Source organism: Martelella endophytica, assembly GCF_000960975.1.
Classification (GTDB): Bacteria; Pseudomonadota; Alphaproteobacteria; order Rhizobiales; family Rhizobiaceae; genus Martelella; species Martelella endophytica.
Window position 1 is genome coordinate 2687116 of record NZ_CP010803.1, and the last position, 56406, is coordinate 2743521.

The window sequence follows — 56406 nt, forward strand, 5'->3', positions numbered from 1 at the left end:
CGCTCAGCCAGATCGGGCTGGTCGGCCTCGCCGGTCTTGCCGGGGCGCTCGCCGCCAAGAATGCCGGTCGCCTGCATGACAAGGGCCTCGCCGTCGGTGCACAAGGTATTGCGTTTCTTGTCACCCTGGCCTGTCTTCTCGTTGCCGCTTTGTGGTCAACCTCGATCCTGGTGATCATTGCGATCGTCATTGTTTTGGATGCGGCCATCCAGTCGGTCAACGTGTTGAACCAGATACGTCTGATTTCCGTCGGTCCGGAAGCACGGAGCCGCATGAACTCGGCCTTCGTGACCTCGAACTTCATCGGCGGTGCAATCGGCTCGGCTCTGGCTGGTGCCGTATGGCCGGCCGCCGGCTGGACCGGCCTGATGATTGCCGCCGGCGTGCTCATCCTGATTGCCAGTTTTTTCTGGTTGACCGGACGTCCCGCATTTTCCAAGCTCGCTGCAGCATAGCAACTGCGGCCGGTCTGGCACTCTCCCAAAATAACACTCAAGATCGGAAAAAAATGCAGATCGCAATTGTATATGACAGTGGCTATGGCCACACCGCCAAGCAGGCAGAAGCCGTGGCCGACGGCATTCGCAAGATCGAGGGTGCCGAGGTCTTTCTCCATGCAGTCGCGGAGGGTGACACGCCCTGGGAAAAGCTTACCCAGAGCGACGCCATCATCTTCGGCTCGCCGACCTATAATGGCACGGTCAGTGCAGGTTTGAAGCAGTTCATGGAAGAAAGCACGCGCACAGCCTGGACGCCTCAGGCCTGGCGCAACAAGATTGCCGCCGGCTTCACCAATTCAGGCGCCATGCACGGCGACAAGCTGAATTCACTGGTGACGATCGCCCTCTTTGCAGCTCAGCACGGCATGATCTGGACCGGTCTGGACATGTTCCCCGGTGAGGGCAATGAGGCGATGAACCGCGTCGGTGGCTGGCTCGGCGCCATGGCCCAGTCGGACAATGCCTCGCCAGAGATCACACCGATCCGGAGCGATCTCGACACTGCCGCCTATCTCGGCCAACGCGTGGCCGAAGTGACGACCCAGTTCATTGCTGGCCGCAAGGCCTGAATCAACCCCATGAGCCCTTATTCATGATATGGGCTCATGGGCTTTCCATCGGCCCATTATCCCTGTCTGCTCATCCCCTAGACTGAACTCTGAACCGACGGAAACGTCGATCAGGCATGCGATAGAGGAGACATGGTTCCTGCGACTACGACAGGTGCTCACCGATCGCCCGGCGCGAAAGCTGCTTTTGTTCGCGCTTGCACTTTCAATGATCACGGGGGAACAGATAAGGCTTTGTCGAGTGACGTTGCGTAGAAGATGGAGGCTCTGGAGCACGGGAACAGGAGCTTCGTCAGACGAAAAAGAGTTTGAGCAATGCTTCTACCTATTTTTGCTTGAGCCAAGTTCGACCGCCCACTGCATCGATGGTTTCCTTCATCGATGCACACCCGTCCGTTGCTAGGGGGCGAGCCGATCTGCAGACTTCTGCCGATTGACTCATCTACCTACTAAGGTGCCGTTGCCAAGCGCGCAGACGTGGATAGCCTATTGGTCGCGCGTTCGAATCGCGTCGGGATCACCAATTTTACTAATCGTTTCCGCGTCGCCGACCAAGGGTAGGGCGGGTCTGCCCGAGCCCGGCCTCAACGTGTTTCGCTGCCTGCCGCCATCATCGGGCTGGTTTGCGGCCGGTAGACGGCCTTGAGCGACTTGCCGTCGGAAAGGCGGAAAAGATGGGCGCGGCCGAGGGCAGGGCGCAGTGACAGCCGGTCGTTTTCGTTGACGGCGACGTGGTCGGCAAAATGCAGGATCGTGGTCGCCGGGTTTCCGGCAATCTTGCCATAGACATAGGTCTCGGTGCCGACGCTTTCGGCGTAATCGACATCGAAGGCGATGGCTTCAGGGGTGCCCTCTTCGGCAAAGGAGAAATAGGTCGGGCGCACGCCGAGTTCGACCTCGATCCCCTCTTCTGCAAGCGCCGGATCGACATCGAAAGCGAGCTCCCCAAATCCCGGAACGAGGATATGTGCGACGCCATCGCGGATGCCCTTGATGGTGCCCGGGTAGAAATTCATCCGCGGCGAGCCGATGAAACCGGCGACGAATCGGTTGACCGGATGCTCGAAAAGTTCAAGCGGGGCGCCGAACTGCTCGATGCGACCGGCATTCACCACCGCGATGCGATCGGCCATGGTCATCGCCTCGACCTGGTCATGGGTGACATAGATCATCGTGGTCTGCAGCCGGCGGTGCAGCTTGCCGATTTCGGCGCGCATCTGAACGCGCAGCGCCGCATCGAGGTTGGAGAGAGGCTCGTCGAAAAGAAAGACGCTCGGCTCACGAACGATGGCGCGACCGATGGCGACGCGCTGGCGCTGGCCACCGGAAAGCTCGCGCGGCTTGCGCTGCAGGTAGGGTTCAAGTTCGAGCATGCGGGCCGCTTCGCTGACCCGCGCCTTGATTTCCGCCTTGGGCTTGCGCGTGTTTTCAAGACCGAAGGACAGGTTCTGGGCGACGGTCATATGCGGGTAAAGGGCATAAGACTGGAACACCATGGCAATGCCGCGGTCCGCGGGTGAGGCCTTGCTGACTTCCGCGCCGCCGATCTCGATGGCGCCGCTCGTCGTTTCCTCAAGGCCCGAGATAATCCTGAGCAGCGTCGACTTTCCGCAGCCCGACGGGCCGACAAAGACGACGAACTCACCATGGCGAACCTCGAGGTCCACACCCTTGATGACATCCACCTCGCCAAAGCGTTTGACCACGTTTCGCAGCGCCAGATCGGCCATTTGCTACCCCTTTTCAAAGTCACCTGCCGTCTCCCAAAGCCGGCTTTCGGTTCCTTAACCTTGGAATGGTGCGGATATTTAGTCAAGTCACAGAACTAAAAAACCGGTTTCCACCGTCTGTCGGTGGGGTTTGGCTCCCGTTGGAGCGGTCAGAGGTTGCCGGTCTTCTGGTAGTCGCCCCGTTCCCGACCCGTGCCTTTCCCGACGGGCAGCCCGAGGCTTGCCGGAAGGGACTGCAGGTTGAAGAGCCGGTCATGCATGTGGTTGAGGCCGAGCGCGACGGCGCCCATCATTGTGGCACGGGGGCCGAGGGCGCTGACGGTGAGCTTGATCTTGCGGTGGGTAAATTGCGGCAGATACTGGATAATCCGTTCGGACATCTCCGGGCGCCGGCCGATATTGCCGCCGATGATGATCTCCGCCGGATCGAACATCGCGACCACAGAAAGCACAGAAAGCGAAGCGATTCTTGCGCTTTCCTCGACGGTTGCGACGGCGGCGCGCTCGCCGGCAGCGCATCGGTCGAAGATGTCCTTGACGCTGGCCTCGCCCGTTCCCCCGGCCAGGCGATAACGATGGGCAATGGCAGGGGCGCCGATCGCAAGTTCCAGGGCGCCGCGTTCGGGGCAGAGTGGGGAGGCGGGATCGGAGCCGATCGGCAGATAGGCGATTTCGCCGGCCGCGCCGGTCGCGCCGCGCCAGAGTTGCCCATTGATCAGCATACCGATGCCGATGCCGGTGCCAATGGAGAGGAAGGCGAGGGATTCCGCGCCCTTGGCGTCACCGTTCCAGTATTCTCCGACGGCCGCCGCGTTGATGTCATTTTCCATCAGCAGCTCGCAATCGAACTCCTCCTGCAGGGCGGCGAACACGTCAAAGCGGTCGATTTCCGGCACGGCATAGGCGTGGCTGATGGCGCCGGTGTTCGGGTCAACGGAGCCGGGCATGGCGAGCGAAACGACCCTCAGGGCGGCGGGAGAGATCCCGGTTTCGTCGATAAGCCTGCGTTTGACGGAGCCCAGTTGCGCGACCAGCTCGCGCCCGCCGCGCGGGTCGCTCTGAACCGTGATTTCGCCGGCAATCCGGGAGCTTAGCGTTACAAGCGAAGCGCGGATCGTGCTCGCGCCGGCGTCGATGCCCAGCGCATAGCCGGCCTCATCGGCGACCTCATAAATAATGGCCGGACTGCCGACCTTGCCCGAATCGATGCCCTTCTTGCGCACATAGCCGTTCTCCTCCAGGGCCCGAACGACTTCAGATGTCGTCTGTTTCGAAAAGCCGGTGATCTTGGCGAGTTCGGCGCGCGATGTCGGCCCTTGCTCCAGCAGAACCTTCATCATGGCGCGCGTCGAGATCTGACGCAGGATGGGAGGTGGCGCTTGCTCGGGCATTGCTGTTGAAGTCCTGTCGTGCGGGGTTCGGATATCGCCTTCTGGCCTCTCAACAATGCTGTGGCCAGCGCAAATCATACCAAGGCTCCGGTTCGGAGCAATCCGCGGCAGGGCGAAAGACTGCGAAGCGACAGGCTTCTTCACCGCTGTTTTCGGATTGAACGTCAGGTTCGCTTGACACGGTTTCAAATTGCATCCAATCTTTAGTTCGTCAACCTTACGAATTGAGAATAGCACTGTGCACGACCTCCGAACCGATCTCGCCGACATTGATGCGCTGCTGACGCAGGCCAGGGACGGTGGCGTGTCTAGCGCCCACCCACTTCTACCGCTGCTGGAGCGTGATGGGCTGGTGACAGAGGCATCCGGCCACGGCCATCAGGCATGGCAGGTCGCGCATGGCGCCGGCTGTGTCGCGGGGCTCGATCTTGGCGGCACCAAGCTCTATGGCGCCCTTGCCGACATGTCGGGCAGGATCGTTGCCGAGGCTTCGGAGCCGACCCGCCACGATGGCGAGGAGGCAACGCTCGAACAGCTCGCAACCATGGTGCGCTCGCTTCAGGAAAAGGCTGACGCGCACATTGGCGGCCTGCGCGCGATCGGCCTTGGGGTGCCGGGCTTCGTCTCCGCAGAGACCGGAAGCATAGCGCTTTCTCCCAATCTCTCTTTGTCGTCCGATTTCGATTTTGATGGCCGCCTCTCCGCTCTTTTCGGTGGCTGCCCCGTGCGGATGGACAACGACGTCAACTTTGCTGTCCTCGGCGAATACTGGCGTGGTCAGGGGCGTGACCTGTTCTTCGCGGGCCGGCAGCGGGGCGCGGACTGCGGTTCGCTTGCCTTTCTGTCGCTGGGCACCGGCATCGGCCTCGGCCTGATGATCGACGGTCGGGTGGTTCGCGGGGCCTCGGGTGGAGCCGGCGAGATCGCCTACATGCCCGCCGGCATCGACCCTTTCGCCTCGGCGCGCACGACCTTCGGCGGCTCGTATGAGGACATTGTCGGTTCGCCGGGCATCCGCCGGCGTTACGGCGAAGAAGGCGTGACGGTCCGGGAGATATTCGACCGTGCCGCCGCGGGTGAGCGCAAGGCCGCGTCGGTCATTGACGATACGGCCCGTCAGATCGCCGTTGGCGCGGCGACGATTGCCACGCTGATCGATCCCGAGATGATCGTCCTTGGTGGCGGTATCGGCACACGCGCCGATTTTGCGGAGCTCATCATCGAATACACCGCCGAACTGACGCCGGTGGCACCGAGGATCGGCATCAGCCGGCTCGGCCAGCGTGCCGGTGTGGTTGGCGCGATCATGGAAACCTTGCTTGAAATTCGGCAGGCGATGTTGCGGACCGGCGAGCCCCGGAAGGGCGGGTCCGGCAGCGCGCCCGGCGGATTGGCCGACCCCGGAGAGGCGCCATCGGCGCATTCGGGAGGCGGCGCGCATGCGGCCGCCGGATAGTCGCTGGCGACATCCGCGGTGTAAAAAGATCAAACAGGAGAAGGGAATCAGACATGAAACTGCAATATGCCGTAACAACGGGAATTCTTGCGCTGATGGCCGGTCAGGCCTCGGCGTCGGAGCTCAATGTCATGTGGTATCTGAGTTCGGACGCGGAGGAGCAGGTTATCAAGGATGTGCTCGCCACCTATACGGAAGCGCACCCGGAAACCACGTTCAATCTTCAGATCGTGCCGTATGACGGCATCGACAATCGCTTCGCGCAGCTCGCCAGCGCCGGCTCGCTGCCGGATATCTCGAAGACGAGCTCGATGCGGCCTTTCATCCGGCCGTATCTGACCGATCTCGCCCCCACGCTCGGTGCGGATTTCCTCGACCAGTTCAATCAGGGGCTCGCCGCCGGCGCCAAGCTCGGCGACCAGATCATCGCCGCTCCGCTTGATCTGACGGCGATCGGCATGCTTTTGAACGTCGACGCCTTCAACGAAGCCGGCATCGAAATTCCGCCGATCGACCAGCCCTGGACCTGGGACGAGTTCCTTGCCAACGCCAAGGAGGCTTCCGAGGCTGCCGGCATCCGCTATCCGCTGGTCTGGGACGTTTCGGCCAGCCGCTGGCTGACCTTCGAATTCCAGTACGGCAACCACATCTTCTCCGAGGAAGAGCCCTACGAAGTCGTGTTCGATCAGGACAAGGCGACGGCGACGCTCGACAAGTTCATGGAGATCGCCGAGGGTTACATGCCGGCCGGCCTGTTCTCCGGTTCGAGCTCGGATAACCCGAAGAGCCTGTTCCTCAACAACCAGGCTGTCGCCTGGATGTCGGGCAGCTGGCAGGTGCCGAGCCTTGCCGCCGACGCCGACTTCACCTGGAGCGCCGGTCCGACGCCCTATGGCACGGTACAGTCCAGCATGGTTGGTGGCGACTATGTCGTTGGCTTCAACACCAGCGAACATGCCGATGAGGCAACCGCCTTCATCGAATGGCTGACCGCGACGGAAGAGGGCCAGACCGCCTTCAACAAGCCGCTCTTCCTGATCCCGGCCAACCTTGACATTCCGGCCATCGACTATGGCGATGCCAAGGTCTCCGAAGCCCTGCAGCGCTTCCAGGCCGAGCTGACGGCAAGCCCCGTCTATGCCGCGACCGACCAGGGCAACCCGGCCATGCAGTATGTCTGGGATCCGATCATCCAGTCGGTGAACCAGGTGGCCGCAGGCCAGATGTCGTCCGCCGATGCGATCGCCAAGATCCGCAAGGCGGCCGAAGATGCGCTTGCCGCAGACGCCCAATGAGTATCAGCGGTAAAATGCAGCAGGAAGCGGTAACCCCTGCTGCCAAGGCAGAAATGAAACCAGGCGGGGGCAATCCCCCGCCTGGGACCACGGTGCGCTCGAGCCGCCGCAGCCGGCTGGCAAAGCAGATGTTTCCGTATCTGCTGCTGCTGCCGACCGTCGGCCTTCTTGTCACCTTCTGCATCTACCCGCTGGCGCAGGGGCTGTTCATGTCCCTCTTCCGGCGCGGCATCGTCGTCACTGAACGGGTGCCGGCGACCTGGCCGAAATTCGTCGGTTTCGACAATTTCGTCGCGGTTTTCGAGGATCCGGAGTTTCTCGGCGTGCTCGCGCGCACCGTCGGCTTCGTCGTTTTTGCCGTGCCGCTGGTGACGATCGTGTCGCTGCTGCTGGCGCTGCTTTTGAAAAAGACCTTCTTCGGTTCCGGCGCGGTGCGCGCAGTCGTGTTCTTCCCGGCGATGATCAGCCTGCTGATTACCGGCGTTGTGTGGAAATGGCTGTTCGGCTTCAATTCCGGGCTGATCAACTATGTGCTTTCTCTGGTGTCGATCGAGCCGGTTCCGTGGCTTCAGGATGCCTCGATGGCGCAGATCGCCGTCGTGCTCGTCTGGGTCTGGGCCAATGCCGGCTTCTACATGATGATCATCATCACCGGGCTGACGACGATCCCGGAAGAGCTTTACGAGGCGGCGCGTATCGATGCGGCAAGCCCGTGGCGGGCATTCTGGCGGATCACGCTGCCGCTTCTGAAGCCGACGCTGTCGCTGGTGATGATCCTTGCCTCGGTCGAGGCGTTCAAGGTCTACGAGCTTGTCGTGTCACTGACAGGTGGCGGACCTGGCCGTTCGACGGTCTACCTGATCCAGACCATCTACGAGACCGCGTTCCGCAAGCCGAACGCCGCCGGTATCGCCGCTGCACAGTCCGCCATCCTGTTTGTCGCGCTGCTGCTGCTCACCATCGTGCAATTGCGCATGTCGAGGGAGAAGACATGAACCGTGCAAGATATCTGCGTGCGCCGCTCATCGTGCTCACGCTGGCGATGTTCCTGCTGCCGCCGCTCTGGCTGCTGGCCAGCTCGCTGAAATCGTCCAAGGCGATCTTCGCCTGGCCGCCGCAGCTTCTGCCGACAAGCCCGACGCTGGAGAACTTCCGTGCCGCGATCTCGCAGGACAATTTCGGCCTCTACTTCCAGAACTCGCTATTCGTTGCGGTTGCCTCGGCGGCGCTGTCGGTGTTGATCAGTCTGATGGCGGGCTACGCGCTCGCCAAGTTCCGCTTCAAGGGGGAAACGGTGATCTTCCTGATCATCATGTCGGCGCTGATGATCCCGTTGCAGATCATCCTCATCCCGATCTTCATCATCCTCAAGGAACTGCATCTTCTGAACACGCTGTGGGGCCTGATCCTGGCGCCTGCGGCAACGCCGACGGGCGTGTTCATCATGCGTCAGTACATCCGCTCCATACCCGACAGCTTGCTCGAGGCGGCCCGCATCGACGGTACGCCGGAGTGGCGCATCTTCCTGCGCATCATCGTGCCGCTCAGCATTCCGGCCATCGCCGCCCTTGCCGCCTTCACCTTCGTCTGGCGCTGGAACGACTATCTCTGGCCCTATCTGCTGATCACTGATCAGTCGAAGTGGACGGTGCAGCTCGCGCTCGCCAACAATGTCGGGCAGTGGGATATCAACTGGCCGCGTCTTCTGGCAATGTCGGTGCTCTCGGTCATTCCGACGCTCGTGCTCTTCATCAGTCTTCAACGCTATTTCATGAGCGGCCTGCTCTCGGGCGCCACCAAGGAGTGAGCGCTCGCGGCCGCGCGGAGGAAAATCATGGCTCATCCGGCATCCGGCCTTGCGAAAATCGTCAGGGCAGGGGACGCGCTTGCCCATTGGGAACTCTCGCCCGTCATCATCGCCGGTTTTCCCGGCATGCCAGCGCCGTCGCATGATCCCGTCGGCTACCGGTTTCGCAACGGTGTCCCCGGGCTCAGGCCATTGCCGTGTCGTGTAGCCTTCCTGAATGAAATGGCCGGGCGCCCGATTGCGCCATGGACGGGCTGGCGGACGGAGCGGGTGCATGCGCCGGCCGAAGGCGGTCGTGTGCTGTTCTCGGATTTTGCCTATACGCCGGAGCACAGGCGCGTCTGGTGCCGCTGCGTGCTCAAGGTCTCCGAGCCCGATCGCTATCGCTTCCGCCTTTCGACTTGCGGCGGGGTGCGAATCTGGCTGAACGGCGCCGAATGCGCCCGCTTCGAGCCTTTCGAACGCAATGTCGAGCATTCCGAAGAAATCTCGCTGGTGCTCGGCGCTGGCGAGAACGAGATCCTGCTGCACGCCGAAGACCTGTTCGAACGGGATACCGACTGGTTCTTCGAAATGGTCAGCCTGGATGAGCGGCCGATCGAGAACCGGATTGCCGCCGATGCCGATCCCGATCTCGTCGCAGCGCTTGCAAGGCTTGCGGGCACCGGCCGACCGCTCCACGATGTCACCACCGGCAACGATGCCTTCGTGCTGCGTTTTGACGAGGCCGTCGCCGTCGATGTCCCGGTCACGATCAGGGTGCATTCGACCGGGCATGACCGCCAGACCTTCCTGCTGGAGGATCGCGTGCTCAAGGCAGGCGAGACCGACCTTCACGTCGCCGATGCCGGCAGGGTGCGCGACGGCTATCACCTCGTCGACATGACCTTCTCAGCCGGTGACGTCAGCGTCGAGCAGACGATCGGTGCCGCCTTTCTCAAGGTTGGGCGCGAGACTGATCTTGGCCCAACGCTGGAGGCGCGCAAGAAGGCGGCGCTCTCCCGGCTCTCGCGCAATGGCGACCGGCTCGCCGGCAAGGCGCTTGCCATGCTCGAGAGCGGCGAGGTCGATCCGGTCTCGCTGTTCGACATCCTCTCCTGGACGCTCGATCTGTTGGAAGCGCGCGAGGATTGCTCGGATTTCCACATGGTCGCGCTGCTGCTGATCTGGGACAGGCACCGCGACGCATTGCCGGAAGGCTTTGCCGAAAGGCTGCGCACTGCCATCCTGGGGTGGCGATACTGGGTGGATGAGCCAAGCAATGACGTGATGTGGTTCTGGAGCGAGAACCATACGCTCTGCTTCCATGTCTGCCAGTTCATCGCCGGACGGCTTTTCCCGGACGATCGCTTCGAGTGCTCCGGCCGCAGCGGCCGCGAACAGCAGGCACTCGGCGAGGAGCGCCTTGGCGCCTGGCTCGACTCCATCGAGGAGCACGGCTTCATCGAATGGAACTCGGCTGCCTATTACCCGATCGATTTCATCGGCCTCTTCGCCATCTACATCTTTGCCGATGATCCGCTGAAAGCCCGCGCGAAGGGGCTGATCGACCGGCTGTTCCGCATGTTCAGCCTGCACACACTTGCCGGTGTCTCCGGCGGTTCGCAGGGACGTGCCTATGACAAGGAACTGCGGGCGGGGCCGCTGACGGAGCTTTCCTCCTTCGCCGCCGTTGCCTTTGGCGGTGGCTATCTCACTTCCGCTGTTCTGGCGCTTCCCTATTTCTGCGTCAGCGACTACGTGCCGCCGGCCGAATGCGCCGACTGGGCGAAGTGGGCCAATGCCGATGCTTTGCAGGCCCGTTATACGCAGGGCGTCGACCACAACGCTCATATCCAGCTGTTCCGCACCGATGCCGCGATGCTATCGACCGTCGTCGATCACGAGACGGGCGAGCACGGCCACCAGCAGCATGTTCTCGACGTGCTGCTTTCGGGCGATCCAATGGCGCGGCTCTGGGTCAACCATCCGGGCGAGGAAGATCCATGGGGCGAGCAGCGCCCCTCCTTCTGGTCGGGCAACGGCGTTTTGCCGCGGCTTGCCGAGGATGGTGGCGTGGCCCTTGCGATCTACGATCTGAAGGACGCCCGCGTGCCTTTCACCCATCTGTTCGCACCGGAGGAGCACTTCGACAGGCTGGAGGCGAGAGACGGCTGGCTCTTTGCCGAAAGTGGTAATGGATACGCCGCTGTCTGGGCGGCAAACGGGCTTTCGCCGGTCAAAACCGGGCCGACGGGCGGTGTCGAGTGGCGCTCGGACGGCCGGGTCAACGGCTGGGTCGTCACTGTCGGCTCGAAATTGCGCGATGGCGATTTCGAAACCTTCGTCATCCGCCACCTTGCCGCGGAGACCGTTTTCGATGCCGCGAGCCGCAGCCTTTCCATCACCCTCGCCGGGCGGCAGCTCGCGCTTTTCTTCGACGGTCCGCTGACGGTGGACGGTGCGGAGCGCCCCTTCACTGCCTTCACGGTCGAGCCGCAGGTCAGCCTCGTTTCCGTCTGACCGACCGCCGACGGTCCCTTTGAAACCCTCCTCTCCCGCGCTTGTTACGGCAGAGGGACGAAATGCAGACAGGATTGAGCATGAACGAGTGCCGCATTTTTCCAACGCCCGAAGCCATCGGCCGCCACGTGGCAGAGACCATTCTTGACGGCTTCGACGCGGCCCGGGCTGCCGGCAAGACCTATCTCCTCGGATGCCCGACCGGGCGCACGCCGCGACCGGTTTATTCAGCACTTGCCGATATGCTGCGGCAGGCACCACGCGATCTTTCCGGGCTCGTTCTGGTGATGATGGATGAATATGTACTGGCCGATACCGCCGGCGCCTTGCGGCTCGCGGCGCCCGAGGCGCACTATTCATGCCAGGGGTTCGCCGAGCGAGAGATCCGCCAGTTTCTGAACGCTGCCCTGCCGCCTGAAGATCAACTGCCCGCCGAAAACGTTTGGTTTGCGGATATTGATGAGCCTGAGGCCTATGACCGGCGTATTGCCGAGGCAGGTGGGCTCGATTTCTTCATCCTCGCTTCCGGTGCCAGCGATGGCCATGTGGCCTTCAATCCGCCGGGTACGCCACGGCACTCGCGCACCCGCGTCGTCACGCTTGCCGAGGAAACCCGTATCGACAACATGTCGACCTTTCCGGGTTTCGCGGACATCTCGGAGGTGCCGACCCACGGCATTTCGGTCGGGCTGGAGACGATTGCGGGGGCACGCGATGCGGCGATGATCCTCACCGGCGCCGGCAAGCAACTTGCCTTCCAGCGGATTACCGGCACGCGGGGTTTCGACCCGGACTGGCCGGCAAGCATCGTCCACGATTGCGCGAAGAACCTGATCCTGGCCGATCCCGCCGCTGCCGGACACTGAAAATCAAGAACATACGGAGGAAACGCCGATGATCGATCGTGCGCTGTTGACCGACCGGATCGACCGCCTTGTCGGCGGGCTGACCGGCCTGAAGGATGAAGGCCATTTCGATGAGCCCAATCTCGATGGCACCAAGGGCGACTATGTCAGCTTCGACAGCTGGGAATGGCCGCAGGGCGTCGGGCTTTATGGTCTCGCCCAGCTCTGGCTGCAGACCGGCGACGACAAGGCCAAGGCCATTCTCGAGGCCTGGTACGCCAATCAGCTGGCCGCGGGCCTGCCATCGCAGAACGTCAATACCACGGCGCCGATGCTGGCGCTTTCCCTGCTCTGGCGCAAGACGCGCGAGGAGAAATGGGAAGCACCGATGCGCGACTGGGCCGATACAATCCTGTCATCGATGCCGCGCACGCCCTCGGGCGGCTTCCAGCACAATGTCTCCGACAAGATCAATGACAACGAATTGTGGGACGACACGCTGTTCATGGTGGCACTGTTTCTCGCGAGTTACGGCGAGGGCGCTGGGCGTGCCGATCTCGTGGAGGAGGCGAAGTTCCAGTTTCTCGTCCACACGCTCTATCTTTCGGAGCCCGAAACCGGCCTCTGGTTCCATGGCTGGACATTTGATGGCAACCACAACTTCGCCCGGGCGCGCTGGGCGCGCGGCAATTCCTGGATATCCGCCGGCATGCTGGATCTGCTGGAACTGGCAGAGCTCGACGATGGCTCGCGGCGCTATTTCGAGATGGTGGTGAAGAGCCAGCTCGACGCCCTGATCGCGCTGCAGGCGGAAAGCGGCGCCTGGCACACGCTTGTCGACGATCCGGAGAGCTATGAGGAAATCTCGGCAACGGCAGCCATCGGCTATGCGCTCTTGAAGGGCGCGCGGCTAGGCATCGGCCCGGAAAGCTGGCGCGATGCCGGACTGAAGGCACTCGATGCGGTGATCGCCAATATCGGAGACGACGGCGTCGTTGCCAACGTTTCCTATGGCACCCGCATGGGCCACGACCTGCAGTTCTACCGCGATATTCCGCTCCACCCGACCGCCTATGGCCAGTCAATGGCGCTTCTGTGCCTGGTCGAGGCGCTCAATCTGACGAAGGGAGAAGCCTGATGATCATCGACACCCGCTATTCCATGTCGCCGCGCGACATCGTCGGTGCGGACAATCAGCGACTGCGCGAAGACTTCCTGCTGGAGACGCTGTTCGAGAAGGACCGGCTCAATCTGGTCTACACGCATATCGATCGTATGATCGTTGGCGGCGCGATACCGGCCGAAGCGGCGCTGGAGATTTCCGATGGTGCTGCGGTCGGCACGGAAGGCTTTTTCGACGCACGCGAAATGGGGATCGCCAATCTCGGTGGCGCCGGCGTCGTCGAGGTGGATGGCCAGCGTTTCGAGGTTGCCAACCGCGATGTCGTCTATGTCGGGCGCGGCACCAAGGCGGTGACCTTGTCATCTCTCGCGGCGGATGAGCCGGCGCACTTTTACATGAACTCGGTGCCTGCCGGCGTCGACCTTCCCTCGGTCCTGATCACCAAGGCGCAGTCAAAGCCTGTGACCATGGGGGACGAGGCGCGGGCCAACAAGCGCACGCTTCGCATGTACATCCATCCGGAAGTCTCGCCGAGCTGCCTTCTGCTGATGGGAATTACCCAGCTCGCCCCCGGCAGCATCTGGAACACCGAGCCGCCGCATGTCCACGAGCGTCGCATGGAGGCCTATCTCTATTTCGACCTCGCGCCGGAAGACAGGGTCATGCATTTCATGGGCGAACCGTCCGAAGTGCGCGCGCTGAGCGTCGCCAACCTGCAGGGCGTCCTGTCGCCGGCATGGTCGATCCATATGGGCGCGGGCACCGGCCCCTATGCCTTCGTCTGGGGCATGACCGGCGAAAACCAGGCCTATAACGACGTTACCCCTGTCGCCATTGTCGACCTGCGGTAAGCGCGCCATCGCATCATCCCAGCCGGGCCGAGGCGTAGGTGCCAGGGCTCGGGGGGAAGACGACGGTCTTGTTGCCGTTGATGAACAGACGGTGATGGATATGGGCCTCGACGGCGCGGGCGAGCACCTGCGCTTCGACATCGCGACCGATGGCGACATAATCTTCCGCCGATTGCGCATGGGTGATGCGCACCGTGTCCTGCTCGATGATCGGGCCTTCGTCGAGATCGGCGGTGACATAGTGCGCCGTCGCCCCGATCAGCTTCACACCCCGCCCATAGGCCTGCTTGTAGGGGTTGGCACCCTTGAAGCTCGGCAGGAATGAGTGGTGGATGTTGATGATGCGTCCCGACATCTTCTGGCAGAGCTGGTCCGACAGGATCTGCATGTAGCGGGCCAGCACGACCAGTTCGGTGCCGGAGCGTTCGACGATGTCCATCAGCTCGGCTTCGGCCTCGGCCTTGTTCTCCCTGGTCACCCGGATTTGGTGGAAGGGGAGGTCGTGGTTCACCACCAGTTTCTGATAGTCGAGGTGGTTCGAGACGACGCCGACGATGTCGACGGGCAACGCGCCGATCTTCCAGCGGTAGAGCAGATCGTTGAGGCAATGGCCGAAGCGCGACACCATGAGCAGCACCTTCATCCGCTCGCTGGCGTCTTGAAAGCGGTAGTCCATGCCGAACTTATCCGCGACGACGGCAAAGCCTGCTTCGAGGCTTTCACGCGTCGAAGACGTCTCCGTGGAAAACCGCACCCGCATGAAGAAACGGCCGGTCTCCATGTCGTCGAACTGCGAGCTGTCGGTGATGTTGCAGCCTTCGCCGGCGAGAAAGCCGGAGATGGCTGCGACAATGCCGCGGGTCGATTGGCAGGCGACGGTCAGGGTGATGGTGTTCATGGTTTGGGCTTCCGGATATGCGAGCGGAATGGTTCCGGCGGGGCTCTGCCAGCCGGTGGCTGAATGATCGGGCCCGTTTGGGCCTGTCTCAGACGTCGAGCGTGTGCTGGCGTTCCCAGCGGCTGAAGTGCGAGCAGAAACTGTTCCACTCGAGGCGCTTCTGTTTCAGGTAGGCGCGTGAAAAGTCCTTGCCGAGCATGCCGGTCAGCTCATCGTCGCTCTCGAAGGCGCGCAGCGCATCGAGGAGGTTGAGCGGAAGTTGCGGCGCGTCCGTCACCTTGTGGCCTTCGGAATACATGTCGATGTCATAATGCGGGCCGGGATCGGCCTCGTTGTGCAGGCCGCTGAGCCCGGCGGCGAGGATGACCGATTGCAGGAGATACGGATTGACCGCGCCATCGGCGAGCCGGAGCTCGAAACGGCCGGGGCCTGGCACACGCACCATATGGGTGCGGTTGTTGCCGGTCCAGGTGACCGTGTTTGGTGCCCATGTGGCGCCCGAAAGCGTGCGCGGTGCGTTGATGCGCTTGTAGGAATTCACGGTGGGATTGGTGATTGCGGCCAGCGCCTCGGCGTGGCGCATGATGCCGCCGAGGAAGTGCTTGCCCTTGGCCGAGAGCCCGAAGGGCATGTCGTTGTCGGCGAAGGCGTTGACCTTGCCGTCAAGGTCCCAGACGGAAATATGGGCGTGGCAGCCATTGCCGGTGAGGTTCTGGAACGGCTTGGGCATGAAGGTCGCTCTCAGCCCATGCTTTTCGGCGATCGACTTCACCATGAACTTGAAGAAGGAATGCTTGTCGGCCGTCTTCAGCACGTCGTCATATTCCCAGTTCATCTCGAACTGGCCGTTGGCGTCCTCATGGTCGTTCTGATAGGGCTTCCAGCCGAGTTCCAGCATGTAGTCGCAGATCTCGGCGATCACGTCATAGCGGCGCATCACGGCCTGCTGGTCGTAGCAGGGCTTTTCCGCCGTATCGAGGCCGTCGGAGATTTCCGAGCCATCGGGGGAGACCAGGAAGAATTCCGGCTCGACGCCCGTCTTGACCCGCAAGCCTTCTTCCGCGGCGGCGGCAACCAGTTTCTTCAGCACCACGCGTGGCGCCTGGTCGAGCGGTGCCTCGTTCATCACGCAGTCGGCGGCGACCCAGGCCACTTCCCGCTTCCAGGGGAGCTGGATGACGGAGCTTGCGTCCGGCACGGCGAACAGGTCGGGATGGGCCGGGCTCAGGTCGAGCCAGGTGGCAAAGCCGGCAAAGCCGGCACCATCCTGCTGCATTTCGGCGATCGCCTGCGCCGGCACGAGCTTTGCCCGCTGGCCGCCGAAGAGATCGGTATAGCTGATCATGAAATACTTGATGCCGTTTTCGGCCGCATACTGTGAAAGGTCCAGCACTGCGTCGTTCCCCTTGTTGTCTTTAGTCAAAAATCGGATCGCAGGCGCGGCATGCCCTTGTTTGCCGGGCGAGGCCGCTGAAATCGGGTATAAGCTGCCGGGCCGAAGCCGGTCCGGCCAATACGTTCAGAAACCGGCCTTGCCGGGATACCAGTCCGTGCCGGCAAGCGGCACCTTAGCGATGGCTGCGGCCTCCATGGTCAGCGCCACGAGGTCTTCGGGCTCGAGGTTATGGAGGTCATTCTTGCCGCAGGCGCGGGCAATGGTCTGGGCCTCAAGGGTCATCACGTGCAGATAGTTGGCAAGCCTGCGGCCGGCCGCAACCGGGTCGAGCCTCTTGGCAAGTTCCGGATCCTGCGTGGTGATGCCGGCGGGGTCCTTGCCCTCATGCCAGTCGTCATAGGCGCCGGCCGTGGTGCCGAGCTTGTTGTACTCGGCTTCCCAGCGCGGATCGTTGTCGCCAAGTGCCACGAGTGCGGCAGTGCCGATCGCGACCGCATCGGCGCCGAGCGCCATCGCCTTGGCAACATCGGCGCCGGACCGGATGCCACCGGAGATGATCAGCTGCACCTTGCGATGCATGCCGAGGTCCTGAAGCGCCTGGACAGCGGGGCGGATGCAGGCAAGCGTCGGCAGGCCGACATTCTCGATGAACACATCCTGCGTTGCCGCCGTGCCACCCTGCATGCCGTCGATGACAATCACATCGGCGCCGGATTTTACCGCAAGCGCGGTATCGTAATAGGGGCGCGAGCCGCCGACCTTCACATAGATCGGTTTCTCCCAGTCCGTGATTTCGCGGATTTCCATGATCTTGATCTCAAGATCATCGGGGCCAGTCCAGTCGGGATGGCGGCAGGCGGAGCGTTGGTCGATGCCCTTGGGGAGCGTGCGCATCTCGGCGACGCGGTCGGAAATCTTCTGGCCAAGCAGCATGCCGCCGCCGCCGGGCTTGGCGCCCTGACCGGCCACAACCTCGATGGCATCGGCCCGGCGCAGGTCGCGCGGGTTCATGCCGTAGCGCGAGGGCAGGTACTGATAGACGAGGATCTCGGAGTGGCCGCGTTCCTCGTCCGTCATGCCGCCATCGCCGGTGGTGGTGGAGGTGCCGGCAAGCGTTGCGCCGCGGCCCAGCGCTTCCTTGGCATTGCCGGAAAGCGCACCGAAGCTCATGCCGGCGATCGTGATCGGCGTCTTCAGGGTGATCGGCTTCCTGGCATGACGGCCACCGAGGACGACGCTGGTGTTGCACTTCTCGCGATAGCCTTCCAGCGGATAGCGCGAGATCGAGGCACCGAGAAACAGCAGGTCGTCGAAATGGGGAAGCCGGCGCTTGGCGCCACCGCCGCGGATGTCATAGATCCCGGTGGCGGCAGCGCGGCGGATTTCGCCCATCGTATATTCATCGAAGGTTGCGGAAGGACGCGGCGGCGTAAGCGGATTCTGGTAGCTCATGCGTTTGTCCTCTTTTCAGTACGCGTCGGCATTGTCGATGTTGAAATTGTAGAGCTTGCGGGCCGATCCATACCGCTTGAACTCTTCCGGGCTGACATCGGTGACGCCGGCCCGTTTCAGCAGGTCTTGCAGCGCGTCGATATGCTCGGGGCGCATCTCCTTCTCGATGCAGTCCGAGCCGAGGCTTTTCACCGAACCGCGAACGAAGATCTTTGCCTCGTAGAGGCTGTCGCCCAGCGCATCGCCGGCATCGCCGAGCACGACCAGATGGCCGGCCTGCGCCATGAAGGCCGACATGTGGCCGATATTGCCATGGACGACGATGTCGATACCCTTCATTGAAATGCCGCAGCGCGAGGCCGCATTGCCCTTGATGACCAGCAGCCCGCCGCGCCCTGTCGCGCCGGCATACTGGCTGGCATCGCCTTCAATGATCACCGTGCCGGACATCATGTTCTCGGCAACGCCGGGGCCGGCTGAGCCGTGAACGGTGACCGTGCCGCCATCATTCATCCCGGCGCAGTAGTAGCCTGTCGAACCGTGGACATCGACCGTCACGGGCTCGTCGATGCCGACGGCGATCGCGTGACTGCCGCGCGGATTGACCACCTCGAAGGCCGTGTCGTTGTCGCCATCGGTGAGTGCGTGGAGCGCCTGGTTGAGGTCCCGCAGGCTGGACTTTGAAAGATCGAAAACGGGCATGCTTGTGTCCTCGGGCGGCCGGTCAGGCGGCCTTCTCGTGATCCCAGAAATAGACGGTGGCCGGCTCCGGCTCCCAGACGCGGGCGGTCTCGATGCCGGGGAGCCCGACAAGCGCGCGATATTCGGAGCCGAAGGCGACGTATTGATCGGTCTCGGCCATCACCGCAGGCTTGCAGGCAATCGGATCGCGCAGCACTCCGAAGCCCGACTTCGTGCCGACCACGAAGGTGAAAAAGCCATCGAGATCGGAAAGCGCCCCGTCGAGCGCTTCGCCGAGATCCTTGCCGCCGGCCATGGCGGCGGAGAGATAGGCGGCACCGACCTCGGTATCGTTCTCGGTCTCGAAGGCAATGCCCTCGCGGATAAGCGCGCGGCGGAGATTGTTGTGGTTGGAGAGAGAGCCATTGTGAACCAGGCACTGGTCGGCGCCGGTCGAAAACGGATGGGCGCCGAGCGTGGTGACAGCCGATTCCGTCGCCATGCGGGTGTGGCCAATGCCGTGGCTGCCGGACATGGCGCGGATATCGAACCGGTCGATGACGTCGGCCGGAAGGCCGGTCTCCTTGTAGATTTCGACGCTTTCGCCGACGCCCATGACGCGCAGGGACGGTCTGATCCGGGCAAGCGTCTCGCGGATGCCATCGGCCGAAGCGGCCTGGAGGGCGATCACGGCGTGCGTGGACTTGACGGTGACGGAAGCGGGGTAGCCGGCGGCTGCAAGCGCTTCGGCAAGGCCTTCGAAATCGGCTTCAGGTTCAGCGGATTGCACCGTGACCTTCAGCGTCTTGCCGTCAGTGCCAGAATAGATGGCGAGGCCGGCGGAATCCGGTCCGCGATCCGTCATCGTCACCAGCATGTCGGCCAGCAATGTGCCAAGCTGTGGCTCGAGGCTCTTGTCCTTCAGGAATAATCCAACAATCCCGCACATCGGCGCTTCTCCGTTCGTTGCTGAAACCAGCAGTAACAGAGACCGAGACAGTTTTCAATTATCAAGAATAAAAAATTCTCCTGAGGAATAATCAGTCAACGGGTCTGGCCTGCCTGTAGGAGATGATGGAGAGGTAGCGCGCGGGCAGCTCCGTCAGTACTTCCGGGCCATGCGGTGCATCCGCATCGAAGAACAGGCTGTCGCCCGCCTCCATCACATAGCGATTGTCGCCATGGCGATAGGTCACCTTGCCCTCCAGCATGTAGAGGAACTCCATGCCTTCGTGCTGGAAGGTGGGAAATACGTCGGAATCGGTGGTGAGAGTGATTAGGTAGGGCTCGACCGTGACGCCGGACGTATTGTTGTCGATATGGCCGAGAAGGCTGTACTGGTGGCCGGCGCGGGTGCCCCGGCGCTCGATGTTGACGCCTTCGCCTGCCTTGACGAATGTCGCGTTGCGCTGCTCCTCATAGCGTCGAAAGAAAGCGGTCACGGGAACGCCCAGCGCCCGCGAAAGCGCCTGCAGCGAGTTGAGAGAAGGCGAGATGTTGCCGTTCTCGATCTTCGAGAGCATGCCGACCGAAATGCCGGTTGACGCCGAAAGGTCGCTGACGGTGATGCCGAGCGCCTTGCGGAAGGTGCGCACCTCGTGGCCGATCGCGCGCTCGAGGTTCTTCTCGGGTGCTTCGCGAACGGCGTGCGGGTTCTGGCTGAGCGGCTTGTCGGGCACTGTCGCGTCCTTGTTCATTGATAATCCGTGGTTCCTTCAAATACGGGAATTTTCCCCGGAGTGAAACTGCGGCAATTTCAGAGGCCGGGTCTGCGACGCTCTTTCGATGGCGGATGGCCGTAATGTTCGCTGAAGGCACGGGAGAAATGCGCAGCACTTGAAAATCCTGTCGCATAAGCAATTTCGGCAAGTGAAAGCGGGCTTTGCTGCATCAGGCGACGGGCATGGGCAAGGCGGATTGCGCGATAGATATCGCGGTAGTGCGTGTTCATATGCGCGTTGAAAAGCCTGTCGAGATGGCGGTCGCTGATGCCGGCGAAGGCGGCCATGGCTCTGCGTGTCAGCGGGCTTTCGATCGTAGCTTCCATCTTCTCCAGCACATTCAGGAGAACCGGGTGGTTCACATTGTAGCGCTCAGCGATGACCGCGCGTTGCGGGGCGGCCGATGGGGCGACCGCTGTGTGCAGGTACCAGTCGCTCACCCTCCGGGCGAAGGCTTCGCCCATGCGCTCGGCGATGATCGCATGCATCATGTCGAGCGGCGCGACGCCGCCGCCGCAGGTGATGCGGTTTCCATCCATGACAAAGCGGGCCTGGCGTGGCTGCAGGTGGGGAAAAGCCTCGATGAGCGCTGCGGCATGCTCCCAGTGGATCGTGAAATCGCGGCCATCCAGCAGGCCTGCTTCGGCCAGCAGATAGGGCCCGCCGGAAATGCCGCCAAGCATGTCGCCGCGGCGGGCAAGCCGGCGCAGCGCCGCGGTCAGTTTCGGCATATGCCACGCGTCCGGCGTGCCGCCGGCGCACACGAACATGAAATGGGGCAGGGCACCTTCTGCGGTGAGCTTTGCGCAGGGGACGCTCGCGCCGGAGGAACTGGCGACGGGACCGCCGTCAATCGAGAAGGTCTGCCAGCGAAAGAGTTCCTGACCCGCCAGAAGATTGGCGGCCCGCAGCGGCTCGGTCGCCGACGCATAGGACATCAGCGCAAAGCCGGGCACAAGAATGAAGCCGAAGGTGTGGCCGGGGCGTATGGCAGAAGAGGTCATGTCCCAATTCTATAAAGAAAAGTCCTTTTTGTGCAACGAGATTTGCTTGAAGGCGGCTAGGCTTTTGTCAAACACCACGGCAGGCGGCTCATGTCCTACAGCGCTCTTTCCATTCTCAAGAACGGCCTTTTCGGCAATCGGCACTGGAAGCCCGCATGGCGCATGCCGGAGCCGAAACCGCATTATGATGTCATCATTGTCGGCGGCGGCGGCCACGGGCTGGCGACGGCCTACTATCTGGCAAAGGAATTCGGCATCACCAATGTCGCGGTGCTGGAGAAGAGCTATATCGGCTCCGGAAATGTCGGTCGTAACACGACGATCATCCGTTCCAACTATCTCCTGCCGGGCAACAATCCGTTCTACGAGCTGTCGATGAAGCTCTGGGAGGGACTGGAGCAGGATTTCAATTTCAACGCCATGGTTTCCCAGCGCGGCGTCCTCAACCTGTTTCACAGCGATGGCCAGCGCGATGCCTATGTGCGGCGCGGCAATGCCATGCGTCTCCACGGTGTCGATGCGGAACTCCTGGACCGGGAGGCGGTGCGGACGATGCTGCCCTTCCTCGATTTCGACAATGCCCGCTTTCCCATCAAGGGAGCGCTGATGCAGCCGCGCGGCGGCACAGTGCGCCACGATGCCGTCGCCTGGGGCTATGCGCGAGGCGCCGACAGTCACGGTGTCGATATCATTCAGAATTGCGAGGTCACCGGCATTCGCCGCGAAAACGGCCGCGTCGTCGGTGTCGAGACGTCGCGCGGCTTCATCGGCTGCAGCACGCTCGGCCTTGCCGCGGCGGGCAACTCTTCCGCCGTGGCGCGGATGGCGGATCTGAAATTGCCGATCGAAAGCCATGTGCTGCAGGCCTTCGTTTCCGAAGCACTGAAGCCCTTCATCGACAATGTCGTCACCTTCGGCGCCGGCCACTTCTATGTCTCGCAATCCGACAAGGGCGGTCTCGTCTTCGGCGGCGATATCGACGGTTACAATTCCTATGCCCAGCGCGGCAATCTCGCGACCGTCGAGCATGTGGCCGAAGCCGGCAAGGCGATGATCCCGTCACTCTCAAGGGGGCGGGTGCTGCGCGCCTGGGGTGGCATCATGGACATGAGCATGGACGGCTCGCCGATCATCGACCGCTCACCGATCGACAACCTCTACCTCAACGCCGGCTGGTGTTATGGCGGCTTCAAGGCGACGCCGGCCTCCGGCTTCTGCTTTGCCCACCTTCTGGCGCGCGGCACGCCACACGAAACGGCGAAGGCCTTCCGCCTCGATCGTTTCGAACGCGGCTATCTGATCGATGAAAAGGGCGTGGGCGCCCAGCCGAACCTCCACTGAGCGGGACAAGGAGAACACCATGGCAAGCCTGATATCCTGTCCCCATTGCGGCAGCCGCCCGAAGGAGGAGTTCACCGTCAAGGGCGCCGTCGTCAAAAGGCCGGAGCCGGATGCCGGGGAGACCGCCTGGATGGACTATGTCTATCTGCGCGACAATCCGCGCGGCAGGTACCGCGAATACTGGCACCACACATCCGCTTGCCGGCGGTGGCTGATCGTCACGCGCGATACGGTGACCCATGAGATCGAAAGCACCATCGATGCCGCCGAAGCAGGGCGGGCGGAGGTGCGGTCATGACGCCGTACCGGCTTGAAAAAGGTGGGCTTGTCGACCGCAGCACGGCGCTTCGCTTTTCATTCGATGGAAAGTTGATGTCTGGTTTTGCCGGTGACAGCCTCGCCTCGGCGCTCCTGGCCAATGGCACATTGCTCGTCGGTCGCAGCTTCAAATACCATCGCCCGCGCGGCATCATGACAGCCGGTGCCGCCGAGCCGAGCGCGCTGCTGACGATCGGCACAGGCGGACGCACGACGCCCAATACCCGTGCGACCATGCAGCCCCTGTTCGATGGGCTCAGCGCCCGAAGCCAGAACCGCTGGCCGACGCTTCAACATGATATCGGTGCGCTCAATGGCCTGTTGTCGCCGTTCCTGAGCGCCGGCTTCTACTACAAGACCTTCATGTGGCCGAAGCCCTTCTGGGAGAAAGTCTACGAGCCTTTCATCCGTCGCGCGGCCGGCCTCGGCCGGGCAAGCTATGAGGATGATCCGGATACTTATGAAAAATGCTGGGCGCATTGCAACCTCGCCATCGTCGGCGCGGGTGCCGCCGGGCTTGCCGCGGCACTGACGGCGGGGCGAAGCGGCGCGCGCGTCATTCTGGTCGATGAGCAGAGAGAGCCGGGCGGGTTTCTTCTTTCCGAAAGCGCCATGATCGGCGGCGGCCCGGCATCGGCCTTCGTCGCCGAGGCCGTCGCGGAACTGCGCGGGCTTCCCAATGTCCGGATCCTCAAGCGCACCACGGCCTTCGGCTGGTATGACGGCAATGTCATCGGCGCGATTGAACTCACCGGAAACGGGGCGGGACCGGCTGAGCGGCTGTGGCGCATCGCGGCCGGTCGCATCCTGCTGGCAACAGGTGCGGAGGAGCGGCCGCTGGTCTTCGGCGGCAATGATATACCGGGCGTCATGCTGGCAGGCGCCATGCGCACCTATCTCAATCGCTATGGTGTGGCGCCGGGCCGGCGCGTGGCAATCTTCACCACCAATGACAGCGGCTATGCGCTTGCCGCCGATCTGGAGCGGGCAGGGATCGTTCCGGCCGCAATTGTCGACAGCCGGGCCGAGGGGCCCGAATGGGCGGGTGCCGCACGGGTCGTCCGGGGCGCCTATGTATGCGATGCTCGTGGCGGCAGGGCGCTGTCCGCGATCACGATCCTGAAGGATGGAAATCGCGAGGCAATCGACGTCGATGCGCTGGCCGTCTCCGGCGGCTTCAGCCCGATCATTCACCTCGCCTGCCACCGGGGCGGCCGGCCGGTCTGGAACGAAGTCGCCGGCGCCTTCTTGGCACCCGGAAAGCTCGATGGACTGGCACTGAGTGGTGCGGCCAAGGGCGTTTCGGGGCTTTCGGCCGCGATGGAAAGCGGTGCGGCCCACGCCGTGGGGCTGCTGAGGGACCTTGGCATCAATGCCTTTCCCTTCGAGCCCAGCGATATCGAAGGCGATACGGCCCAAGCGCCATCCAAGCCGCTCTGGACCATTCCCGGTATCAAAGGAAAGGCCTTCGTCGATTTCCAGAACGACGTGCACAAGGGCGATCTCGGCCTTGCCGTCAGAGAGGGCTACGGCCATGTCGAACTCGCCAAGCGCTACACCACCAACGGCATGGCGACTGATCAGGGCAAGCTTTCCAACATCAATGCCATCGGGCTTCTGGCGGAAGCACGGGGCGTGTCCCCGGCCGAGGTCGGCACCACCACCTTCCGGCCGTTCTACACGCCGGTTTCCTTCGGCGCGCTGACGGGCACGCATCACGGCCGGCATTTCCAACCGGTGCGCAAGTCGCCGTTGCATGGCTGGGCGGAAAAGAACGGCGCGCAGTTTACCGAGACCGGGCTCTGGTATCGCTCGGCCTGGTTCCCGCGCGATGGCGAGACCGGCTGGCGCCAAAGCGTCGACCGCGAAGTGCTGAACGTGCGGGAGAACGCCGGGCTCTGCGATGTTTCCATGCTCGGCAAGATCGAGGTATGCGGCACTGATGCTGCCGAATTCCTCAACCGCATCTATGCCAACGGTTTTCTCAAACTCCCGGTCGGCAAGGCGCGATATGGCCTGATGCTGCGCGAAGACGGCCATATCTATGATGACGGCACGACCAGCCGGCTTGGTGAAACCCGATACTTCATGACGACCACCACGGCAGGGGCCGCCGGTGTTCTCAACCATCTCGAATTTTGTGCCCAGGTGCACTGGCCGGAGCTCGATGTCCAGCTCGCCTCCGTCACCGATCAGTGGGCGCAGATGGCTATTGCCGGCCCCAAATCCCGGCTCATACTCTCGGCGCTTGTTGATGACGACATCTCGGATGCGGTGGTGCCTTTCCTTGCCGCGCGCGAAGTGACGCTCTGCAACGGGCAGGTGGCCGCACGTCTCTTCCGTATCTCGTTTTCGGGCGAACTTGCCTATGAACTCGCGGTTCCCGCCGGCTATGGCGAAAGCGTTGCCGATGCGTTGATGGCGGCGGGGCGCGAGCATGGTCTTCAGCCTTACGGTGTCGAAGCGATGAGTGTCCTGAGAATCGAGAAGGGGCACGTCACCCACAACGAGATCAATGGCACCGTCGTGCCGGACGATCTCGGTTTCGGGCGCATGGTCTCGACGAAGAAGCGTGACTTCATCGGCAAGGCCATGCTCGGGCGCGACGGCCTGACAGCGCCGGGCAGGCTGCAGCTTGTTGGCGTCGTGCCGCTGGAAAAAGACGGCATGTTCTCGGCGGGCGCGCATATCCTGCGCAGCGGCGATGCAGCGACGCTGGAAAACGATCAGGGGCACGTGACCTCGGCGGCTTTCTCGCCCCATCTCGGTTCGATGATCGGTCTCGCGCTGGCTTCCGCCGGTCGCAGCCGTCACGGCGAAGCCGTGGTCGTCTGGGATGGGCTGCGGGGCCGATCTACCCCGGCGCGCCTCTGCGATCCTGTATTTTACGATCCTTCGAACGAGAAGCTCCATGGCTGATTTCAAGCTGGAACATCGCCCGGCATTGCGCGAAAACCTGGTCACGGAGGGTTTGCGGCTCGAAGCCTTGCCCGAGGGCCTCGTCCTTCATATCCTGTCTTGCCTCGCCGATGGTGAACTCACTGCGCTCTTGCAGTCATACCTTCCCGAAGGTGGCGCATTACGCAAGATCGCACCGGGCCAGTGGTTCATTGTCGATGATGCCCCCATGACACCGGCTGCGCTTGCCGCGCTTCAGGATGCGCTCGGTGAAAGTGCCCATCTCGTGGACCAGAGCCACGGCCGTGTCCGGTTCGCGATCTCCGGAAAGGATGCGGACCTCGTGCTTTCGCGGCTCACCGCCGTCGATCTGGGGGCGCCCTCCTTCGGTATCGGTCAGACGCAGGCGACGCTCCTCGGTCATATCTCGGGGCACCTGACTCGCACCGGGCCGAGTGCATACGAGATCATCGTCCTGCGCAGCTACGCCGACAGTCTTTGGGAGGCATGCAGCGAGGGGCTGAAGGTGTAGAACTTCTGCCGGTCCGGGCAGAAGTTCTCGGCATTGCTTCGGCGACAGCCATGCGTCGCCAGTCATTCCCCGCAGCCCTGAATTCACCCACTCTTCGGATAGGGCCGGATCTTCATCCGGCTCGGCCGCGGCCAGGTGCTGGTAACGAAGACGGAAGATTATGTCGAAGGCGCGCGGGCAATCGGCCTGCCGCATCGCTGGATCATGATCCGCTACATCCTGCCCAACATGTTGCCGCCGATCATCGTGCAGGCGACCATCTCGATTGCGACCGCGATCATCTCCGAGGCCGCACTGAGCTTCCTTGGCATCGGCCAGCAGTCGCCGAACCCGTCCTGGGGCTCGATGCTGAACACCGCCAAGAATTTTCTCGAACAGGCGCCCTGGATGTCGATCTTTCCGGGCGGAGCCATATGTCTGATCGTGCTTGCCTTCAATCTGCTCGGCGACGGTCTGCGCGATGCGCTTGATCCGCGCGGATGATTTTTAAAAGGAAAACAATGATATGACGAAAACCTTCATTCGCAACGCCACCGTCATCACCATGGATGACAAGGATCGCATCCTCAAGAATGCCGGCGTTCTGTTCGAAGATGACGTGATCGTTGCGGTCGGCCCGGACATCGATCCCGGCCCGGATTGCGACATTATCGACGGTACTGACCGGATCGTCATTCCCGGCCTGATCAATGGCCATATCCACATGTGGCAGACGGCAGTGCGCGGCTTCGGCGTCGACTGGACCGGCATCGAGCATCACCTTCATATGCAGACGGAATGGGTCCCGGTCTATCAGCCGGAAGACATGTTCCAGTCGGAATATGTCGGAGGCCTTTCGCTGTTGAATGGCGGCGTCACCACGGTCTTCGAATGGTGCCATGGCAACCGCACGCCGGAGCACTCCGACGCGGCGATCGCGGGGCTGGAGCGCGCCGGTATCCGCTCGCTCTTCATCCACGGCACGGTGAAGACCCTGCCGCGCGAAGGCGAGGTGCATTTTTCGCAGATCCCGCATCCTGCGGAAGAGGCGCGGCGTCTGCGCAGGCTCTATTCCGCCGATGGCGGCATGATGAGCCTGGCGCTCGGGATTCTGGGGCCGGACTATTCGCCGGTCGAGGTCTGCGAGAAGGATTTCGCGCTTGCAGCCGAGCTCGATGTCTGGTCCAGCGCCCATTATTCGGGCCGCAAGGGCAAGGTCGATCGCGGCTATTTCACCCTCGCCGAAAAGGGCATCCTGGCTGACAAGCACAATGCCGTCCACGGCAACGCCATGTCGGATGACGAGATCAGGCTTCTGATCGAGCAGGGCAACACCATCACCGCAACGCCGACGACGGAAGTTTCCGGCGGGTCCAAGGCACCGCTCGTCAGCCGCGTCATCGATGCCGGCGGCATGCCGGCGATCGGTAACGACTCCGAAACGGCAACGGCAGGCTCGATGCTCTCGGCGATGCGCGAAAGCCTCGCAATCGACCGGCTGTTTCGCAACATCAAGCGCGATGCCGTCGCCAAGTCCGAGGCGCCGGCTGCCACCAATGCCGTTTATCGCGGCATGCCTGTTCCCGCCCGCAAGGTTCACGGTACCTACGAAGCGCTGAAATGGGCAACCATCGGCAACGCCCGCTCGATGGGCCTCGGCCATCGCATCGGCTCGCTCGAACCCGGAAAGCAGGCCGATATCACGATCATCCGCGCCAACGACATTAATCTCGTGCCGTCGATCGATCCGGTGGATGCGGTCGTGGCCTACGCCGACAGCTCAAATGTCGAAACGGTGTTCGTCAACGGCGTGGCGAAGAAGACCGGTGGCGTCCTGACTGACGCATCCGCGCCAACGGCGGCAGCGGCACTGCGCGAGCGCACGCTGCGCATCCTCGAAGAAAGCGGCCGCGCTGCGCTGGCCGAAGAGCGCTTCGCCTGATCGGCAGAAACGTCGGGCGGGAGACCGTCTTCTGCCGCGCGATGGCGGCGGTCTTTCTATGCTGCGTGACATGTGCGGGAACGTCAGCGCTGCGGCGAACGCCGTCTAGCGGCTTCTGCGCTGATCATCCTTCCTCGGTTCAAAGGTTTGGTGCATTCGCCGCTTTCGGGCGAATGTGACAACGCGCCTTTATTGTGTAAATTCAGGTTTAAGCTTACCGTAGCGAATGATCATGAGGAGGGGCATCTCATGAAGATACTGATTGCCGATGACCACGAACTGGTTCGCGACACGATCTGCGCGTTTCTGTCGAACGAGCCCGGCCTTCGCATTTCGGTCGCGGCTGACTTCGACGGGGCTGCCGAACTGATGAACCGCGAGGGCCCCTTCGACCTAGTGCTGCTCGACTATACGATGCCCGGCATGAACGGTCTCGAGGGGCTTGCCAGAGCGAAGGACCTCAATTTCGGCAGTCCGGTCGCCATTATTTCCGGAACCGCCTCGCGCGATGTCGCGGAACAGGCACTGGAATCGGGTGCTGCCGGTTTCCTGCCGAAGACCCTCCCGGCGAAATCGCTGATCCATGCGGTCCGGTTCATGGCGGCTGGCGAGCAATATGCGCCCGTGCAGTTCATGACGGAGAAGGAGCAGAAGACCGTCCATCCGCTTGCGGAAAAACTCACGGGCCGCGAAGTCGACGTTCTAAAGGGGCTTGTCGAGGGGCTCGCCAACAAGGAGATCGCCCGCGCGCTCGGCCTGCAGGAGGTTACGGTGAAACTTCACGTCAAGACCCTTTGCCGCAAGCTCGAAGCCCGCAACCGCACCATGGCTGCGATGATTGCGAAGGACGCCGGGCTCTTCTGACGCCGCGGAGGCGAGCTGGATGCGGAAAAGGGGCCGGTGCTAGGCGTCGATATGCCTGAGGAAGGCACGGAAACGCTCGGGGGCCTCTGCCGAGAACGCTCGCGCCACCGGAAGGTCCATCAGCTTGCGACCGGCTTCCATGAACACGACACGGTCGGCGATCCGACGGGCAAAGCCGACTTCGTGGGTGACGACAACCATGGTCACGCCTTCGTGGGCGATTGTGGTCATGACATTCAGCACCTCGTTCACGGTCTCGGGATCGAGCGCCGAGGTGGGCTCGTCGAAGAGCAGCGCCACCGGATCCATCGAGAGCGCGCGGGCGATCGCCACACGCTGACGCTGGCCGCCTGAAAGCTCCACCGGAAAGGCGCCAACCTGCTTTGAAAGGCCCACGCGTGTGAGAAGCGCCTCGGCCTTGGCGAAGGCTTCCGCACGCGGCATCTTCTTCAGCTTGATCAGGCCGAGCGCCACGTTTTCCCGGGCGGTGTAGGTCTTGAACAGTCCGAAATGCTGGAACACCATGCCGATGCGCTGGCGGGTCCGGTTGATCGCCGCGTCGCCGCGTCGCACCCGACGGCCGTTGGCGAAGCGCCACGGAAGGCTTTCACCGTCGATGCGGATATCGCCATCATCGGCGGGCTCGATCCAGTTCAGGGTCCTGAGCAGCGTGCTCTTGCCTGAGCCGGAGGGGCCGAGGATGACCACCACTTCTCCGCGACGCACGATCAGGTCGGTCGGATGCAGCGCGGTGTGTCCGCCGAACTGCTTGCTGATATTCCGCGCTTCGATCGTGACCGGAGCATCCGATGTAGGCAGCTCAATCGCCGGCCTGATGTCGTCGGGAAGGGCCTGGACGGCGACATTTGCGGCGGGCGCGGTATCGCGGCCGTTGAGAGCGATCTTCTTTTCAAGCCGGCGCTGGATCAGTGTCCAGATGGTGATCAGGGCCAGGTACCAGACAGAGGCAGCACAATAGGCCTCGAGTGCATGGGTGGTTGACTGCGCAAGCTGCTGGGAAACACGCAGGAGTTCGGCGAAGGAGATGGTGGCCAGCAACGAAGTGGCCTTGATCATGTAGCTGAAATTGTTGCCGAGTGGCGGCAGGATGGTGCGCATGGCCTGCGGGAAGATCACCTTGCGGAAGGTGATCCATGGGCGCAGCCCCAAGGAAGCGGCGGCTTCGCGCTGTTCGTCCGGCACGGCCATCAGGCCGGCGCGCACGATATCGCCCATCCGCGCTGCCTCGTTGAGGCCGAGGCCCAGAAGTCCCGTCGCGACGAGGCTGAGACGCAGGCCCATCTGGGGGAGGGCGGAATAGAAGAACAGGATCTGCGCGAGCAGCGGCGTTCCCTTGAACAGCCAGAGGTAGAACTGGGCCGACCAGGACAATGCCCGGGATTTCGACGTCAGCATAACGCCCAGACCGGTCCCGAGCACGGTGCCAATGGTCTGCGCGACGACCGCGACCCAGATCGTCACCCAGGCCGCATGAGCGACCAGCGGCGAGGTGACGAAGTCGACGAATATGGAGAAGCTGAATCCCATCTCAGTCTTTCGGTGAGAACAGCGGCACGTACCCCGGCTTCAGGGTGCGGTTGCGGTCGATGACATGGCAGCGTGGCGCGCGCGGTCCGACAATCGGCAGGGCCAGGCCGTTGCGAAGACCGGGGGTGGCCTCGATTGCCGGTATGATGGTGCTGGCGAGAACGTTGGCCGCGCCGAAGAGCGATTCAAGCGCCGGCTCGATCGTCATGCGGACGGGCATGGCGCCATCGATCTCGATGGTGTCGGCTTCCTTGAGACCGAAGCGCTCCGGCTGGTAATACATCGAAAGGCAGGTCCGCAGAACCAGCGCCTCGCCGCGATAGGCTTCGGCATACTGGCGGATGCCGACAACGCGGCCGGGGGGAAGGATGCCGAGTGTCGGGTCGCCGCTGTCAACGTCAAAGTCGGCCGTTTCCAGGTCCCAGCGTTCCTTGACCAGGTCGATCTCCATATCGAGATAGTCGGCGATCAGCGCCAGCGATTCAGGTGCTCCCATGTGGCCGACGATGTCGCCGCGTTCGACCCCGGCATTGAACTGCTCCGGCGTGAGGCCGTAGCCGACATGCTCGATATCCCCCGGGCCGGTGCCTGTGACATCGATGGTGCGGTTGATGCGCACTGCGGTGACATTGCTGGTGGCACGGGCGAGAAGCAGCGGCAGGCTGTCGTAGGAGAAGCCGGGATTGATCCCCATACCGGTGATGGAGACGTTCTGACTGCGCGCGAGCTTATCCAGGCGCTCGGCCATGTCGCCGAAGCGCAGCCAAGGGTAAAACATGGACTCGGCGGCAGAGATCACGTTCAGGCCCGCCTGGAGGGCTTCGGAAAGCTGGCTTTCGATCCTGCCGGGCTTGGATTCCGTCATGTGAATCAGGGCGGCCGGCTTTTCCAGCAATCCGGCAAGACAGGAGGCAAGATCCGGGGTGATTGTGACGTCGGCAAAGCGGGTCGTGCCGCAGATAGCGCCGAGCGTCTTGCCGGATTTCTCCGGGGCATTGTCGATGGCGCCGACGACGTTGAGCGCGCGGTAGTCGTTTTCCAGAACCCGGAGGAGCCGGCTGCCGAGCGCGCCGCAACCCTGAAGAATGATGTCAGTCATGCACGATGCCTTTCGGGAAAGAAGGGGCCTTTTGGAAGAAGATGGGGTCAGCCGAGCGGCTCGATGGCGTCGGGAATTGCCTGTCCGGCGCGCGAGCGCGGCACGGAGCCGCGGTCGGCGATGCGTTCCAGCCAGGCCTGGACGAAAAGCCAGAGCGAGTACATCAGCAGGTAATAGACTGCAGCCACCGAATAGAGCTCGATGACGCGATAGGTCTCGTTGATGGCCATGCGTGTGACCCGCAATAGTTCGGCAAACGAGATCACCGAGAGCAGCGACGTGGTGCGCATCATCGAGGCGAATTCATTGCCGAAGGGGGGCAGGATGACGCGGAAGGCCTGCGGCATGGCGACGTAGCGGATGACTTCGAGCCGCGAGAAACCCATGGCGCGGGCGGCGAGCGACTGTTCATGCGGTACGGATTCCAGCCCCGCGCGGATGATCTCCGCCATGTAGGCGCCGGCATAGAAGCCGAGGCCGATGAGGCCAGCCTCGATGACATTGAGACGGATGCCGAGCTGGGGCAGGCCGAAATAGAGCAGAAGAAGCTGGACCAGCGGCGGCGTGCCGCGCCAGAGCCAGATATAGGCATGCGAAATCCAGCGCAGCGCCGCAAAGCGCGACATGGCAAAGAGTGCGAGCACCAGGCCGATGACGACGGCGATCGCCTGAGCCACCACCGCGACCAGAAGCGTCACGCCGGCCGCTACCAGAAACCGCGGCTGGAACAGATACTCGAAAAAGACGTCGACAGAAAAATCCATCCGACTTGCCGATCAAGGGAAAGAGCCGGCGCAGCAGGGGGAAACCGCGCCGGCAGGTGCGGGCTTATTCGCCCGGGTTGAGAACGAATTCCGGCACGGCGGAAACGCCCCATTTTTCAACGATGGTCTGGTAGGTGCCGTCGTCCTTCATCGCCTTCAGCGCATCGAGGATGCGCTCGGCAAGCACGGTATTGTCCTTCAGCGTGGCGATGGCGAGTTGGTTTGCGGCAAAGCCCGCAAAGGCGATCTCGAAGGGAGCGCCCGACTGGCTGATATAGAACGCCGCCTGCGGGTCATTGAGGTAGGCCGCTTCCGCTTGACCTGAAACCAGAGCCTGGATCGCTTCGGAGTTTGAATCGAAGGCCCGGACTTCAATCCCGTCCATGCCGGCCGCCTTCAGGCGCTCGCTCTGTTCTTCCAGATGCTTGTTGGTCGTGCCGCCGGCCGCAACCGATACGGTCTTGCCCGCAAGCCCGTCGAAGCAGGCGTCATAGCTCTCGGGCTTGCCGATTTCGCCATCGCAAGAAATTGCGTCCGGATTCCCCTCCGGCACCATCAGGCCCTCGCCCCACTGGACGTAGGAGATCATGTTCATGATCTTCAGCCGGTCGGGATTGATGAAGATGGCGGTGCACAGCGCGTCGAAACGCTCGGCCTGAAGGCCCGGAACAAGGCCGGAAAAGGCAAGGTTCGTCCACTCGATATCGTCGCCCATGCGCTTGGCGATCTCGCCGCACATGTCGACGTTGAGGCCGTCCATGGTGCCGTCCGTCTTGATGAACTGGTTCGGCGCCGCCGCAAAGTCGGCGGCGAAGTGGACGGTACCATCCTCGAGCGTACCCTCGGCGAAGGCGGGAGCGGTGAAAGCGAATGTCGCGGCCAGCGCCAGTGCCAGACCCTTATGTGCTGATATCATGAACGTTGTTCCTCTGCTGGTGCACCTTCGTGCTTTACATATTATGCAAAATATTATTGATATATCACTGCGATGTTGTCAAATATTCAATTTAGCACATCGCCCTGTCGTTGTGGGAAACGCGATAAGTTATTGAAATAATAATAAGAAAAGTGGCTTGGATGCGGGTGTTGGGACCAAAAGGGCTCAATTTGGGGTGACTGGCCAAAAGCATTTGTTGACTACCAAAGTGCGCGATAATATATCAGTGATATTTTATAAGATATGCTAACCGCATCACATGAAGGCTTCGCAGTCCATGAAAATAGCCGTTCTCAATCCTAACAGCTCGAAGGCTGTCACCCAGTCGATGGAGCGGTGCCTGGAGCCTCTCATTGGTCGTACGAAATATCAGATTATCTGCTCGGAGTTGCCGGCGGCGCCGATCGGTATCGAGGATGACAATGACGTGGCCACGGTCTCGCCGATGGTCGAGGCTTTCGTGAAAGCTTCCGATGCGGATGCCTTCGTCATCAGCTGCTTCTCCGACCCGGGTGTCGCTGCCGCTCGGAGCCTGACGGACAAGCCGCTCTTCGGAATTGCCGAATCTGCCTATTGCACATCGCTGCTCTATGGTCGCCGGTTCGGTGTCATCTCGCTCGGTGCTTCGTCCATTGCCCGCCATCGCGTGCAGATCGAGCGACACGGCCTTCTGGGGCGACTCGCCGGAGACCGGTCGATCGACATGACGGTGGCCGAAGCCAACGATGTCGACAATGCGCGGGATGTTGTGCAGCGGGTCGGCGCGGAGCTCAGGGCCGATGGCGCGGATGTGCTGATCCTCGGCTGCGCCGGTATGGGCGAGCAGCGACCCGCGCTTCAGAAATTGCTGGGTACGATCGTTATCGATCCGGTTCAGGCCGCAGTCTCCGCTGCCATCAACGCGCTGGACCTCGGCTACAATCAAGGAAAGTGAAATGCTCGAACGTGTCGTCAAAGGAACAATCATAACCGAAACCGCCCGCATCGAGGGTGGCTGGGTCGGTATCGACAAGGGGCGGATCGTCGCGATTGGCGACGGTGCTCCGCCTGAGGCGCGTGAGGTTGATGATTACGGTTCATCGCTCGTTCTGCCGGGCGTCGTCGACGGTCAGACCCATGCGACGAGTTGCAAGGGCATGGAAGGGATCGACGACACCACGTCCTCCGCCATCGCCGGCGGCGTCACCACGCTGGTCGATATGCCCTACGACAATCCGGAGCCGCTCGATCGTCCCTCGCGTTTCGATGTCAAGGCGAAGGCGATCGCCGAGCACGCGCATGCCGATATGGCGCTTTATGCGACGGCGACGCGCGAAACCGGCATTTCCGAAATCAAGGCGTTGATCGAGCTTGGCGCCGTCGCCTTCAAGATCTCGTCCTTCGAGAGCAATCCTGTTCGCTTCCCGCGCATTGCCGAGGACCTGACGCTTGATATCTTCGAGACGCTCGCCGACGGCGATCTTCCGCTTGGTATCCATAACGAGGATCAGGAGATCGTTCACGCCCGCATGGCCCGTGCCCGCGAGGCCGGTGTCGAGGGTATCGAGGCGCACTCGACCTCGCGGCCGCTCGCTGCCGAGCTTGCAGCGACCGCGCAGTTCTTCGCGCTCGGTCAGGCCGCCGGCGCACACGCGCATCCCGTCCATCTGACCGCCAAGGAAGGCTTCGATCTGGTCGGTGCATTCCGCAATCTCGGCATGCGCGCCACCGGCGAGCTCTGTGTTCACTATCTCTGGTTTGATGCCGCTGCCGATGGTGAGCGTCTCGGTGCGCGCATGAAGGTCAACCCGCCGATCCGCCCCGGCGTCATCGAGGGGCTGTGGCAGGCGATCGAGGAGGGCAACGTCGCCTTCATTTCCTCTGACCATTCGAGCTGGCCGATCGACTTCAAGTTCACCGATTCGATCTTCGATGCCGGCGCCGGTGTTCCGGGTCTGGAAACGCTTCTGCCGTCCTTCTTCACGCTGTGCGCCCGTCGTGGTCTCGACGCCGCGCGCATGGCCGCCGACATGCTCAGCGCCCGCCCGGCAAAGTTCTTCGGTATCGACAATCGCAAGGGTGCCATCGCCATCGGTCGCGACGCCGACATTGCAATCCTCGAAGAGGGCGCATTCGTCTGGGATGAAACCAAGGCGCATGACGGGCTGAAGTGGAGCCCCTTCCACGGCGAGGAATTCGCGGTGCGGGTTGCTGCCACCTATCTGCGCGGTGCGCCGGGCTGGAATGGAACAGATGTCGTCAACGCCGCCGGAAGCGGTGAACTGGTCAAGCGCGCCACCAAGGGCTGGTACGCCTGAAAACCGAGGGACGGAAACCATGAAACTGATCAATGAAGAAACGAGCGGCGTCTTTGTCATCGCCGTCACCCCGTTCGACGAAACGGGCGCCATCGACTGGGCAAGCCTTGACCGCGTCACCGACTTCTATTTCGAAGCCGGCGCCGACGGGCTGACGCTTCTCGGCATGATGGGCGAAGCGCCGAAGATGACGCAGGCCGAAGCGATCGAGATCACCAAACGGGTCATTGCCCGTGCCGGCGACAAGCCGATCGTCATCGGCGTCTCGGCGCCGGGCCTGGCCTCGATCCGCGAGCTCGGCCAGACGGTCATGGAGCTCGGGGCTGCCGGCGTCATGGTCGCGCCGCCCGGTTCGCTGAAGACGGACCCGCAGATCCATGCCTATTACGGGCAGGTCGTCGAAGCGCTCGGCGACGATATCCCGGTCGTGCTTCAGGACTTTCCGTTGTCGACCGGCGTCAACATCAGCATGGATGTGCTCGGCCGGATCATCGAGGACTATCCCTCGATCAAGATGCTGAAGCACGAGGATTGGCCGGGCCTCGCCAAGATCAGCGCCATCCGCGATGCCGAAGCCAAAGGCCGTCGCCGCCTGTCGATCCTGTGCGGCAATGGCGGTCTGTTTCTTTCCGAAGAGGTTGAGCGCGGCGCCGATGGCGCGATGACCGGCTTCGCCTATCCGGAAATGATGGTTGCCGTGACCCGCGAAATGAAGGCTGGAAATGCCGATCGGGCCCGTGATCTCATGGACGTCTATCTGCCGCTTATCCGCTACGAAACGCAGCCCGGCCTTGGCCTTGCCGTCCGCAAATATGTGCTGGCAAAGCGTGGGGCGATCGCATCGCCCGCCTTGCGCAAGCCCGGCAAATCACTCGATGCCCGTTCGGCCGCCGAGGTCGACATCCTGATGGACCGCATCGAAAAGCGCCTGAAGGAGATTGGCTGATGGATTTCGGACTGAAGGGAAAGAGGGCGCTCGTGCTGGGCGCCAGCCAGGGGCTGGGCGCGGCCTGCGCCAAGGAACTGGCGCTCGAGGGCGCAAGCGTGATCGCTGCGGCCCGCAATACTGAGGCGATTGAAAAATGGGTTGCCGAGGCACGCCTTGAGGAAGAGGTTCGCGCCGTCAAGCTCGATCTCGCCGACGAAAAGGCCGTCGCCGCCTTCGCCGAAGAGATGAGCTCGGCCGGCATCGATATCGTGGTCAACAATTGCGGTGGGCCAGCCGCCGGGCCGGCCCGTGGGCAGTCAAGGGCGGCATGGTTGGCGGCGTTCGAAGCCATGGCGCTGCCGGTGATGCAGATCACCGATGCACTCCTTGCCGGCATGGCCGAGCGCGGCTTTGGTCGTGTCATCACCATCGGTTCTTCCGGCATTCTGTCGCCGATCCCCGGCCTTGCGCTGTCGAACGGCGTTCGCGGCGCCATTGCCGGCTGGTCGAAGACGCTCGCCAGCGAAGTCGCCGGCGATGGCATTACGGTCAACATGGTGCTTCCCGGCCGTATCGCGACCGATCGCGTGGCCTCGCTCGATGCGATCAAGGCCAAGAAGCAGAACACCAGCGTCGAAGCCGTCGAGAAGGGTTCGAAGGCGACAATCCCCGCCGGTCGTTATGGCGACCCGGCCGAATTCGCTGCCGTGGCGGCCTTCCTGGCCTCTGCGCGTGCGTCTTTCGTCAACGGATCGATGATCCGTGTCGACGGTGGAATGCTGAAACAGCTCTGAGCCTGTTTCGAACAAATCCTGCCCGGACCGCTGGGCAGGGCTTGACTAAAATGCGCTTTGATATATCAGTAATATATTACAACAAATGGAGAACAGCATGCCATCTGCCCATCGCCTTTCGCGCCGTGTCGTCACCTCCGCTATCGCCCTCGCCATGGCGACCGCAGGCTTTGCGACGACGGCCTTTGCCGATTTCAAGGACGAGCTTCTGAAGAACGACACCATTGTTGTCGGCACCACCGGCACGGCGCCGCCCTTCACCATGATCAACGATACCGGCGACCTTGACGGTTATGACGTCGCGCTGATGAAGAAGGTTGCCGAGGACCTTGGCGTCAATGTCGAGTTCCGCCAGCTTGACTGGTCTGGCCTGCTGCCGGGCCTGGTCGCCGATCGCTTCGATGTCGTCGCTTCGGGTGTTACCCGCACCAAGGACCGTCTCGCCTCCGACGACCTGATCATGCTGTCGCCTTACATCATCAACGGCGTCGCAATCACCAAGCTTGCCAGCAATGACGAGATCAGCGGTTGGGACGATGTCTGCGGCAAGACCGTCGGCGTCGTGCGCGGCTCGGCCGAAATCAACCTCATCCGCGACTCACTGCCGGAAGGCTGCCTCGGCACGGTGAAGGAATATCCGGGCTGGACGGAAATGTCGCTCGACCTGAAGAACCACCGCATCGACTGGATGGGCATGGATTACCTCGGCCCGAGCTATCTCGCGGCCAAGGACGATTCGATCACGGTTCTTTCCGACGTTCGCTCGCCGAAGACGCAGTCGCTTGCCGTTGCGCCTGACGACAAGGAACTGGCTGAAGCCATCGATGCGCTGATCGCCCAGTACCGTGAGGACGGCACGCTGAACGCGATGATTACCGAATATTTCGGCCAGCCGGTCGACTTCTCCAAGACACCCGCAGATCCGAAGTAAGACCTGCGATCAAACCGAACCCAGGGCAGGGCGATGTCGCCCTGCCACTCAAGACAATAAGGAAATCTCTCCATGCCTGTGAAAGTCGGGATCATCACGACCGGTCAGAGCCCTCGTAACGAATATGTCAGCTTTCACACCAATGCTCTCAAGGCGCTCGGCCTTGATGTCGTGGTGACGGAAAAGGCCTGCCTTGACGGTCTGACCCGTGCGGAAATCGCCGAGCACGAAATCCGTCCCGCCGATGGTCTCGGTATCGGCTGCTATGTTCACAACACCACGCCGGACGATCGCCGCATGGGTGCCGGCTGGGAAGAAATCTTCGTCGTTCAGAGCTGGTATCTGGAGCGTGCTCAGGCCGCCATCGACGCTCACGTTGCCGAAGGTGCCGAAATCATCCTGATGTGCTGCGCCGAGATGTATCCGGAAGGCGCGCTGCATTCGCCGGTTCCGCTGCTTCTGCCCTATCAGCTGATGTTCGATCTCGTTCGTCGTCAGGCCGAGGCCCGCGGCAAGCTGAAGCTCGCCCTTCTGCTGCCGACCGAATGGCACATCGATCAGGACCGTGCGACCTGGAAGTCGCAGCCGTGGATGGACAAGGTCGACGCCCATTTCGGTATCGGTATTGCCACCGGCGAAGCGCTTGACCAGCTCGAAGGCGAAGGTCCCTACGATCTGGCCCTGATCTGGGGCTATGGCGACGGCCTTGCGCCGCACGATCCGGAAACCCTGCTGGAAGACATTTCCAAACGTCTGGGTTGCCCGACGGTGACGCCGAACGTGTTGAACGTGTTCAACGCGCGCACCCTGATCTCGCCCGCATGGGCGGAGCGGATTCATGTCCGTTACTGAAGCCGGCAGGAAGCCGGACACCCCGATCCTGGAAGTGGCCGGGATCGAGAAACAACTCGGCAGCCAGCATGTGCTGCGGGGCATCGACTTCTCCGTCTCGCGCGGAGAGGTCCTGGCCATCATCGGGGCGTCCGGCTCCGGCAAGAGCACGCTTCTGCGTTGCCTCAATCTTTTGATTCGCCCCGACGACGGGGCGATCATCTGGAAGGGCAAGGAAGTCGGCTGGCGCACGGTCGGCGACAAGCGGATACCGGCGCGCGAGAAGGACCTCCTGTCCTTCCGCACCGAAATTTCCATGGTGTTCCAGAGCTACAACCTGTTTCCGCACATGTCGGCGATCCAGAATATCGTGGAGGCGCCTGTCCGGGTGCTGAAGCGCAATCCAGCCGAAGCCCGCGATGTGGCCGAAAAGCTGCTGGAAAAGGTCCGGCTGTCGCACCGTGCCGACGCCTATCCGCATGAAATGTCCGGCGGCGAGCAGCAGCGTGTGGCCATCGCCCGGGCGCTGGCGATGAAGCCGGAAGTCCTGCTGTTCGACGAGGTGACCTCGGCGCTCGATCCCGAGCTCAAGGGCGAGGTTCTCGGCGTGATGCGCGATCTCGCCAGCGAGGGCATGACGATGATTTCCGTCAGCCATGAAATGGGGTTTGTCCGCAATGTCGCGGACCGCGTGATCTTCATGCACAAGGGCAAGGTGCGTGAGGTCGGTGACCCGAAGATCATTCTTGAAAATCCGCAGACTGCCGAATTGCGCAGTTTCGTGGAAACGGTAGCGGATTGATCCATGGATGTTCTGATCCGACAGTTTCCGCGCTTCGCCGACGCCATCTGGCTGACGATCTGGCTGTTTGTCGTCATCACCATCATCTCGACCCTCATAGGCCTCACGCTGGCGCTCATCTGGTCGTCACGGCAGCGCTCTGCCTATAGCAGGTGCCTTTCGGTCTATACCTGGATCTTCCGGGGCTTGCCGGAGCTGGTGGTGTTGCTGTTCTGCTACCTTGGTCTGCCCTATCTCGGCATCGACCTCGGCTCGATCGGCGCGGCCTTGCTCGCCTTTGTCCTGATTGGTTCGGCCTTTCACGCCGAGATATTCAAGGCGGCCTTGTCCTCGGTTGATCCGAGGCTGATCGAGGCCTCGCGCGCGCTCGGCATGGGCACCGGGCTGAGGCTGCGCCGGGTGATCCTGCCGCAGGTGGTGCGTATTGCACTTGCGCCCTGGGCGACCTTCCTTGCGGGTAACGTGAAAATGCTTTCGGTCGCTTCGGCGATCTCCGTGTCCGAAGTGATGATGGTGACGCGCCAGAGCCTGGCGATTTCTTCCGACCCCATGGCGCTGATCCTCTTCGCCGGCCTCGTCTATGCCGCTATCGCCAGCGTGATCATGATTCTCGAGGCGCTCCTGAACCAGATGATGATCCGCCGCTATGGCCCTGTGAACACGGGAGGCCGCTGATGGACTGGAGTGTCATTACCGACAATGCGGGTGTCATCTTCGATGCGACGCTGATGACGATCTGGATTTCGGCGTCGACGATCGTGTTGTCGCTTGTCCTCGCCTTTCCGCTCGCCGTCATGCGCGACGGACCTGTCGCCTTCCTGCGCGGCGTTGCCGCCTTTTTCAGCTGGTTCATGCGCGCCACGCCTGCGCTCACGCTGCTGTTCTTCACCTATTTCGGACTGCCGCAGCTTGGCATCTATCTCGATGCAGTGCCGGCGGCGATCGTCGGCCTGACCTTGTCTGCCGCGGGCTACAACATGGAGTATATCCGCTCGGGCCTGCGCTCCGTTCCTGCCAACCAATACGAGGCAGCGCGTGCGCTCGGCATGCCATCTGCCATGATCTTGCGACGCATCATCGTGCCGCAGGCGATCCGCACCATCATGCCGCCGCTGACGTCGAACCTGACGCTGGTGATGAAGGGAAGCTCGCTTGCCGGCATGGTTGCAGTGACGGAACTGACCGGCGCCGGCATGGCGCTGATTTCGGAGACCTACAAGCCGATCGAAATTCTGCTCGTCATCGGCGTGATCTACCTGATCCTGAACGGTATTCTCATCCGGTTGCAGAAATGGGTCGAATATCGCCTGTCATTCGAGAGGCTTGCCGCAGATGGCCGTTGAACATCGCTTCGCCTGTGAGTTCAGCTGCAGTGACGGCTGCGAAAGCGCTATGATATGCTACATGAGATAATTCAGATTCGGACAGCGCCGTATTTGCCGGATATCACTGCACCGGCCAGCGGCGCATTCTGTGGTGGCGGCGGTTCCGTCGCCAATTCCACCGGGGGTTTATAGACATATGAGAGGCTCAACAGCAGCGGGAAGCGCAACCGCGCAGAAGCCGGCCGCGCGAAAACGAAACGCCAAGCAGCTTTCCCTGACCGAACAGGTTTACTACAGGCTGCGTGGCGAAATCTTGAGCTGCAAGCTCGAGCCGGGGCTTGAAATCTCCGAGGCTGAGCTCGCGGAGCGTTTCGAGGTTTCGAAAACACCGGTGCGCGAGGCACTCGCCACGCTGCGCCAGGAAGGGCTGGTGCGCACCTTCCCGCGGCGCGGCTATCAGATCACGCCGATCACCTTCGGTGACATGAACGAGCTTTTCGACCTCCGGACGATGCTCGAGGCCGGTGCGGCTGAGCTTGCCTGCGAACGGATCACCGAAGAAGAGCTGTCGCATCTTCGCGCGCTTGCGGAGGTTGTCTATGATCAGGCCGAAAGTCCGACCATCGACAAGTTCATCGCCGCGAATACAGATTTCCACCTGGCGATTGCCCGTGCCTCCGGCAATCAGCGGCTTTACGACGTGCTTGCCCGCCAGCTCTACGAACTCGAGCGCTTCTTCTATCTCGGCGCGCAGAAGCGTGACGTGAACAGCGAAACCAGCAATGACCACATGAAGATCGTCGAGGCCCTTGGCCGGCGCGACCGCGACGAGGTGCGGGCTCTGATGGTCCGCCACAACGACCTGACCCGGCAGGGGCTGTTCAAGGTGCTTGCAAATTCCCGCAGCTATGGCGCGATCGCGCTTTAGGCGGCTTTGCTGTCGATAGCGGCGGCCAGGAACCCGGGCTCGACGATGAGCCTGCGGGCAGATTTCGTTTGGCCTCAAGCCGGCGCAAGCCGCGCCGCACGACGACAACGCCATCGCTGTTTCAGGTGTTGCGACCGTACTCGACAGTCCCGTTTGGCCGCTCCGGTCTGACTTTTTTCAAGTATTCCGTGATGTTTTACGGGCCGGTGCGAAAATCGCATCGGCTGGGCCTCGGGAACGTTGACTTACAGAAATATCACAGGCAACATCAGAAATATAATACACGCTGTCTCAAGAGCTCCCGATGTCCGTCACCTCAAATCTCGAACCGAACCCGGCCGCGCCAGCAAGCGGGTCGCTGTGGGAGGCTCTTGCGCCGCCAACGGTTCGTTACCGCCCGGTTGCGGGAGAGGTTCGGGCCGATGTGGTCTTTGTTGGCGCTGGCTTTCTGGGCCTGACCGCCGCACTTTCGGCCGCGCGCTGCGGGCTGTCGGTTGCCGTGATCGAGGCGGCGCAGCCGGGGTATGGCGCGTCGGGTCGTAACACAGGCTTTGTTGTTCCGAGCCTGAAATCAGGCCTCGGGCCGGGAGATGTCATTTCGCGTCTGGGCGAAGATTATGCCTGGCGCCTGTTGCGTCTCGTCGCGCAATCGGGGCGCACAGTTTCCGGCCTCATCACCGAAAACGCCATCGATTGCGCTGCAGACTGGCGGGGCTGGCTTCAGCCGGGCCACAGCCATGCGGCGGAGCAGGGCTTGAAGGATCGCCTGTCGCTGCTGCACGAATCCGGTGTCGAAGCCGCCTTTCTGTCGCGCGATGAGATGACGGCACGCACCGGTCTGCCCACGCTTCACGGTGGTCTCGATATCCTGTCCGGCGGTCAGATCAATCCGCTTGCCTATGCTCGGGGACTGGCTGCAGCGGTCGAGACCGCTGGCGGCCGCGTTTTTGGCGACAGCCCAGTCGAAAGCGTGCAGCGTTGCGATGCCGACTGGTCCGTCAATTCGAGTGCTGGGCGGATCGTGGCTGGCCAGGTCATTCTCACCACCAATGCGATGGTCGGCAATCTGTGCCCGCCGCTTCGTGCCTCCATCATTCCGGTACGGGTCTTCCAGATTGCCACGCAGCCGCTTTCGGATCGTTACCGTGAGACGATATTGCCGTCCGGCGCTCCTGTGACGGATACCCGACGCCACACGTTCGCGCTGCGCTGGAGCGAGGATGGACGTCTGGTAACCGGCGGTCTCGTTTCCCCGGCGCTCGACCGTTTGTCACTGGCGCGAAAGACCTTTGTCGAACGACTGAGGCGGTTCATCCCGAACCTTCCCGACATCCGGGTCGAATATGCCTGGAGCGGGCAGATTGCCGCCACCATGGACGCGCTTCCGCGAATGATTTCGATTGCGCCGGGTCTGACCGGCGTCATTGGCTGTAACGGTCGCGGCGTTGCGCTTACGAGCGCGCTTGGGACCGAAGTCGGGAAGCTTGTTTCGGGACAGGTGAACGAAGCCGATTTCGTGCTTCCGGTGACGCCGCCTCGAAAGATACCGTTTTCGCGCCTCGCGGGGCTTGGGCCGCATCTCTGGCTGCCCTGGAGCAACACACTCGACCGCATTGACGCCGCCTGGCGCTGATAGCTGCCGCCACCAACACGATTGTCCGCTTCAAGGAGACCGCCATGAGCGAAGAAAAGATTCAATGGTCGCGACAGGAAGACGTCGCGCTAACCTGGGTTCACAAGGATCAGGAATTCAGCCATCGGCTGATCACCAAGAAGCTGCACGGTTCGCCGATGTCGTTTCACATCACGACCTACATGCCGCATTTCGACACGATGGTGGAGGGCGACGGCGTCCACGAGGTGATCCTCTACTGCCTGCATGGCTGGTCCGAGCAGATCGTTGAGGCGACCGGCGAACGCCATCATTTCAAGCCGGGCGATGCCATGTATCTGCCGAAAAATTATCGTTATCGCCACATCATCGGCGAAGCCGGCCTCGTCATCGCGGTCTGCGCGACGCCGTCCAAAGAAGCGGGCGACATGTGACGACCGATAGCAACAGGACGGCCTGAACCATGTCCGCTGAATTTCATTCCGATTTTGCGACGCTTGCCCGCAAACCGGATGCCATCATCGTAGGCGGTGGCATCGCCGGGCTGACGAGCGCCTGGTTTCTGGCACACGCCGGGCTCCGTCCGCTCGTGGTCGAGCGGCTGCCCGCTGTCTCCATGCTGGCTTCCCGCCGCTCGGGCGAGGGCGTGCGTGCCCAGTGGGAAAAGCCGGAAAACATCGAAATCGCCCGCCGCTCGATCGAATTCTATCGCGACTTCAGCGAGCACACCGGTCATGATTCCGGCTATCGGCCGGTCGGCTATCTTTATGCCAGCCGCACCGAAGCAGGTGCGGAAGGGCTGCGCCAGCGGGTTTCGCGCCAGCAGGCTGCCGGCCTCGATGATGTCGTCTATCTGAAGGGCGATGATCTGCGGAAGAAAGTGCCGACCATCGCACCTGATGCGGTCGGTGCGGGATTCCGCCAGGCCGATGGTGTGATCGACATTGCCAGAGTGGTCAGGGGGCTTCTGGCTTCTGCCGATTTCGATGTCGTCACCGGTGCTGATGTTCTGGATATCAGGCCGACTGCTGGCAGGGTTGTTGTGAAGACCAGCCTTGGCACACTCGATGCACCGAAGGTGGTGCTTTCCTCTGCCGCACGCGCACCGGCGATGCTGGAAGCGCTCGGCATTTCGCTGCCTCTGAGACTCAGCCGATCGACCATCCAGTATGTTGAGGTCGAGGGCATTCCCGCCGGTCACACCGCCGTCATGGATGCCGATCTCGGCTCGTTCTGGCGGGTCGATACCGGCGGTGCGCGGATGACGGCATCGTTTCGCACGACACTGCTGCTCGACCAGTTTACCGATGACCCGGCTGTCGACCCGGATTACCTCAAGGTCGCGATCGAAACCGTGTCGCCGATGATCCCGATGTGGAAGGACCTCGCGCCGAAAATCACCGGCGGTCATGTGCGCACCGGCTCCTTGCTGGTCTCCGGCGATGGCGGACCGCTGATCGGCCCGGTCGATGGTTTCGAGGGCCTTTATCTCAACACCGCCTATGGCGGCCACGGCCTGATGGCCGCCCCTGAAGGAGCCCGGACGCTTGTCGGTATGATGACCGGTGGTCCGTCCGGCGATTTCCTTCCCTCGCGTTTTTCCGACGATCCGGCCGGGCTGGTACCCGAGCCGATGACCGTCAATCTTCTCTCTGATCAAGGATAAGAAAATGGCAAACAAGACCACCCATATCGGTGTTGTCACCACCGGCCACGGCCCGCGCGACGAATATCTGCATTATCACAAGATGTTCCTCGAAGCGCTTGGCGCCGACGTGAAGATCACCGTCCGTCATATCTATGAAGACCTCACCCTTGAGGAGCTTCTGCCGCATCAGGTCGACAAGACGACGCCGAACCTCGGTGCGCATGTCCATGTTCCGGGTGCCGTCGGCAACCATATGGGCGATGGCTGGGAGCATCGTTTCTTCGAACTCGGCTTTGCCACCAAGTTGGTGCAGAAGACGATCGACAGGCTGGAAGAAGAAGACGGCGTCGACATGGTGCTGCTCGCCTGCGCCGCCGAATTTCCGAAAGGCCAGATTTCCGCCGGAACGCTGCTGATCCATCCCCGCGAGATCATGTTCTCGATTGCCGAAAACATTGCCCATGGCACCCGCCGCAAGCCGAAGATTGGCGTGATCGTCGATGCCGAGCATGCCGACCACGATGTCGCCGACTGGAAGTCGCGCGCCTTCTACAAGAATATCGAACTCGAAGTCTCTCCGATCACCGGAAGCTGGCATGATGCCGCCAGGAAGCTTGGCGAGGCCAATGTCGAATTCGCCTTCTTCTTCGGCTATGGCGTCGGCCTTGCTCCTTATGATGCTGCTGATGAAATCCCGGCACTTGAGCGCGCCATCGGCGCGCCGCTGATCCTGCCGCATCGCGCAACCGTGCTGCATCTGCGCAACCTCGTCGGCCCTGCAATGAACGACCTGGCATACATGCCGGAAGGATGGAACAAGGCATGAGCAACGACAAGACAGAACGCCATTTCGCCCCCCGGACGCTGATCTGGGCGGAGATGACGCGTGCCGATTTGACGGCTGCACGGGACGCCAATGCTCTGGTGCTGATCCCGACCGGCTCGATCGAGCAGCATGGTGACCACCTGCCGGTGGAAACCGACATGCTGCTTTCCACCGCCGTTGCTGAACTGACGGCGACCCGGATTGCCGGCAATACCCCGGTTGTGGTGGCGCCTTCGGTCCCCTTCGGCTTCACCCCGCATCACCTGAGCTGGCCGGGCACGATCAGCCTGAGGCTTGAAACCTATATCGCCATGGTCGGCGATATCGCCCGCTCTGTGATCGACAGCGGCTTTACCCGTGCCGTTTTCGTCAATGGCCATGGCGGCAACTCGGCGCCGTTGCGCTCGCTCACAGGTCAGCTGATCACCGATGGCTATGCTGTCGGCATGGTCGACTATTTCATGCCGAGCGAGAAGGACTATGTCCCGATGCTGAAGGGCGGTCTGGCGCGCGCCGGTCATGCTTGCGAGCAGGAAACCGCGCTGATGCTGGCCGTCAGCGGTGGCGAAAGTGCTGCGCTGATCAGCGAGCGCAAGGCAGGCCTCGAACCGCGTCTGATCCAGCCATGGGTCGCTCCCGGCTATCCGAACGACCCGGTCACGGAAGCCGGCGCCGGATGGGCTGCAATCTTCCATGCGGATGACTGCGGCTACTACGGCGATCCGGCAGCGGCCACGCCTGAAAACGGCGATGCCATTCTCGAAGTGACGATCGATGCGTTGGCGCGCTTCCTGGAAGGTTTTGCCCGCGCGCCTTTGCGTCTCGGCGTTGCCCGCGATGCATCGCGTCCCGGCATTGCCCAGCCGACGGCCAAGGAAGGAAAGTAACGCATGTCCATCGATCTTCTCGTCACCGGCGCCGGCGCTGTCGGCGGCTATGCCGTCGAATATCTGGCACGTCGCGCCGAGGTAAACACGATTGCCGTTGTCGACCGCGATGCCGACCGCGCCAAGGGCATTGCCTGGCGCGCGACGCTTGGCGCGCTGCAGGAAGGCAAGCACGTCCGCATCGAAGGCATCGGCCTCGATCTCTCCGATCCGAAGGCGACCGCCGACACGATCGGTCGCCTGGCGCCGCGCGCGATCTTCCACACGGCCACGCTTCTGACGGTGCCGGAAATGGCGCGCGGTCTGACGCCGGAAAACTTCCAGGCTGTGCGTGAAGGCGGCATGGGCGGCTTTCTCGCCGCTCACCTGACACTCGGCCTTTCGGTTCAGGCCGGCATCAAGGCGGCTGGCCTTGCGACCAGTTTCATCACCGCGCCTTTCCCGGATTTCACCAATCAGGTCCTGTCGAAAACCGGACCTGCGCCGCTCACCGGCATCGGGAACGTCGACAATGTTGCTTGCGAGCTGCAGGCGATCGTTGCCGAGAAATTCGAGGTTTCGGCTCTGTCCGTCACGCCGCTGATCGTTGCTCACCATTCCGTTGCTGAATGGTTCCAGCGCTCCGGGGATGCCGGCAAGGCACCGTGGCACGCAACCGTCATCGTCGAAGGCCGTGATGTCACCGCCGAGATCGATGCCGACAAGCTGATGGGTGAAAGTGCGGCGCGCATTCGTGGCGTGCCGCAGGAAAGCCGCACGGCAGCTTCCGGCGTCAAGACAGTGCTCGCTGCGCTGCGCAACGATGGCAGCTTCCAGCACGGCGCTGGCCCTGCCGGTCGTCCGGGTGGCTGGCCGATCCGGGTCTGGGCCGACCATGTCGAAATCCTGCCGGTCCCAGGCTTCGATGAGGCGAAGGGCTATGAGTTCATGCTCTCCGGCCAGAAGGCTGGCGGTATCGAGGTGATCGAGGGAGACGGCACGGTGATCGCGACCGATCAGTGCGCCGACATGGTCCGCTCGCTCTTCGGCGTCGACATCAAGCGTCTTGCGCCCGGCGATATCGCTGAGGCGGGCCTTGCTCTGCGTGGTGCGCTGAGCAAGCGGATCGCCGCTGGCGGCTGATCGAAAGCCCCAATCCGATTGCTTCGGACGGGGTCTCAGACTGCTGACAAACCTCTCCCTTTTACGGGCGTCATCCTCGGGCTTGACCCGAGGATCCAATCACCGCCCAGCAAGAGCAGCGTTGGTGGCCTGTAATAGATTGATTTAAATTCACTTTTTCGTCCGCTACGCTTGTCGCGTTGATAAGTGCCTAGACCCTCGGGTCAAGCCCGAGGGTGACGAAGGAGGGTGGGGCGAGCTTTGTCAACAAACTGAGCCCCCGTCCTATTGTTTCGGACGGGGCTTTCGTCATTTTTCAGATCCATCCGTTCCGGAATTCCTCAGTCCTAAGAATGTCGAACAGGGCGGCAAGCGCCGGGTTTTCCGTGCCGCGAACAAATTGCAACTCGACAGGCAGGTTTGCCGCGCGGTTCAACGGACGGGTGACGATTGCAGTCTCGCCCACACAGATCGAGGCGGGCACCAGCCCGACGCCAAGTCCCTCTGCGACAAGGCGGATGATGGTGTTTTGCAGGCGCGGCTCGAAACCGACCTTTGGTACGACACCGCCGCTTGTGAGAAAGTCGAAAATGGCGGTTCTGAGCACCGCGGCGACATCCGCCGGCGCAACGATGATCGCTTCGCCGCTGAGATCGGTCGCGGTGACCTCGCTGAGACGTGTCAAAGGATGATCGTGGGGCAAGGCGAGGCAGAGCCTGTCGGTGAAAACCGGAACGCTGTCGATCTGTGGCATTTTGGGCCCGGCGAATGTCAGCGCAGCATTGATGCGGCCAGCCAGCAGTTGCGCTTCGATCTCGCCCGGCGTGGCCTCCGACAGTGAAAGTCGCACATCGGGACGGATCTCGGTGTAGCGGCGCACCAGCCGGGGGATCAGCCGATGCGCGGCGAGCATCATGAAGCCGAGCTTCAGCGCACCGCTACGGCCCTCCGCGACAAGACGGGCCTCGCGACCGGCGGCTTCGAAGGCGGAAAGCGCCTGCTGGGCGTCTTCACGAAACTGCCGGCCGGCTGCTGTCAGTTCGACACGCCTTGACGAACGCTCGACCAGAATGACGCCGAGATCGGTTTCCAGATTGGCGATCTGCCGGCTGAAGGGCGGCTGGGTCATGTTCATCCGGCGCGCCGCATGGCCGAAATGCAGCGTTTCTGCGAGCGCGAGAAAACAGCGCACCTGTCTCATGTCCATCGATACCGTCTCCGCATCAATCGCTAACACAATATGCATTGGAATGTATCGATGTTAGCCGCTAGAGAAAAGCCTCACGTCGCGCCTGAAAGTTCCTCCCATGCTCACCAACCTGATGATCGTCCTGCCGATCTTCGCTTTGATCCTGACAGGCTACATCGCCCGGAAAACCGATACGCTCGGCCCGAATGCCACGCGCGAGGTCAATCGCCTCGTCGTCAAGCTCGCTCTGCCGGCGCTGCTGTTTGACATCATGGCAAACGCCGATCCTGCGGAGGTCTGGCAGCCCGGTTTTATCCTCGCCTTCAGCGTCGGCTGCGGCGTCATCTTCGCCGGTACGGTCTGGCTGCGTCTTCGGCATGGCAGCCATCTCGCCGATGCGGCAATCGACGGGCTGAACGCGGGCTATGCCAATACCGGCTTCATCGGTTTCCCGCTGGTGCTTGCCGTTGTCGGACCGTCGGGCATGGCGGCGACACTGGTCGCCTCGATCATCACAGTCTGCATCCTGTTCGGCATTGCCATCATCATCATCGAGGTGGCGCTGCAGTCGGAAGCAAGCCGCGGCGCCATCGTCGGAAAGACGCTGATCTCCGTGGCGAAGAACCCGTTGCTAGTCGCACCGGTCCTCGGTGCCTTCTTTCTGGTCTCCGGCATCCCGATGCCTGGGCCGCTGGACGAATTTCTGAAGCTCCTTGGCGGAGCGGCGACACCCTGCGCACTGATCGCACTCGGCCTATTCCTGGCCCAGAACGGGGCGCGCAAGCCGAGAGCGGGTGTAAAGGTGCAGTTCCTGCTGATCGCGCTGAAGCTCATCGGTCAGCCGCTGCTGACGTGGATCGTCGCCGTACCGCTGCTCGGTCTTCCCGATGAGGCGGCGCGCACGGCCGTTCTCATCGCGGCCCTGCCGACGGGCACGGGCTCGTTCATGCTGGCCGAGTTCTACCAGCGCGAGGCACTGCTGACCGGCCGTGTGGTGCTGATCTCGACCATTCTGTCGCTGGTCACGCTGACGGCACTGCTGGCCGTCTGGCCGTAACCCTTATCCGAAGGCTCGCTTCAGCGCCGTCACCCTGCGGGTAATGGCTTCCGTATCGAGGGCGCGCTTCAGATATTCGCGATTGTCATCCGACTTGCCCATGGTGACGTTCGGATTGCGGTAGCGCATAGGACTTTCCGCATAGGCGGTGGCACCGAAGTGAAACTCGACGCCGTCCATCGGTGCGCCTTCGGCAAACAGGCTTTTCGGCTCCGGATCGCCGCAGACCAGGATGGTCATCCGTCCTGCCGCGCGGGCAATCATTATCCGCAATGTATCGAGGCCCTCATGTGCCTTGGGCCGCTGGCCCGAGGAAAGCACGCGGTCGACGCCGCAGGCGATCAGGTCGTCGATCGCTTCGTCCGGATCCCGCGTCATGTCGAAGGCGCGGTGGAAGGTGACGGCCATCGGGCGGGCGGCCTCGACAGCGGCGCGCGTGCGCTCGACATCGACCCGGCCATCTGCCGTCAGGAAGCCGATCACGACGCCATCGGCGCCACCTGACTTGCAGACCTCGATATCGGTGAGGATCGCCTCGAATTCGGCCTGCGAATAGAGAAAATCGCCGCCGCGCGGGCGCACGATGACGAAGACCGGGATCGATGCCCTTGTCTTCGCCAGCATGATCTGGCCGAGGCTCGGCGTGATGCCGCCCTCCAGAAGGCTGGCGCAGAGTTCGACGCGGTCGGCGCCGGCTGCTTCCGCCAGAAGTGCCTCCTCGAAACCCTCGACGCAGATTTCGACTGTCGGCTTATTGCTCATGCTGTCGGTCCTGTCCGTTCAAAGAGGCTTGTAGGCGATCGCTTCGATCTCGACGAGGATGTTGATCATCAGCCGCGCTTCGCTGGTGGTGCGGGCGGGAAACTTGCCCGGTGTGAAAAAGGCGGCATAGGCCTTGTTGAACCGGCCGAAATCGCGGGCATCGTGGATCCAGGCCGTCGTCTTGCAGATATCTGCCATCTCGCAGCCGGCAAGTTTCAATGCCTTTTCGATGTTCTTCATCACCTGCGTCGTCTGCGCCTCGATATCGTGCGGCGCGATCGAGCCGTCGTCCATGGTCGGCACCTGGCCGGAGACATAGACGAAATCCCCGGCGCGCACGGCGGGCGAAAGCGGAGCGGCACCCGGGGCGCTGCTGTCGAAGTGGAAATGCTGAAGTTCTGACATGTTTTCTCTTTCTTTCGTTCCCGGACATGATTGCGGCGCAGTTGCATCGGCGTGGCATATTGCAGCCGGCTTTGTCAGTCTATACCGATGATATGAAACGAGGTGCAACCTGGAAGCGGGAACGCGGCATGAAAAGACTTGAAGGGCGAACGGCACTGGTCACCGGCGCAGTTGGCGGCATCGGCACGGCGGTGGTCGAGGATTTCCTGGCGGAGGGGGCATCCGTCATCATCTCGGATATACGCGAGGATGCGGTCGAGGCTGCCGTCGAGCGTTACCGCGCCGCCGGTTTTGCGGTTGCCGGCGCCGCCGCCAGCATCACCGATTTCGCTGGCCTGAAGGCAGCGGTAGACAAGGCGGTCGCCGAACTCGGCCCGGTCGATATCCTCGCTTCCAACGCTTTTACAGGCGGTGGCGATCCGACGCTCGACAAAACCTCGCCCGAACGCTTTTTCGAAGATGCCGGCGGCAATCTCGCCGGATCTTTCAACACGGTCAGGGTGGTTATCGACGGCATGAAGGCGAAGCGCCAAGGCGCGATCGTGCTGGTCGGCTCGGTCAACGGGCTTTCGACGCTCGGCCAGCCAGCCTACAGTGCCGCCAAGGCTGGCCTCATCAGCCTCGCGCGCACCATGGCGACCGAATACGGCCGCCACAACATCCGCGCCAATATCGTCTGCCCCGGCACGGTGCAGACGCCGGCCTGGGACGAGCGCCTCGCCCGCAAGCCCGATGTGATGGACGACCTGATCAAGTGGTATCCGCTTGGCCGGGTGGCGAAGCCCGTTGATGTCGCCAAGGCCATCACCTTTCTGGCCTCCGACGATGCCGGCTTCATCTCCGGTGCGATGCTGCCGGTCGATGGCGGGCTGATGGCCGGCAATCTCGCCATGGCCCGCGAATTGACGCTGGAAGGCGAATAGCCGCCGACAGAAGCGGACACCGGCCAGTGAAAACAAAGATAATCCAGAGGGAAACATAGTGAAAATCGAAGACCTCGATACACCGGTGCCGGTGATCGATCGGGCGGTCGCAGAGGCGAACCTGAAACGCATGCAGGATTACTGCGATGCCCACGGCCTCAGGCTCCGACCGCATATCAAGACCCACAAGAGCATTGCCATGGCGAAGCGCCAGCTCGCGCTTGGCGCCACTGGCATCACCTGCCAGAAGCTCGGCGAGGCCGAGGTGATGGCCGATGCCGGCATCGAGGATATCCTGATTTCCTACCCGTTGATCGGACCGATCAAGGCGCGGCGGCTCGCAGCACTTGCCGGCCGGGCAAGGATGACGGTCGCCATCGACAGCGATGTAGCGCTGGAAACCGTCGCCGCCGCTGCGGCGGAGGCGGGGAGGGGGATCGCGGTGCTGATCGAATTCGACAGCGGCCTTGGACGCACCGGCGTCACATCGGTCGAGGCGGCGCTGGCGCTTGCCGAAAAGGCGGCCGTAACCCCCGGCGTGACCTTTGCCGGACTGATGACCTATCCCGCAAACGAGAACACCGTTACCTTCGTCAACGTGGCCAGGCCGGCTTTCGCGGCGGCCGGGCTACCGATCCCGATGGTCTCCGGCGGCGGCACGCCGGCCGCGTTTCACCTGCACGAGCTCGGCGTCATCGATGAGGTTCGGGTCGGAACCTATATCTACAACGATCGCATGATGATGGGCGCGGGCCATGCCAGGCTTGCCGATTGCGCGCTCGATATCCTTGCCACCGTCATCAGTCGGCCGACGCCGGATCGCGCGATCATCGACGCCGGATCGAAATCGCTGACCAGCGATCCCGCCGGAGCCGGCGGCCCCGGCCATGGTCTCATCCGGGCGTATCCGGACGCGATCGTCGAACGGTTGACGGAGGAGCACGGCATGGTCGATCTATCGGCTTGCGCGAAGAAACCGGAGATCGGCGAACGCGTGCGGATCGTGCCCAACCACGTCTGCCCGGTCGTCAATCTGCACGATTGGGTGTTCGTGGTCGATGGCGATGATGTCGAGGAATGGCCCGTCGATGCGCGCGGGCTGACGCGGTAGTCCATGCCAATCTCCCCCGAGGGGGAGATTGGAGAGGTTTTCACCTCAGAGTGTGATTTCGGCGTTGCCCGAACCTTCGAGCACGATGCCCTCGGCGGTCTCCGAGATGCTGAGGCCGTCGGCAGTCGCCTTCGGCACGTTCTGCAGGCGCAGACGCCAGGGGCGGGCGCTGTCGGAGACCGACACCGACAGCGTCTTGCCGCTGCGGGCGACCGAGATCTCCTGCGCCTTTTCGCCCTTGTCAGCGAAGATCGTGGCGGACGCCGTCTTGCCATCCTCCAGAGCGTAGAGCGCGAAGAGCGTGCCATCGGCGTAGTCGTAGTCCGGCTTGTCGTCGACGGCGCCCCAGGCGATCAGGCTGTTTGGACGGACGTAGAAGGGCAGGCTCATGAAGCCGTGGTTCTCGTTCCGCCAGCAACCGCCCTCGACCTCTTCGCCGGAGAGGATATGCGTCCAGCGGCCCTTCGGCAGGTAGAACTCCACGTCACCCGACGCATCGAGCACGGGCGCGACGAGCAGCTTGTCGCCGAGCATGTACTGGCGGTCGAGCGGATCGCAGGCGCGGTCCTCGGGGAACTCCAGCAGCATCGGGCGCATCATCGGCAGGCCTGTCTTCGAAGCTTCCACAGCGGCGCTGTAGAGCGTCGGCATCAGCTTCATCTTCAGCTTGGTGAACTGGCGCAGCACATCGACGGCTTCGTCGTCATAAAGCCACGGCACGCGGTAGGATTTCGAACCGTGCAGACGCGAATGGCTGGACAAGAGGCCGAAGGCGCACCAGCGCTTGTAGACGTCGGCAGAAGCCGTTGCCTCGAAGCCACCAATGTCGTGGCTCCAGAAGCCGAAGCCGGACAGACCAAGCGACAGGCCGCCGCGCAGCGTCTCGGCCATGGAATCATAATCCGAGTAGCAGTCGCCGCCCCAGTGAACCGGGAACTGCTGGCCGCCGGTGGTGGCGGAGCGGGCGAAAAGCACAGCCTCGTCCTTGCCCTTGCTCTCCTGCAGCGCCTCGTAGACGACCTTGTTGTATAGGAAGGTGTAGTAGTTATGCATCGTTTCCGGGTCGGTGCCATCGTGATACGCGACATCCACCGGAATGCGCTCGCCGAAGTCGGTCTTGAAGCAATCGACGCCCTGGGCGACCAGATCCTTCAGGTAACCGGCATACCAGTCGCAGGCATCCGGATTGGTGAAATCGACGACGGCCTGGCCCGGCTGCCACATGTCCCACTGCCAGACGGAGCCGTCCTGGCGCTTGATCAGGTAACCGTGTTCCTTGCCTTCTTCGAAGAGCTTCGATTCCTGGGCAATATAGGGGTTGATCCAGACGCAGATCTTCAGGCCGCGATCCTTGTAGCGGGCAAGCATGGCTTCCGGATCGGGGAAGGTTTCCGGGTCCCATTCGAAATCGCACCAGTGCAGGCCGCGCATCCAGAAGCAGTCGAAGTGGAAGACGTGCAGCGGAATGTCGCGCTCGGCCATGCCGTCGAGGAAGCTGGTGACGGTGGCTTCGTCATACTGGGTGGTGAACGAGGTGGTGAGCCAGAGGCCGAACGACCAGCGTGCCGGCAGGGCAGGGCGGCCGGTGAGCGCTGTGTAGCGGTCGAGCACACCCTTGGGCTCGGGACCGTCGATGAAGTAATATTCGAGCGCTTCTCCCGGAACAGAGAACTGCGCCTTGGAAACCTTTTCCGAGCCGATCTCGAATTCGACACGGCCTGGATCGTTGACGAAGACGCCCCAGCCGCGATTGGTCAGGAAGAAGGGGATGTTCTTGTAGGCCTGTTCGGTGTTGGCACCGCCGTCGCGGTTCCACATCTCGACCGGCTGGCCGTTCTTGACGAAATCGGTGAAGCGTTCGCCGAGACCGTAGACCTTGGTGCCGACGCCGAGATTCAGGCGCTCGAACATATGGGTCTGCTTGCCGTTGGACTTGTCGGTGGCATGACCGCCGGCCTTGAAGTCCGATCCGGAGATGACCTTGCCGTCGCGCAGGAATTCGAGCTTCCAGCGGTCCTTCATCGCGACCCGGACGGTGATGTTGCCACTCGTCAGCGTGGCATAGTCATCGCCGATGGAAATTTCCGGCGTGAAGGCTTCATCCGGGTAGAGCTCGAAATGCGGGCCCTTGTCCAGTCCGCCGCGAAAATGCTCGCTGCGCACGCCGATGACACCTTCCATCGGCGAGAACAGGCGGATGGTCAGAAGGCGGGCGTTGATCTGGTTGCCGCGACCGGCGAGTGGCCAGGTCGGAGCGGTGATGACGATGCTGTTGCCTTCGGTGCGGGCCTGATAGACCTCTACCGGGTTCAGCAGGTCGAGATATTCGGGGACGTGCCAGTTGCCGTCGGAGAATTTCATGTCGATTGTCCTTTGAATGGCTGAGCAGGTGCGGCGCCGAGGAGCTTTGCCAGGGCGCCGCGCCGCGGCTGTCAGAGCCGTGCGCCGGTTTCGCGGTCGAAGATGTGGAGCCGGGCGGGATCGATCCTGAGCGGCATCAGCGTGCCGTTTGCGATCGTCGCGCGGTCATTGATGACGACGGCAACCTCCGGCTCGCTGTCCGTAAACAGGTAGGTCGTTGCCCCGGTCTCCTCGGAAATCCTGAG

Annotated in this window: 53 protein-coding genes and 2 pseudogenes (2 of these 55 cut by a window edge); 37 read left to right on the top strand and 18 right to left on the bottom strand. The window is 62.4% G+C overall.

Annotation, left to right across the window (positions count from 1 at the left end; translation table 11 throughout):
• From TM49_RS12210 to TM49_RS23920, 3 genes and pseudogenes are all read left to right on the top strand, one after another.
• Positions 1-455, top strand: the final stretch of a protein-coding gene (locus TM49_RS12210) for an MFS transporter (protein ID WP_045681581.1). 715 nt of this gene lie to the left of the window's left edge; the window shows 455 of its 1170 coding nt (coding positions 716-1170); the start codon falls outside the window, past its left edge; the stop codon is at positions 453-455.
• Positions 456-508: 53 nt separating this feature from the next.
• Positions 509-1069 (top strand): flavodoxin family protein, encoded by a 561-nt coding sequence (locus TM49_RS12215; protein WP_045681583.1) that lies wholly within the window; start codon positions 509-511, stop codon positions 1067-1069.
• A gap of 255 nt (positions 1070-1324) precedes the next feature.
• Positions 1325-1519, top strand: a pseudogene (locus tag TM49_RS23920) (IS3 family transposase); the annotation flags it as partial.
• Between the two features lie 134 nt (positions 1520-1653).
• Here TM49_RS23920 and TM49_RS12220 read toward each other — a convergent pair.
• Positions 1654-2799 (bottom strand): ABC transporter ATP-binding protein, encoded by a 1146-nt coding sequence (locus TM49_RS12220; RefSeq protein ID WP_045681585.1) that lies wholly within the window; start codon positions 2797-2799, stop codon positions 1654-1656.
• 149 nt (positions 2800-2948) lie between these two features.
• Positions 2949-4190: an ROK family transcriptional regulator gene (locus TM49_RS12225; protein ID WP_045681586.1), complete on the bottom strand. Its 1242-nt coding sequence runs from the start codon at positions 4188-4190 to the stop codon at positions 2949-2951.
• 238 nt (positions 4191-4428) lie between these two features.
• Between TM49_RS12225 and TM49_RS12230 the strand changes: the two genes are divergently transcribed.
• From TM49_RS12230 to kduI, 8 genes are all read left to right on the top strand, one after another.
• Positions 4429-5646: an ROK family protein gene (locus TM49_RS12230; RefSeq protein WP_052699828.1), complete on the top strand. Its 1218-nt coding sequence runs from the start codon at positions 4429-4431 to the stop codon at positions 5644-5646.
• A 53-nt stretch (positions 5647-5699) separates the two neighbouring features.
• A complete protein-coding gene (locus tag TM49_RS12235; RefSeq protein WP_045681591.1) occupies positions 5700-6941 on the top strand; it encodes an ABC transporter substrate-binding protein in 1242 nt (413 codons plus the stop codon).
• Complete coding sequence (locus TM49_RS12240) at positions 6938-7936, top strand: carbohydrate ABC transporter permease (RefSeq protein ID WP_244464718.1); 999 nt, start codon at positions 6938-6940, stop codon at positions 7934-7936. Before TM49_RS12235 ends, TM49_RS12240 begins: the two co-directional genes overlap by 4 nt.
• Positions 7933-8748, top strand: coding sequence for a carbohydrate ABC transporter permease (locus tag TM49_RS12245; RefSeq protein ID WP_045681596.1), 816 nt, complete (start codon positions 7933-7935; stop codon positions 8746-8748). Before TM49_RS12240 ends, TM49_RS12245 begins: the two co-directional genes overlap by 4 nt.
• A 27-nt stretch (positions 8749-8775) precedes the next feature.
• Positions 8776-11250, top strand: coding sequence for a hypothetical protein (locus TM49_RS12250; protein ID WP_045681599.1), 2475 nt, complete (start codon positions 8776-8778; stop codon positions 11248-11250).
• 80 nt (positions 11251-11330) lie between these two features.
• Positions 11331-12116, top strand: coding sequence for a 6-phosphogluconolactonase (locus tag TM49_RS12255; protein ID WP_052699829.1), 786 nt, complete (start codon positions 11331-11333; stop codon positions 12114-12116).
• A 28-nt stretch (positions 12117-12144) separates the two neighbouring features.
• Positions 12145-13233, top strand: coding sequence for a beta-galactosidase BglB (gene bglB, locus TM49_RS12260; RefSeq protein ID WP_045681602.1), 1089 nt, complete (start codon positions 12145-12147; stop codon positions 13231-13233).
• Positions 13233-14069: a 5-dehydro-4-deoxy-D-glucuronate isomerase gene (gene kduI, locus TM49_RS12265; protein ID WP_082074723.1), complete on the top strand. Its 837-nt coding sequence runs from the start codon at positions 13233-13235 to the stop codon at positions 14067-14069. The genes bglB and kduI overlap by 1 nt, the downstream gene beginning before the upstream one ends.
• 13 nt (positions 14070-14082) lie before the next feature.
• On the opposite strand, the gene purU is transcribed toward kduI, so the two are convergent.
• The 7 genes from purU to TM49_RS12300 form a co-directional block, all read right to left on the bottom strand.
• Complete coding sequence (gene purU / locus TM49_RS12270; RefSeq protein ID WP_045681603.1) at positions 14083-14967, bottom strand: formyltetrahydrofolate deformylase; 885 nt, start codon at positions 14965-14967, stop codon at positions 14083-14085.
• Positions 14968-15055: 88 nt separating this feature from the next.
• Positions 15056-16360, bottom strand: a complete 1305-nt coding sequence (gene glnT / locus TM49_RS12275; protein ID WP_280136240.1) for a type III glutamate--ammonia ligase — start codon at positions 16358-16360, stop codon at positions 15056-15058.
• Positions 16361-16486: 126 nt separating this feature from the next.
• Positions 16487-17815 (bottom strand): FMN-binding glutamate synthase family protein, encoded by a 1329-nt coding sequence (locus TM49_RS12280; RefSeq protein WP_045681604.1) that lies wholly within the window; start codon positions 17813-17815, stop codon positions 16487-16489.
• 15 nt (positions 17816-17830) lie between these two features.
• Positions 17831-18517 (bottom strand): GltB/FmdC/FwdC-like GXGXG domain-containing protein, encoded by a 687-nt coding sequence (locus TM49_RS12285; RefSeq protein ID WP_045681606.1) that lies wholly within the window; start codon positions 18515-18517, stop codon positions 17831-17833.
• A 22-nt stretch (positions 18518-18539) separates the two neighbouring features.
• Complete coding sequence (locus tag TM49_RS12290; RefSeq protein WP_045681607.1) at positions 18540-19445, bottom strand: class II glutamine amidotransferase; 906 nt, start codon at positions 19443-19445, stop codon at positions 18540-18542.
• A gap of 91 nt (positions 19446-19536) precedes the next feature.
• Positions 19537-20193: a helix-turn-helix domain-containing protein gene (locus tag TM49_RS12295; RefSeq protein ID WP_045681609.1), complete on the bottom strand. Its 657-nt coding sequence runs from the start codon at positions 20191-20193 to the stop codon at positions 19537-19539.
• Between the two features lie 59 nt (positions 20194-20252).
• Positions 20253-21221 carry a GlxA family transcriptional regulator gene (locus tag TM49_RS12300; RefSeq protein WP_045681611.1) on the bottom strand — a complete coding sequence of 323 codons (969 nt, stop codon included), beginning with the start codon at positions 21219-21221 and terminating at the stop codon, positions 20253-20255.
• Positions 21222-21311: 90 nt separating this feature from the next.
• Here TM49_RS12300 and TM49_RS12305 point away from each other — a divergent pair, with 90 nt between their 5' ends.
• The 7 genes and pseudogenes from TM49_RS12305 to TM49_RS12335 all read left to right on the top strand — a co-directional run bounded on the left by TM49_RS12305 (position 21312) and on the right by TM49_RS12335 (position 29095).
• A complete protein-coding gene (locus TM49_RS12305) occupies positions 21312-22562 on the top strand; it encodes a sarcosine oxidase subunit beta family protein (RefSeq protein ID WP_045681613.1) in 1251 nt (416 codons plus the stop codon).
• Between the two features lie 19 nt (positions 22563-22581).
• Positions 22582-22860 carry a sarcosine oxidase subunit delta gene (locus TM49_RS12310; RefSeq protein ID WP_045681614.1) on the top strand — a complete coding sequence of 93 codons (279 nt, stop codon included), beginning with the start codon at positions 22582-22584 and terminating at the stop codon, positions 22858-22860.
• Entirely contained in the window at positions 22857-25799 is a 2943-nt protein-coding gene (locus tag TM49_RS12315; RefSeq protein WP_045681616.1) for a sarcosine oxidase subunit alpha family protein, read from the top strand. The genes TM49_RS12310 and TM49_RS12315 overlap by 4 nt, the downstream gene beginning before the upstream one ends.
• Entirely contained in the window at positions 25792-26310 is a 519-nt protein-coding gene (locus tag TM49_RS12320; RefSeq protein ID WP_045681618.1) for a sarcosine oxidase subunit gamma family protein, read from the top strand. Before TM49_RS12315 ends, TM49_RS12320 begins: the two co-directional genes overlap by 8 nt.
• Positions 26311-26418: 108 nt before the next feature.
• A pseudogene (locus TM49_RS12325) lies at positions 26419-26793 on the top strand (ABC transporter permease); the annotation flags it as partial.
• A 22-nt stretch (positions 26794-26815) separates the two neighbouring features.
• Positions 26816-28231 (top strand): amidohydrolase family protein, encoded by a 1416-nt coding sequence (locus TM49_RS12330; RefSeq protein ID WP_045681620.1) that lies wholly within the window; start codon positions 26816-26818, stop codon positions 28229-28231.
• A gap of 249 nt (positions 28232-28480) precedes the next feature.
• Entirely contained in the window at positions 28481-29095 is a 615-nt protein-coding gene (locus TM49_RS12335) for a response regulator (RefSeq protein ID WP_045681622.1), read from the top strand.
• A gap of 39 nt (positions 29096-29134) precedes the next feature.
• On the opposite strand, the gene TM49_RS12340 is transcribed toward TM49_RS12335, so the two are convergent.
• The 4 genes from TM49_RS12340 to TM49_RS12355 form a co-directional block, all read right to left on the bottom strand.
• Entirely contained in the window at positions 29135-30643 is a 1509-nt protein-coding gene (locus TM49_RS12340; protein WP_052699830.1) for an amino acid ABC transporter permease/ATP-binding protein, read from the bottom strand.
• A gap of 1 nt (position 30644) precedes the next feature.
• On the bottom strand, positions 30645-31742 hold the full coding sequence (locus tag TM49_RS12345; RefSeq protein ID WP_045681624.1) for an NAD(P)H-dependent amine dehydrogenase family protein: 1098 nt from the start codon (positions 31740-31742) through the stop codon (positions 30645-30647).
• 47 nt (positions 31743-31789) lie between these two features.
• Positions 31790-32506 carry an amino acid ABC transporter permease gene (locus TM49_RS12350; RefSeq protein WP_045681626.1) on the bottom strand — a complete coding sequence of 239 codons (717 nt, stop codon included), beginning with the start codon at positions 32504-32506 and terminating at the stop codon, positions 31790-31792.
• Between the two features lie 64 nt (positions 32507-32570).
• Positions 32571-33422: an ABC transporter substrate-binding protein gene (locus TM49_RS12355; protein WP_045681628.1), complete on the bottom strand. Its 852-nt coding sequence runs from the start codon at positions 33420-33422 to the stop codon at positions 32571-32573.
• Between the two features lie 298 nt (positions 33423-33720).
• On the opposite strand from TM49_RS12355, the gene TM49_RS12360 reads away from it, so the two are divergent.
• From TM49_RS12360 to TM49_RS12435, 16 genes are all read left to right on the top strand, one after another.
• Entirely contained in the window at positions 33721-34377 is a 657-nt protein-coding gene (locus TM49_RS12360) for an aspartate/glutamate racemase family protein (RefSeq protein ID WP_052700032.1), read from the top strand.
• Between the two features lies 1 nt (position 34378).
• Positions 34379-35740, top strand: coding sequence for a dihydroorotase (locus TM49_RS12365; protein WP_045681632.1), 1362 nt, complete (start codon positions 34379-34381; stop codon positions 35738-35740).
• Between the two features lie 19 nt (positions 35741-35759).
• A complete protein-coding gene (locus tag TM49_RS12370; RefSeq protein WP_045681634.1) occupies positions 35760-36686 on the top strand; it encodes a dihydrodipicolinate synthase family protein in 927 nt (308 codons plus the stop codon).
• Positions 36686-37462 (top strand): SDR family oxidoreductase, encoded by a 777-nt coding sequence (locus TM49_RS12375; protein ID WP_045681636.1) that lies wholly within the window; start codon positions 36686-36688, stop codon positions 37460-37462. Before TM49_RS12370 ends, TM49_RS12375 begins: the two co-directional genes overlap by 1 nt.
• A gap of 97 nt (positions 37463-37559) precedes the next feature.
• Positions 37560-38393, top strand: coding sequence for a substrate-binding periplasmic protein (locus TM49_RS12380; RefSeq protein WP_158498629.1), 834 nt, complete (start codon positions 37560-37562; stop codon positions 38391-38393).
• A 72-nt stretch (positions 38394-38465) separates the two neighbouring features.
• Entirely contained in the window at positions 38466-39245 is a 780-nt protein-coding gene (locus tag TM49_RS12385) for an AroM family protein (RefSeq protein WP_045681638.1), read from the top strand.
• A complete protein-coding gene (locus TM49_RS12390; protein WP_045681640.1) occupies positions 39232-40026 on the top strand; it encodes an amino acid ABC transporter ATP-binding protein in 795 nt (264 codons plus the stop codon). The genes TM49_RS12385 and TM49_RS12390 overlap by 14 nt, the downstream gene beginning before the upstream one ends.
• A 3-nt stretch (positions 40027-40029) precedes the next feature.
• Complete coding sequence (locus tag TM49_RS12395; protein WP_052699831.1) at positions 40030-40701, top strand: amino acid ABC transporter permease; 672 nt, start codon at positions 40030-40032, stop codon at positions 40699-40701.
• Positions 40701-41369: an amino acid ABC transporter permease gene (locus TM49_RS12400; RefSeq protein WP_045681642.1), complete on the top strand. Its 669-nt coding sequence runs from the start codon at positions 40701-40703 to the stop codon at positions 41367-41369. The genes TM49_RS12395 and TM49_RS12400 overlap by 1 nt, the downstream gene beginning before the upstream one ends.
• A gap of 178 nt (positions 41370-41547) precedes the next feature.
• Entirely contained in the window at positions 41548-42279 is a 732-nt protein-coding gene (locus TM49_RS12405; RefSeq protein WP_082074726.1) for a GntR family transcriptional regulator, read from the top strand.
• Positions 42280-42583: 304 nt separating this feature from the next.
• A complete protein-coding gene (locus tag TM49_RS12410; protein ID WP_045681644.1) occupies positions 42584-43912 on the top strand; it encodes an NAD(P)/FAD-dependent oxidoreductase in 1329 nt (442 codons plus the stop codon).
• 44 nt (positions 43913-43956) lie between these two features.
• Complete coding sequence (locus TM49_RS12415; RefSeq protein WP_045681646.1) at positions 43957-44325, top strand: cupin domain-containing protein; 369 nt, start codon at positions 43957-43959, stop codon at positions 44323-44325.
• A 29-nt stretch (positions 44326-44354) separates the two neighbouring features.
• Positions 44355-45557: an NAD(P)/FAD-dependent oxidoreductase gene (locus TM49_RS12420; RefSeq protein ID WP_045681648.1), complete on the top strand. Its 1203-nt coding sequence runs from the start codon at positions 44355-44357 to the stop codon at positions 45555-45557.
• A gap of 4 nt (positions 45558-45561) precedes the next feature.
• Positions 45562-46365, top strand: a complete 804-nt coding sequence (locus TM49_RS12425; RefSeq protein WP_045681650.1) for an AroM family protein — start codon at positions 45562-45564, stop codon at positions 46363-46365.
• Positions 46362-47252, top strand: a complete 891-nt coding sequence (locus tag TM49_RS12430) for a creatininase family protein (protein ID WP_045685193.1) — start codon at positions 46362-46364, stop codon at positions 47250-47252. The genes TM49_RS12425 and TM49_RS12430 overlap by 4 nt, the downstream gene beginning before the upstream one ends.
• A gap of 3 nt (positions 47253-47255) precedes the next feature.
• A complete protein-coding gene (locus TM49_RS12435) occupies positions 47256-48374 on the top strand; it encodes a saccharopine dehydrogenase NADP-binding domain-containing protein (protein ID WP_045681652.1) in 1119 nt (372 codons plus the stop codon).
• Between the two features lie 295 nt (positions 48375-48669).
• On the opposite strand, the gene TM49_RS12440 is transcribed toward TM49_RS12435, so the two are convergent.
• On the bottom strand, positions 48670-49560 hold the full coding sequence (locus TM49_RS12440; protein WP_045681654.1) for a LysR family transcriptional regulator: 891 nt from the start codon (positions 49558-49560) through the stop codon (positions 48670-48672).
• 100 nt (positions 49561-49660) lie between these two features.
• On the opposite strand from TM49_RS12440, the gene TM49_RS12445 reads away from it, so the two are divergent.
• Positions 49661-50599 carry an AEC family transporter gene (locus TM49_RS12445; RefSeq protein ID WP_045681656.1) on the top strand — a complete coding sequence of 313 codons (939 nt, stop codon included), beginning with the start codon at positions 49661-49663 and terminating at the stop codon, positions 50597-50599.
• Positions 50600-50602: 3 nt separating this feature from the next.
• Here the strand turns inward: TM49_RS12445 and TM49_RS12450 are convergent, their stop codons facing one another.
• Both TM49_RS12450 and TM49_RS12455 read right to left on the bottom strand, forming a co-directional pair.
• Entirely contained in the window at positions 50603-51361 is a 759-nt protein-coding gene (locus tag TM49_RS12450) for a copper homeostasis protein CutC (RefSeq protein WP_045681657.1), read from the bottom strand.
• 18 nt (positions 51362-51379) lie between these two features.
• The gene (locus tag TM49_RS12455) at positions 51380-51766 is read right to left on the bottom strand and encodes a RidA family protein (protein WP_045681659.1); all 387 of its coding nucleotides are present in this window, start codon (positions 51764-51766) and stop codon (positions 51380-51382) included.
• Positions 51767-51894: 128 nt separating this feature from the next.
• On the opposite strand from TM49_RS12455, the gene TM49_RS12460 reads away from it, so the two are divergent.
• Together TM49_RS12460 and TM49_RS12465 are read left to right on the top strand one after the other, a co-directional pair.
• Positions 51895-52689, top strand: a complete 795-nt coding sequence (locus TM49_RS12460; protein WP_045681660.1) for an SDR family oxidoreductase — start codon at positions 51895-51897, stop codon at positions 52687-52689.
• A gap of 55 nt (positions 52690-52744) precedes the next feature.
• Positions 52745-53800, top strand: a complete 1056-nt coding sequence (locus tag TM49_RS12465) for an alanine racemase (protein ID WP_201777060.1) — start codon at positions 52745-52747, stop codon at positions 53798-53800.
• 45 nt (positions 53801-53845) lie between these two features.
• On the opposite strand, the gene yicI is transcribed toward TM49_RS12465, so the two are convergent.
• On the bottom strand, positions 53846-56161 hold the full coding sequence (gene yicI / locus TM49_RS12470) for an alpha-xylosidase (RefSeq protein WP_045681664.1): 2316 nt from the start codon (positions 56159-56161) through the stop codon (positions 53846-53848).
• A 71-nt stretch (positions 56162-56232) separates the two neighbouring features.
• Positions 56233-56406, bottom strand: the end of a protein-coding gene (locus TM49_RS12475; protein WP_045681666.1) for an ABC transporter ATP-binding protein. Its footprint extends 894 nt past the window's final position; 174 of the gene's 1068 nt are visible here — the last part of the coding sequence; its start codon lies beyond the right edge, outside the window — the gene reads right to left on this strand; the stop codon is at positions 56233-56235.

What these genes read in the sequence shown, in the direction of transcription:
- TM49_RS12340 (WP_052699830.1), bottom strand. Translation starts at nt 30,643, where the DNA reads ATGGGATTCAGCTTCTCCATATTCGTCGACTTCGTCACCTCGCCGCTG.
- TM49_RS12250 (WP_045681599.1), top strand. Translation starts at nt 8,776, where the DNA reads ATGGCTCATCCGGCATCCGGCCTTGCGAAAATCGTCAGGGCAGGGGAC.
- bglB (WP_045681602.1), top strand. Translation starts at nt 12,145, where the DNA reads ATGATCGATCGTGCGCTGTTGACCGACCGGATCGACCGCCTTGTCGGC.
- TM49_RS12390 (WP_045681640.1), top strand. Translation starts at nt 39,232, where the DNA reads ATGTCCGTTACTGAAGCCGGCAGGAAGCCGGACACCCCGATCCTGGAA.
- TM49_RS12220 (WP_045681585.1), bottom strand. Translation starts at nt 2,799, where the DNA reads ATGGCCGATCTGGCGCTGCGAAACGTGGTCAAACGCTTTGGCGAGGTG.
- TM49_RS12450 (WP_045681657.1), bottom strand. Translation starts at nt 51,361, where the DNA reads ATGAGCAATAAGCCGACAGTCGAAATCTGCGTCGAGGGTTTCGAGGAG.
- TM49_RS12380 (WP_158498629.1), top strand. Translation starts at nt 37,560, where the DNA reads ATGCCATCTGCCCATCGCCTTTCGCGCCGTGTCGTCACCTCCGCTATC.
- yicI (WP_045681664.1), bottom strand. Translation starts at nt 56,161, where the DNA reads ATGAAATTCTCCGACGGCAACTGGCACGTCCCCGAATATCTCGACCTG.
- TM49_RS12430 (WP_045685193.1), top strand. Translation starts at nt 46,362, where the DNA reads ATGAGCAACGACAAGACAGAACGCCATTTCGCCCCCCGGACGCTGATC.
- TM49_RS12320 (WP_045681618.1), top strand. Translation starts at nt 25,792, where the DNA reads ATGGCTGATTTCAAGCTGGAACATCGCCCGGCATTGCGCGAAAACCTG.
- TM49_RS12240 (WP_244464718.1), top strand. Translation starts at nt 6,938, where the DNA reads ATGAGTATCAGCGGTAAAATGCAGCAGGAAGCGGTAACCCCTGCTGCC.
- TM49_RS12290 (WP_045681607.1), bottom strand. Translation starts at nt 19,445, where the DNA reads ATGTGCGGGATTGTTGGATTATTCCTGAAGGACAAGAGCCTCGAGCCA.
- TM49_RS12365 (WP_045681632.1), top strand. Translation starts at nt 34,379, where the DNA reads ATGCTCGAACGTGTCGTCAAAGGAACAATCATAACCGAAACCGCCCGC.
- TM49_RS12435 (WP_045681652.1), top strand. Translation starts at nt 47,256, where the DNA reads ATGTCCATCGATCTTCTCGTCACCGGCGCCGGCGCTGTCGGCGGCTAT.
- TM49_RS12425 (WP_045681650.1), top strand. Translation starts at nt 45,562, where the DNA reads ATGGCAAACAAGACCACCCATATCGGTGTTGTCACCACCGGCCACGGC.
- TM49_RS12375 (WP_045681636.1), top strand. Translation starts at nt 36,686, where the DNA reads ATGGATTTCGGACTGAAGGGAAAGAGGGCGCTCGTGCTGGGCGCCAGC.
- TM49_RS12280 (WP_045681604.1), bottom strand. Translation starts at nt 17,815, where the DNA reads ATGAGCTACCAGAATCCGCTTACGCCGCCGCGTCCTTCCGCAACCTTC.
- TM49_RS12300 (WP_045681611.1), bottom strand. Translation starts at nt 21,221, where the DNA reads ATGACCTCTTCTGCCATACGCCCCGGCCACACCTTCGGCTTCATTCTT.
- purU (WP_045681603.1), bottom strand. Translation starts at nt 14,967, where the DNA reads ATGAACACCATCACCCTGACCGTCGCCTGCCAATCGACCCGCGGCATT.
- TM49_RS12315 (WP_045681616.1), top strand. Translation starts at nt 22,857, where the DNA reads ATGACGCCGTACCGGCTTGAAAAAGGTGGGCTTGTCGACCGCAGCACG.
- TM49_RS12385 (WP_045681638.1), top strand. Translation starts at nt 38,466, where the DNA reads ATGCCTGTGAAAGTCGGGATCATCACGACCGGTCAGAGCCCTCGTAAC.
- TM49_RS12445 (WP_045681656.1), top strand. Translation starts at nt 49,661, where the DNA reads ATGCTCACCAACCTGATGATCGTCCTGCCGATCTTCGCTTTGATCCTG.
- TM49_RS12370 (WP_045681634.1), top strand. Translation starts at nt 35,760, where the DNA reads ATGAAACTGATCAATGAAGAAACGAGCGGCGTCTTTGTCATCGCCGTC.
- TM49_RS12415 (WP_045681646.1), top strand. Translation starts at nt 43,957, where the DNA reads ATGAGCGAAGAAAAGATTCAATGGTCGCGACAGGAAGACGTCGCGCTA.
- TM49_RS12455 (WP_045681659.1), bottom strand. Translation starts at nt 51,766, where the DNA reads ATGTCAGAACTTCAGCATTTCCACTTCGACAGCAGCGCCCCGGGTGCC.
- TM49_RS12330 (WP_045681620.1), top strand. Translation starts at nt 26,816, where the DNA reads ATGACGAAAACCTTCATTCGCAACGCCACCGTCATCACCATGGATGAC.
- TM49_RS12355 (WP_045681628.1), bottom strand. Translation starts at nt 33,422, where the DNA reads ATGATATCAGCACATAAGGGTCTGGCACTGGCGCTGGCCGCGACATTC.
- kduI (WP_082074723.1), top strand. Translation starts at nt 13,233, where the DNA reads ATGATCATCGACACCCGCTATTCCATGTCGCCGCGCGACATCGTCGGT.
- TM49_RS12350 (WP_045681626.1), bottom strand. Translation starts at nt 32,506, where the DNA reads ATGGATTTTTCTGTCGACGTCTTTTTCGAGTATCTGTTCCAGCCGCGG.
- TM49_RS12440 (WP_045681654.1), bottom strand. Translation starts at nt 49,560, where the DNA reads ATGGACATGAGACAGGTGCGCTGTTTTCTCGCGCTCGCAGAAACGCTG.
- TM49_RS12225 (WP_045681586.1), bottom strand. Translation starts at nt 4,190, where the DNA reads ATGCCCGAGCAAGCGCCACCTCCCATCCTGCGTCAGATCTCGACGCGC.
- TM49_RS12395 (WP_052699831.1), top strand. Translation starts at nt 40,030, where the DNA reads ATGGATGTTCTGATCCGACAGTTTCCGCGCTTCGCCGACGCCATCTGG.
- TM49_RS12310 (WP_045681614.1), top strand. Translation starts at nt 22,582, where the DNA reads ATGGCAAGCCTGATATCCTGTCCCCATTGCGGCAGCCGCCCGAAGGAG.
- TM49_RS12410 (WP_045681644.1), top strand. Translation starts at nt 42,584, where the DNA reads ATGTCCGTCACCTCAAATCTCGAACCGAACCCGGCCGCGCCAGCAAGC.
- TM49_RS12460 (WP_045681660.1), top strand. Translation starts at nt 51,895, where the DNA reads ATGAAAAGACTTGAAGGGCGAACGGCACTGGTCACCGGCGCAGTTGGC.
- TM49_RS12360 (WP_052700032.1), top strand. Translation starts at nt 33,721, where the DNA reads ATGAAAATAGCCGTTCTCAATCCTAACAGCTCGAAGGCTGTCACCCAG.
- TM49_RS12285 (WP_045681606.1), bottom strand. Translation starts at nt 18,517, where the DNA reads ATGCCCGTTTTCGATCTTTCAAAGTCCAGCCTGCGGGACCTCAACCAG.
- TM49_RS12295 (WP_045681609.1), bottom strand. Translation starts at nt 20,193, where the DNA reads ATGAACAAGGACGCGACAGTGCCCGACAAGCCGCTCAGCCAGAACCCG.
- TM49_RS12420 (WP_045681648.1), top strand. Translation starts at nt 44,355, where the DNA reads ATGTCCGCTGAATTTCATTCCGATTTTGCGACGCTTGCCCGCAAACCG.
- TM49_RS12345 (WP_045681624.1), bottom strand. Translation starts at nt 31,742, where the DNA reads ATGACTGACATCATTCTTCAGGGTTGCGGCGCGCTCGGCAGCCGGCTC.
- TM49_RS12335 (WP_045681622.1), top strand. Translation starts at nt 28,481, where the DNA reads ATGAAGATACTGATTGCCGATGACCACGAACTGGTTCGCGACACGATC.
- TM49_RS12305 (WP_045681613.1), top strand. Translation starts at nt 21,312, where the DNA reads ATGTCCTACAGCGCTCTTTCCATTCTCAAGAACGGCCTTTTCGGCAAT.
- TM49_RS12400 (WP_045681642.1), top strand. Translation starts at nt 40,701, where the DNA reads ATGGACTGGAGTGTCATTACCGACAATGCGGGTGTCATCTTCGATGCG.
- TM49_RS12255 (WP_052699829.1), top strand. Translation starts at nt 11,331, where the DNA reads ATGAACGAGTGCCGCATTTTTCCAACGCCCGAAGCCATCGGCCGCCAC.
- TM49_RS12235 (WP_045681591.1), top strand. Translation starts at nt 5,700, where the DNA reads ATGAAACTGCAATATGCCGTAACAACGGGAATTCTTGCGCTGATGGCC.
- TM49_RS12405 (WP_082074726.1), top strand. Translation starts at nt 41,548, where the DNA reads ATGAGAGGCTCAACAGCAGCGGGAAGCGCAACCGCGCAGAAGCCGGCC.
- TM49_RS12215 (WP_045681583.1), top strand. Translation starts at nt 509, where the DNA reads ATGCAGATCGCAATTGTATATGACAGTGGCTATGGCCACACCGCCAAG.
- TM49_RS12245 (WP_045681596.1), top strand. Translation starts at nt 7,933, where the DNA reads ATGAACCGTGCAAGATATCTGCGTGCGCCGCTCATCGTGCTCACGCTG.